A 57,671-nucleotide genomic window follows, 5' to 3' on the forward strand; every position below is an offset into this window, starting at 1 on the left:
TGGTACTGCAGGGGGGACCCTGTGGGAGAGTAGGACGCCGCCGAACAAATTGTGTGAGAACCCCTGTACCGTTTATTCGGTACAGGGGTTTTCTGTGTTTATGGGGTTGTGGAGAACGCCTGCTTTTCAAGCAGGCGCCGTATTACAGACGTCCCGCGCTCTTGAGAGCCAGGTAGGCGTCCGCCAGTGCCGGTGCGAGATCGTCCGGGGTCGCGTCGACGACGGTGACGCCGTGGCGGCGGAGTTTTTCCGCGGTGCGGTCGCGTTCGGTCTGGGCGCGGGCTGCGGCTGCGGCCTCGTAGACCGCCTCCGTGTTTCCGCGTGATGTGGCCATGAGGGCGATGTGGGGATCCGCTACGGATGCGACCAGAACCGTGTGGCGCTGGGTGAGTTGGGCGAGTACGGGGAGTAGGCCGTCTTCGACGGGGGCGGTGTCGAGGCTGGTCAGCAGGACGATCAGGGAGCGGCGGGGGGCCGTACGGATCGCGGTCGCTGCCAGGCCTCGGGCGTCTGTTTCGACGAGTTCGGGTTCGAGTGTCGCCATCGCGTTGACCAGGGACGGGAGTACGTCACGGGCGGTGCGGCCCTGGACGAGGGCGCGGACCCGGCGGTCGTAGGCGAGGAGGTCCACGCGGTCGCCGGCCCGGGATGCCAGGGCTGCCAGGAGCAGGGCTGCGTCCATGGAGGCGTCGAGGCGGGGGGCGTCGCCGACGCGGCCCGCTGAGGTGCGACCGGTGTCGAGGACCAGGAGGATGTGGCGGTCGCGTTCGGGGCGCCAGGTGCGGACCGCGACCGTGGTCTGGCGGGCGGTGGCGCGCCAGTCGATGGAGCGGGTGTCGTCGCCCGGGACGTATTCGCGCAGGCTGTCGAACTCTGTGCCCTCGCCGCGGGTCAGGACGCTGGTGCGGCCGTCGAGTTCGCGCAGGCGGGCGAGTTTCGAGGGGAGGTGCTTGCGGCTGGTGAAGGGGGGCAGGACGCGTACCGCCCAGGGGACCGTGTGGGTGCCTTGGCGGGTGAGGAGGCCGAGAGGGCCGTAGGAACGGATGGTCACTCGGTCTGCGTGGCGGTCGCCGCGGCGGGTGGGGCGGAGGCGAGTGGTGAGGCGGCGGCGTTCGCCCGGCGGGATCGTCAGGCGGTGGCGGGAGGCGGCGAACTCGGTGCCGGGGAGCCAGCTGCTGGGGGGCCAGGCGTCGCGGATGCGGGCGCGGAGCGGGCGGCGGGACGGGTTGGTGACCGTCAGGGTGACGTCGGCGGCTTCGCCCAGGCGTACGGAGGTGTCGCCCGAGCGGGTGAGGCTCAGGTGGCGGACCGGGGCGGCCAGGGCGAAGTCGCAGGCGCAGGCCAGCGCCAGAGGGGCGTTGACGGCGAGGATGCCTGTCCAGCTGGGTTCCCAGATGCCTACGGGGAGGGAGCCCAGGGCTGCGAGGAGGGCGGCGCGTCCGGTGAGGGCCATCAGCGGGGGACCGGGACGTGGGCGAGGATCGCGTTGATGACGGAGTCCGCCGTCACGCCCTCCATCTCGGCCTCGGGGCGGAGCTGTACGCGGTGGCGGAGGGTGGGGAGCGCGAGGGCCTTCACGTCGTCCGGGATGACGTAGTCGCGGCCGGTGAGCCAGGCCCACGCGCGCGAGGTGGCCAGGAGTGCGGTGGCGCCGCGCGGGGACACGCCGAGGGTGAGGGACGGCGACTCGCGGGTGGCGCGGCAGATGTCGACCACGTAGGCGGTGATTTCCGGGGAGATCGTCGTCTTCGCGACGGCCGCGCGGGCTGCTTCGAGATCTGCGGGGCCGGCGACGGGGCGCAGGCCGGCGGCGTGCAGGTCGCGTGGGTTGAAGCCCTCTGAGTGGCGGGTGAGGACGTCGATCTCGTCCTGGCGGGAGGGCAGAGGGATCGTCAGTTTGAGCAGGAAGCGGTCGAGTTGGGCCTCGGGGAGGGGGTAGGTGCCCTCGTACTCGACGGGGTTCTGCGTCGCGGCGACCAGGAACGGGTCGGGGAGGGTGCGCGGGGTGCCGTCGACCGTGACCTGGCGTTCCTCCATGGCTTCCAGCAGGGACGACTGGGTCTTCGGAGGGGTGCGGTTGATCTCGTCCGCGAGGAGCAGGTTGGTGAAGACCGGGCCGGGCTGGAAGCGGAACTCGGCGGAGCGGGTGTCGTAGACCAGGGAGCCGGTGACGTCGCTCGGCATCAGGTCCGGGGTGAACTGGATGCGCTTGGTGTCGAGTTCGAGCGCGGAGGCGAGGGCGCGGACGAGCAACGTCTTGGCGACCCCGGGGACTCCTTCCAGCAGGACGTGTCCGCGGCAGAGGAGGGCGACGACGAGACCGGTCACGGCGGGGTCCTGGCCGACCACGGCTTTGGCGATCTCGGCGCGCAGGGATTCGAGGGAGGCCCGGGCGGTGCCCGCGTCCCCCGTGGTCCCGGCGTTGTCAGTGGTCGGGTCCATCATGGACGGCGTACCTCTCTTTCGAGGGCGTCGAGTTGGTCGGCGAGTGCGATGAGGGCCGCGTCGTCGCTGGGCGGCGGGCCGAAGAGGAGGGCGTGCAGGGCCTGTCCGTCGCCGTGGAGGTGGGCGGAGAGCGCGGGGAGCAGGGCTTCGGGCGCGTGCGCCTGGGAGACGGGGACGCCGGTGAGGAGGGCGAGGCGGGTGCGGGTGGTGGAGCGCAGGGCGTTGGCCGCGCGGTCACGGGCGTTGGCCTTGCGGTAGAGGCGGGCGCGGCCTTCGACGGTCTCGGAGGCGCGGATCGCCACGGGGAGTTTTTCGGGCACCAGGGGGCCGAGTCGGCGTGCCCGCCACAGGGCGGCCACGGCTGCGGCGATGAACAGTTGCAGGGTGCCCCAGAGCCAGCCCGAGGGGAGCAGGTCGAAGAAGTCCCGGCTGCCGGAGTCGGTGGCGGAGGCATCGGCCAGGGAGGGGAGGTACCAGACCAGATGGGGGCGGGAGCCGAGGAGTTGGAGGGCGAGCGAGGCGTTGCCCTGCTTGTCGAGACGCTTGTTGAAGAAGATGTCGGGCGAGCCGATGACGACGGTGTCGCCGCCCCCGGCCGTGTCCGGGAGGCGGAGCAGGGTCGATCGGCCGTCACTGGGGTAGCACTCGTCGGCGTTGTCGGCGGTGGTCGTGTACCGGTAGTCGCCGGTCTCCGCGTCGCCCGCGCTCCGGGCGGCGGGCAGGAAGCAGTCGGGGGAGAACGTCGAGGACAGGGTCGGGGTGGGGTCTGCGGTGACCTCGGGGGCGAGCCGGGACAGGGACGCGGGACCGGGGGCGACGAGGACCGTACGGCTGCCGGAGTTCGCGAACGCCGTGTGCAGGCCGGACTGCTGACGGTCGGTCAGCAGGTCGGGGACGGCCACCAGGAGGGTGGTGCCGGGACCGGCTGCGGCGCGGGCCTGGGCCAGGGTGGTGACCACGCGGGTGGACACGCCCCGGTCGCCGAGGAGTTCGGCGACGGCACGGCTGCCGTAGGGGTCGGCGGAGCGCGGGTCGAGGTCGCCGTGCCGGGCGTCGGAGCGGATCGCCGCGATGGCGACGGCGGCGGCCAGGAGGATCACGAGGGCGAGGACGATGCCCCGCGCGCGGGTCCACACCTGGCGGGCGGTCGGCGCCGTCGAGGTGGCGGGAAGCGTGGCCTCCGCGGTCATCCGGCGGCCCCCTGGCTGGTGTGGTGGGCCGTGCTGTGGGCGCTGCTGGTGAGGACCGGCTTCGTGCGTTCCAGTTCGCGGTCGAGTTCGGCGATGCGGCGGTACGACTGCTCGCCCGCGCCGCGTCCGCCGTACGTGACGTCGTCGAAGTGGGCGGCGGCGGAACGGAGTTCGGCGGTGTGCGAGGGCAGTGCGCGGCCGGCTTCCGCGACGGCCTCGTCGGCGGTGCGGCCGGGGCGGACGTCGAGCAGGGCCCGTTCCTCCAGGGAGCGGACGATGGCGCGCATGCGTTCCTGCACGGCGGGGTTCCAGTGCCCCTGCGCCGCGTGCGCCTCGGCGGCCGAGCGGTGTTCGGCGGCGCTGCGCGGGCCGTCCTCGAACAGGGCGGCGGCGGAGCCTGGTTGGCGGCGGGGGGTGCCGAGGCGCCACCACAGGGCGGCGCCGACGGCGAGGACGGCCAGGACGACGACGAGCAGGCCGAGCGTGCCGCCGGGCGCGGCCTCCGATGCCCTGCTGAACAGTTTGTCGATCCAGTTCCAGATGGCGTCCAGGGCCCGCTGCACCAGGCTGGGGTCGTCCTGGTGGTACATCTGCTTGGACAGTTCGCGCCGGGCGGCCTCCCGCGCAGGGTCGCGCGGGATCGTCACCGGCGGCTCGTCGCCCGAGAGGGCCGACGACCGGACGACCGTGCCGTGGGCGCGCAGCAGCGCCCCCGCGACCGACTCGACGGCACGCGGCGGCGCCCCGGGTACCCCTGGGAGAACTCCCCCCGCCAGGCTCACCGCATCAGCTCCCCGGAGTGGGGCCGGGGGCGGCGGCGCCCTGGTCCGGGACGCCGGCGGCGCGGGCCAGGTCGAGGTCGAGGGCCTCGCGGCGGATGCGCTGGTCGATGTACAGGAGCACGGTGACGCCCGCCGTGATCGGGAACGAGATCATGCGGCCGATCACCGAGCCGACGCCGCTGATGATGAGGAACGTCCAGCCGAGGTCGCCGGTGCCGTCGACGAGCCCGCCGATGCCGTCGCCGCTGAACAGCCCGGCGATGAAGGCGAACGGGATGACGAGGATCGACGACAGGATGCTCGCGATGATCTGGGAGAGGAGCTGGATGCCGAAGATGCGCCACCAGGAGCCCCGGACCAGCTTCGCGGAGCGGGTCATCGACTTGATGATGCCCTGCTTCTCCAGCATCAGCGCGGGCGAGGCCAGGGAGAAGCGGATCGCCAGCCAGAGGGTGACGACGCAGCCGGCGAGGCCGCCGATGACGGCGAGCGCGATGCCCCCGTCCTCCGATCCGACGAGTGCCACGATGATGCCGGGCACGGTCGGGACGCCGATCAGGACGACGGCCATCAGGATCAGCAGGCAGATCAGGCCGAACAGCTTGAGCACCCGGGGGCGGGCGTCGCGCCAGGCCTCTCCGGCGGTGACCGGCTTGCCGAGCACCGCGCGGCTGGTGACCGAGGTGAGCAGGGCGGTGGCGACCACGGTGCCGATCAGGACGACCAGGTAGACGACGCCGGTGCTGAGGAAGGCCTCGCTCATGGCGCGGGTCACTTCGGAGGCGCTGGCGTTCGGGTCGTCGAGGGCGTTGGCGCTGGAGAGGTCGCTGAAGGCGAAGCCCTGGACGAGGACGACGATGGTCTGCATGACGACGGCGACGCCGAGCGAGACGCCCAGGACCGTGCGCCAGTAGGTGCGCATGGTGGAGACGGCACCGTCGAGGATCTCGCCCACGCCGAGCGGGCGGAGCGGGATGACACCGGGCTTGGCCGCGGGCGGCGGGCCGCTCCAGCCGGATCCCCAGCCTCCGGGAGAGCCGTAGCCGCCGTAGCCCCCAGGACCGCCGGGGCCGCCGCCGGGGTGGCCGCCGCCCCAGCCCGGGCCCGGTGGTGGGGGCGGTGGTGCCTGGTCCTGGCCGGGGGCGCCGGTGGGCGCGGACCACTGGGCGGCCGGCGGCTGCTCCTTGGACCACTGCGGGCCGGGGCCCTGCTGGTCCGCGGGCTGTGCGGGACCGGAGCCGTCGGCCGGCTCGGCGGTACCGGACGCGCCGGGCTCGGGCCCGTCGGGCGGGGCGGATCCGGGCGAGGCCCAGCCCGGAGTGTCGTTCATCGTCGCTCCTTCACGGTGCCCGTCCGCGGTCGCGGCGGCAGGTTGGCAGCCATCGTGCCATGGGGTGGTCGGGCGGTGACCGGCCGCGGTATGGGCTGCACACCTTCAATTGTCCGCCGGATACGGGGCAGACTGACCGCATGGCTGATCAGTACGCGCAATCCGGCGAGGACGGCCGGCCGACCGACATACCCGCGATCCGATGGGACGAACCCCCTGAGGGTCCTGTCCTGGTCCTTCTCGACCAGACGAGACTGCCGGCCGAGGAGGTCGAGCTGGTCTGCACGGACGCGTCCGCCCTGGTGGAGGCGATCCGCTCACTGGCGGTGCGCGGAGCACCGCTGCTCGGCATCGCGGGCGCGTACGGCGTCGCGCTCGCCGCCGCGCGGGGCTTCGACGTGGACGAGGCCGCGATCGCGCTGGCGGGCGCCCGGCCCACCGCGGTGAACCTCTCCGTGGGCGTTCGCAGGGCGCAGGCCGCGCACCGGGCCGCGCTCGCCGAGGGCGGTGGCGCCGAGCGGGCGGCGGGGGCCGCGTTGGCCGCGGCCCGGCGGCTGCACCAGGAGGACGCCGAGGCCAGCGCGCGGATGGCCGCGCACGGGCTGGCCCTGCTGGACGAGCTGCTGCCCGGCGGCGGGCACCGGATCCTGACGCACTGCAACACCGGGGCGCTGGTCTCCGGAGGCGAGGGGACGGCCTTCGCGGTGGCGCTCGCGGCGCACCGGGACGGGCGACTGCGGCGGCTGTGGGTGGACGAAACGCGTCCGTTGCTGCAAGGTGCTCGCCTGACGGCGTACGAGGCGGCACGCAACGGAATGGCGTACACCTTGCTCACGGACAACGCGGCGGGTTCCCTGTTCGCGGCGGGGGAGGTGGACGCGGTGCTGATCGGGGCGGACCGGATCGCCGCCGACGGTTCGGTGGCGAACAAGGTGGGGAGCTATCCGCTCGCTGTGCTCGCCCGGTACCACCATGTGCCGTTCATCGTGGTGGCGCCGGTGACGACCGTCGATCCGGACACGCCGGACGGGGCGTCCATCGAGGTGGAACAGCGCCCCGGATTCGAAGTGACGGAGATCACGTCACCCCAAGTGACGGTGTCGGGACCGGGAGGCGGGATTCCGTTGGCACCACTGGGGACCCAGGCCTACAACCCGGCGTTCGACGTGACGCCTCCCGAGCTGGTGACGGCGATCGTCACCGAAGAAGGCGCCGTTTCGCCCGTGACGGCGGAGGCGCTGGCAGAGCTGTGTGACAGGTCACGACAGGTAACGATTTAGTTAATGGGATGATGTCGTTTATGAAGGGACGAGTCCTTGTCGTCGATGACGACACCGCACTGGCCGAGATGCTCGGCATCGTGTTGCGTGGTGAAGGTTTTGAGCCGTCTTTCGTAGCCGACGGCGACAAGGCGCTGGCCGCTTTCCGTGAGAGCAAGCCCGACCTGGTGCTCCTGGACCTGATGCTGCCCGGACGGGACGGCATCGAGGTGTGCCGCCTGATCAGGGCGGAGTCCGGGGTACCGATCGTGATGCTCACGGCGAAGAGTGACACCGTCGACGTCGTGGTGGGCCTGGAGTCGGGCGCGGACGACTACATCGTGAAGCCGTTCAAGCCGAAGGAGCTGGTCGCCCGGATCCGGGCCCGGCTGCGGAGGTCGGAAGAGCCCGCGCCCGAGCAGCTCGCCATCGGCGACCTGGTCATCGACGTCGCCGGTCACTCCGTGAAGCGGGACGGGCAGTCCATCGCCCTGACCCCGCTGGAGTTCGACCTGCTGGTCGCACTGGCCCGCAAACCGTGGCAGGTGTTCACCCGCGAGGTGCTCCTGGAACAGGTCTGGGGCTACCGGCACGCGGCCGACACCCGGCTGGTCAACGTGCACGTCCAACGGCTGCGCTCCAAGGTCGAGAAGGACCCCGAGCGGCCCGAGATCGTGGTGACCGTCCGCGGTGTCGGTTACAAGGCGGGACCGAGCTGACATGTCCAGAGACAGTGCCGCTTCGGCACCCGGGGGGTCCGGGGCTCGTGCGGGGCGGCCTGTCGGCCGGACGGCGGCGGGCTCCCGCTGGGGACGCCTGCTGGAGGGCGGGCTGCTCCAGGGCGGGGTCCAGGGCAGCCCGGTCCTGCGCCTGTTCATGCGCTGGGTGCGCCGGCCACTGCTGCCCGTCATGCGGCTGTGGCGGCGCAACATCCAGCTCAAGGTCGTCGTCACCACCCTGCTGATGTCGCTCGGCGTCGTCCTGCTGCTCGGCTTCGTCGTCATCGGCCAGGTGCGCAACGGCCTCCTGGACGCCAAGGTGAAGGCCTCCCAGAGCCAGGCCACGGGCGGCTTCGCCGTGGCCAAGCAGCGGGCCGACGAGGCGGCCACCGGAACAGCCGACGACGGCTCCGCGACCGGCGGCAGCCCCTCCCAGAACGTCATCCAGTGGATGAGCGACCTCGTGTCGTCGCTCTCCAGCGGCGGCCAGGGCGCCTTCGACGTGGTGACCCTGCCCGCCGGCATGGACAGCGGCAGCGGACGCAGCCCGCGCGGCTCCGGCTACGTCGACCCGTCGGCCAGCGTCCCCGAGGACCTGCGCGCACGGGTCAACGACCGCACGACCGCCGCCCAGAGCTACACCCGGATCATCTACAGCAACGGCAAGGAGTCCCAGCCGGCCCTGGTCGTGGGCAAGCAGGTCAACGACCCGAACGGCGATCCGTACCAGCTGTACTACCTCTTCCCGCTCACCCAGGAGGAGAAGTCGCTCAGCCTGGTCAAGGGAACCCTCGCCACCGCCGGGCTCTTCGTCGTCGTCCTCCTGGGAGCCATCGCCTGGCTCGTCGTCCGCCAGGTCGTCACCCCGGTGCGGATGGCCGCGGGGATCGCCGAGCGGCTCTCCGCCGGACGCCTCCAGGAACGCATGAAGGTCACCGGCGAGGATGACATCGCGCGCCTCGGCGAGGCCTTCAACAAGATGGCGCAGAACCTCCAGCTGAAGATCCAGCAGCTGGAGGACCTGTCGCGGATGCAGCGGCGCTTCGTGTCCGACGTGTCGCACGAACTCCGGACGCCGCTCACGACCGTACGGATGGCAGCGGATGTCATCCACGACGCGCGCGTGGACTTCGATCCGATGACCGCGCGCTCGGCCGAACTGCTCGCCGACCAGCTCGACCGGTTCGAGACACTCCTCGCGGACCTCCTGGAGATCAGCCGCTTCGACGCGGGCGCGGCGGCCCTGGAGGCCGAGCCGATAGACCTCAGAGAGGTCGTACGGCGGGTCCTGAGCGGCGCCGAGCCGCTCGCCGAACGCAAGGGCACACGGATACGCGTCGTCGGCGACCAGCAGCCCGTGGTCGCCGAGGCCGACGCCCGGCGGGTCGAGAGGGTGCTGCGCAACCTCGTCGTCAACGCCGTGGAGCACGGCGACGGCAAGGACGTCATAGTCAAGCTCGCCACCGCGGGCGGAGCCGTCGCCATCGCGGTGCGCGACTACGGGGTGGGGCTCAAGCCCGGTGAGGCGACCCGGGTGTTCAGCCGCTTCTGGCGGGCCGACCCGGCACGCGCGCGTACCACCGGCGGTACGGGTCTGGGACTGTCCATCGCCCTGGAGGACGCGCGGCTGCACGGCGGCTGGCTGCAGGCGTGGGGCGAACCGGGCGGCGGGTCGCAGTTCCGGCTGACGCTGCCGCGCACCGCCGACGAACCGCTGCGGGGCTCGCCCATACCCCTGGAGCCCAAGGACTCACGCCGTAATCGCGGACTTAATGAGGCCGGTCTGCCCAGCGGGGGCGGGGACAAGCGCGCGACGGTCCCGGTGCAGCCGATGGGTGACCAGGGAGCGCCGATATCCGCGCGGACCCCGATCGCCCCCAGACTGAACACCACGACCGCGACGGCGGACCCGACGGCACTGCCCGGCAACGGCGCGCGCGTGGTGCCCCGGCCGACCGGCGGCACCCGGCGCCAGGAGGACCGGCCGGCCGCGGAACCGGGGCGGAGCGAGGCCGCGGGCGGCACGGACCCGGCCGCCGCGCCGGAGAACTCGACCAAGCAGGGGGAGGCATCTCGTGGGCGCTGACCGCGTGGGGGGCGCCCGGCGCAGGCAGGGACGCACGGTGGCGTACGCCGCGTGTGGCATCGCCGTACTGGCGGGATGCGCCTCGATGCCCGACAGCGGAGACCTCCGGGGAGTCGAGTCGACGCCCCGACAGGACACCCAGGTGCGCGTTTTCGCGATGCCACCCCGGGAGGACGCGTCGCAGGGCGAGATCGTGCAGGGCTTCCTGGAGGCACTGACCAGCGACGACCCGGACTTCAAGACGGCACGCATGTACCTGACCGCCAAGGCCGCGCGCGGCTGGCAGCCGGAGCAGTCCACCACGGTCCTCGCCGACGGCCCGAGCACGGAGGCCCTCCGCGCCCCGGCGGGCCGGGAGGACACCGACACCTTCACGTACACGCTGACCGGCGACCGGGTCGCCACGGTGGACGCGCAACAGGCCTACTCCCCGGCGGACGGCCAGTACAGCAAGTCCCTCCACCTCACGAAGGACGCGAAGAGCGGCCAGTGGCGCATCGACGAACTGCCGCAGGGCGTCGTCCTGGGCGAGTCGGACTTCCAGCGCAACTACATGTCGGTCAACAAGTACTACTTCGCGTCGAACACGTCGGCCGCCACGAGCTCGCAGCCGATCGCGGTCGCAGACCCCGTGTTCGTACGGCGCCGGGTGGACCCCGTCACGCAGATGGTGCGGTCGCTGCTCAACGGACCGACCAGCTGGCTCGGGCCCGTGGTCAGGTCGAGCTTCCCCACCGGGACGACGCTCCGCAAGGGCGTCACCTCGCTGACACCCGACGACCAGAACAAACTCACCGTCCCGCTGAACCAGACGGCCTCGCGGGTCGGGCTCGCCCGGTGCAACGAGATGGCCACGCAGATCCTCTACACGCTCCAGACGATGACGCCCACGGTGGACGAGGTCGAGCTGCAGGCCGCGAACGGCGCCCAGTTGTGCGTCTACTCCGAGGAGAGCGCGGCGGGCCTCGCGGCACACGGCGCCGTGAACCGTCCCGAGTACCTGTACTTCCTCGACGACAAGCACCGGGTGGTACGGATGCCCGGCGCGGGCGGCACACACGCCGATCCGGTGCCGGGCGCACTGGGCGAGGGCGACAAGCAACTGCGGTCGGTGGCGATCTCGCGCGACGAGGAGACCGGAGCCGGCGTCGGCCTCGACGGGAAGTCGCTCTACGTCAGCTCGATGGTGTCCGGCGCATCGCTCGGCGACCCGGTGCTGACCAGCCAGGGCAAGACCGAGGACGACCGGCTGACGGCGCCCAGCTGGGACGCGCAGGGCGACCTCTGGGTGGCCGACCGCGACCAGGCCAACCCCCGGCTGCTCCTGCTGCAGAAGGGCGCGGGACAGCCCATCACGGTGGAGGCGCCGGGGCTGGACGGCCGTATCGAGTCCGTTCGGGTGGCCGCCGACGGGGTGCGGATAGCGATCGTCGTGGAGAAGGACGGCAAGCGGTCCCTGCTCGTCGGACGCATCCAGCGGGGCGGGACGAGCGGCGAGCCGCCGGAGGTCTCGGTCCTCGAACTGCGGTCCGTCACCCCGGACCTGGAGGAGATCACCGCCATGTCGTGGGCCGGGGACAGCCGGCTCGTGGTGGTGGGCCGCGAGCACGAAGGCGTCCTCCAGATGCGGTACGTCCAGGTCGACGGCTCCACACCGGAGGGCCCGGCACCCGCCGCCCTGACCGGGGTCAAGGAGATCGCCGCGTCCGAGGACGACAAGCTGCCGCTGGTGGCCTACTCGGAGGACGGGATCGTACGGCTGCCCAGCGGGGCGCAGTGGCAGAAGGTGATCAAGACGGGCTCGGCGCCGGTCTATCCGGGGTGAGGCGCCGCTGCGTCCAGGAAGTCGAGGCGCGCTGACGTTCGACGCGTCGGGGCATGCCGACGCATGGCGGCGCATGTCGGCGGGGCATGTCAGAGCATGTCGGGGCGTTGAGCGGGCGGACTGAATGCGGCCGTCTCCGGTCGGGCTGAGGCTCGGTGGAGGCGGCCGTTCACGTGGTCCGGGCGGCTTCCGGTGCGGCCTCGTACTCGTCCGGGGTGACGGCTGCCGACGCTTGCGCGGAGTTGTCCACAGGCCGTTGTCCACAGGGGTGGCCGCTCGGCGCAGCCACGGGCACAGTGGTGGACATGCGGGGGTGGTGGCGGGACCTGACGGATCTGGTGCTGCCGGCCGAGTGCGGAGGCTGCGAAAAGCCTCGCACGGTGCTCTGTCCGGAGTGCCGTGCCGCCCTGACCGGGGCCGCGCCGAGCCGGGTGCGACCGATGCCCGAGCCGTCCGGACTACCGGCCACGTACGCGACAGCCCCGTACGCGGACGAGGTGCGCGCGATGCTCCTCGCCCACAAGGAACGAGGAGCGCTGGCCCTCGCGGGGCCACTGGGCGCGGCGCTGGCGGGGGCGGTGCGGGTGGGGGTGCGGGAGGCGGGGTGGGAGGGGTGGGGGAGGGGGAGCCCCCAATCGTCAGCCCAGCGGCACCCGGACCTCCGTCCCACTCACCTCCGTGCCACTCACCTCCGTCCCACCCACCCCCGCCCCCCGGCCCAAGCCCCCCTGCTGCTCGTCCCCGTGCCGTCCGCGCGGGCGACCGTGCGGGCCCGGGGGCATGATCCGGCGCGGCGGATCGCGCTCGCGGCGGCGGGTGAGTTGCGGCGGACCGGGACGCCGGCCCGGGTGGCCGCGGTGTTGCGGCAGGGGCGGTGGGTGGCCGACCAGGCGGGGCTCAACTCCCGGCAGCGGCTGGAGAATCTCGCCGGTGCGCTGGAGGTGGTCCAGGGCGGTGGTCGGCTGCTCGCCGGAGTTCCGGTGGTGCTCGTCGACGACCTGATGACTACCGGGGCCACTTTGAGGGAGGCGGCGCGTGCCGTGCGGGAGGCGATCGGGTGCGAGCGGGAAGTTGGCGCGACTGCCGCTGTGTATGCGCGTGCGTCCAGGGAAGGCAGAGAAGAACACACCGAGAGATCAATGGAGAACAGGAGGAACATGGCACTCAGTGCAACAAGATTCGTGGGTGTGAACGGGCCCGATGACCCGGTCTGCGCGGCGGTGATCGCGGCCTCGCCAGATTCCTTCGAAATAAACCGGAACTGACTGCGATCTTGCGTCGTTGCAGGTAATGACAGGGCTAATTCACCTGAACGGAGGTACGGGGCAGTAGAGGGTGACGACATCCGTCCGGGCGAGATATGTTCGGTTGTGAGAGAAAGGCGCACGTCGCGCCTCTCCTATCCGAATGTCGTGCTGCGGGTTTTCTGCAATCACTCGCCGCCATGGGGTGGAGATCTTGCCCATGGGGGAGGAGGAGGTGGAAGTCACCGAGTCCGAGGTTCCGGGGCGACCGGAGCCTGGTGCGAAAGGGAGACGCTCCGCAGCGAGGCGGAGCGATCCGGGAACGGAGTTCTGCGTGGACATCGTCGTCAAGGGCCGCAAGACAGAGGTGCCCGAGCGGTTCCGCAAGCACGTGGCCGAGAAGCTGAAGCTGGAGAAGATCCAGAAGCTCGACGGCAAGGTGATCAGCCTCGACGTGGAGGTGTCCAAGGAGCCGAACCCCCGACAGGCCGACCGCTGTGACCGAGTGGAGATCACGCTCCGCTCCCGCGGTCCGGTGATCCGGGCGGAGGCATCGGCCAACGATCCGTACGCGGCGCTCGACCTCGCGGCGGAGAAGCTGGACGCCCGGCTGCGCAAGCAGCACGACAAGCGCAACACGCGCCGCGGTGCCCGCCGGCTCACGGCCGCCGAGGTCCCCGACCACGTCCCGGGCGCCGCGACGCTCAACGGCAACGGCCAGGCCGTCCCGGACGAGCAGTCGGACGGTGTGCCCACCAAGAAGATCGGCTCGCTGGAGGTCAAGGGCGAAGGTCCCCTGGTCGTCCGCGAGAAGACCCACGTCGCCTCTCCGATGTCCCTCGACCAGGCGCTCTACGAGATGGAACTGGTCGGACACGACTTCTACCTGTTCGTCGACTCCGAGACCAAGGAACCGAGCGTCGTCTACCGGCGGCACGCCTACGACTACGGCGTCATCCACCTGAGCACGGACCCGATGGTCACGCAGGCGCAACCGCCCGCGGCGGGTGGCACGCTGGGCGGCTGAGCCACCCGGCCGAGAGTTGAACCGGTGCCCCTGGAGCGCGTGTGCGCCCCCAGGGGCACCGGTGTGCGACCACTTCGCGCCCCGCTTCGTGACCGCACTGTCGTCCGGGCATGGAATCATGGCCGTACAGGGCCCAACCGGTGGGCCGCTGCCTTGGGTTGGCGATGGCGCAGGACCACAGGCCACAGCCTTCAGGGGGAGGAACGATGGCGGACAGCTTCGGACCGATGCATGTCGGGGATGCCGACGGCGGCGTCGTCGGCATGGGCCCGGAAGCGGGCTCGACACGCAAGGAGCCGATCAGGGTCCTGGTCGTGGACGACCACGCCCTCTTCCGGCGCGGCCTGGAGATCGTGCTGGCGGCCGAGGAGGACATCCAGGTCGTCGGCGAGGCCGGTGACGGCGCCGAGGCCGTGGACAAGGCCGCCGATCTGCTGCCGGACATCGTCCTGATGGACGTGCGGATGCCGAAGCGGGGCGGCATCGAGGCATGCACCTCCATCAAGGAGGTGGCACCCAGCGCGAAAATCATCATGCTCACGATCAGCGACGAAGAGGCTGATCTCTACGACGCGATCAAGGCGGGTGCGACGGGATATCTCCTCAAGGAGATCTCGACCGACGAGGTGGCCACCGCCATTCGCGCCGTCGCCGACGGGCAGTCGCAGATCAGCCCCTCCATGGCGTCGAAACTCCTCACCGAGTTCAAGTCGATGATCCAGCGCACCGACGAGCGCCGGCTGGTGCCCGCGCCCCGGCTCACCGACCGTGAGCTGGAGGTCCTCAAACTCGTCGCCACCGGTATGAACAACCGTGATATCGCCAAGCAGTTGTTCATCTCCGAGAACACCGTGAAGAACCATGTGCGCAACATCCTGGAGAAGCTGCAGCTGCACTCCAGGATGGAAGCCGTGGTCTACGCGATGCGGGAGAAGATTCTCGAGATCCGCTGAGCCCTCGGCCCTTCAGCCCCTCAGCCCCTCGACCCCTTGGGATCCGCTGATTCCTCTCCCCCGGGATCCGTTGACCCCTTCCCCCGGGATCCGTTGACCCCTTCCCCCGGGATCCGCTGATCCCCTCAGCTAATCCGCCGCTCTCTCACATCACGCCCCCGTCGCTCACGCCAGGAGTCGGACGAGTTCCCTGGCCAAGGGGGCGCGCAGCTCCGGGGCGTCGACCCGCTCCACGCGTACGTCCGTGCAGTCCACCCAGCTCGCGGCCTCGACCAGAGCCTGTGCGACGGACGGGACGGCCTTCGCGTCGTCCAGGGTGACCTGCTTGGCCACCAGGGTGCGGCCCTCGCGCGCGGGGTCGACGCGACCGACCAGCCGGCCGCCGGCGAGCACCGGCATCGCGAAGTAGCCGTGGATGCGCTTCGGCTTGGGCACGTAGGCCTCCAGGCGGTGGGTGAAGCCGAAGATGCGCTCCGTGCGGGCCCGCTCCCAGACGAGGGAGTCGAACGGGGACAGGAGGGTGGTGCGGTGGCGCCCGCGCGGGGGTGCCGCCAGGGCCGCCGGGTCCGCCCAGGCGGGCTTGGACCAGCCCTCGACGGTGACCGGGACCAGACCCGAGTCGGCGATCACCGCGTCGACCTGCTCGCCCTTGAGGCGGTGGTAGTCGGCGATGTCCGCGCGCGTGCCGACGCCCAGCGACTGGCCCGCCAGGGCGACGAGGCGGCGGAGGCACTCCGTGTCATCCAGTTCGTCGTGCAGCAGCTCTTGCGGGATCGCGCGCTCGGCGAGGTCGTACACCCGCTTCCAGCCGCGGCGCTCCACGCACACCACCTCGCCGTACATGAGTGCGCGCTCGACGGCGACCTTGGCGCCGGACCAGTCCCACCACTCGCTGGTGCGTTTGGCGCCGCCCAACTCCGTGGACGTGAGCGGGCCTTCGGCGTGGAGCTGCTTGACGACCTGGTCGTAGGTGCCGTCCGGGAGGTCGTGGTTCCAGTGCGGGCGGGCGCGGTAGGCGCGGCGGCGGAAGGCGAAGTGCGGCCACTCCTCCACGGGGAGGATGCACGCGGCGTGCGACCAGTACTCGAAGGCGTGGGGTCGTGCCGGAGAGGCGCCCGCGGGTGTGGTCGTCCAGTACGCGTCCTCCACCGTCTTGCGCGGGACGGCGCCGAGGCGCGCGTACGGGATGAGTTCGTGGGAGCGGGCGAGGACCGAGATGGTGTCGAGCTGGACCGCGCCGAGATGGCGGAGCACGCCGCGCACGCCACCGCGGCGGTCGGGGGCGCCGAGGAAACCCTGTGCGCGCAGGGCGATGCGGCGGGCGTCGGCTGCCGACAGGTCGGTCGTGGGGCGCGGGGCACTCGTCATGTCTCCGCACGATAGACGGTGCCACTGACAGTGCGGGCTGAGCTGCGGATTCGTCCCGCTACGACCGAGCCGGAAGATACGGCGCCGTCGACGGCAGGCCCTGGTCCGACGGGAGCAGGGAGCCGATCCAGCAGTCCCGTCGTACGCCCTTGTTGTTGATCGCGGAGCGGAGCGTGCCCTCGATGGTGAAGCCGGCGTGTTCGGCGACCTTGCGGGAGCCCTTGTTGCCGACCTCCGCGCGCCACTCCACGCGGTCGATCGAGAGGCGGGTGAAGGACCAGCGGGCGACGGCGATGGTGGCCTCGGTGATGTAGCCGTTGCCGCGGTGTTCCTTCGTGGCCCAGAAGCCGACCTCGCCGACACCCAGGGAACGCATGGTGATCGCGAGCATGCCCACCAGCTCGCCTTCGGGGAGAAAGACGCCGAAGGTGAACATCGAACCGTTCTCCCAGCCCTCCGGGACCAGTTGTTCGGTGAAACTCCGCGCGTGCTCCAGGAGGTAGGGCGAGGGGATCGTCGTCCAGCGCTGGATCTCGGGGTCCTGGGCCGCGGAATACACGACGTCGGTGTCCTGCGGCCCGACGCTGCGCAGGAGAAGACGGTCGGTCGTGAGCGTGACGGGTTCCATCGGCCGATTCTGCTCGGGGGCGCACAAGGACGCCATACTTTTGCGCTGCGTGAGCGGGTGATCACATTTCGCGCAATTCCTCGCGGGGACGCGGCACCATCGGTGACTCCCGGACGTTGTCCCTTTGAAGCAGATTTGAAGGACTGGACGGTCGGCGTCCCCTGCAGGCTCCCGGCGTGGCGGGGTCCTCGCATACGATGGCCGTTGCTCAGTCATGTCATTGGAAACCGACCGTCCCAGGCCCGACCGGCAAGGAGACCAACCCCCGTGTCCGTCCTCTCGAAGATCATGCGTGCAGGCGAAGGCAAGATCCTGCGCAAGCTGCACCGCATCGCGGACCAGGTCAACTCCATCGAAGAGGACTTCGTCGACCTCTCCGACGCCGAGCTGAAGGCCCTCACCGAGGAGTACAAGCAGCGCTACGCCGATGGTGAGACCCTGGACGACCTGCTCCCCGAGGCGTTCGCCACCGTGCGCGAGGCCGCCAAGCGCGTCCTCGGCCAGCGTCACTACGACGTGCAGATGATGGGCGGCGCGGCCCTGCACCTCGGCTACGTCGCCGAGATGAAGACCGGCGAGGGCAAGACCCTGGTCGGCACCCTGCCCGCGTATCTGAACGCCCTCTCCGGAGACGGCGTCCACCTCATCACGGTCAACGACTACCTGGCCGAGCGCGACTCCGAGATGATGGGGCGCGTCCACAAGTTCCTGGGCCTCGAGGTCGGCTGCATCCTCGCCAACATGACCCCGGCCCAGCGCCGTGAGCAGTACGCGTGCGACATCACCTACGGCACGAACAACGAGTTCGGCTTCGACTACCTGCGCGACAACATGGCGTGGTCGCAGGACGAGCTGGTGCAGCGCGGCCACAACTTCGCGATCGTCGACGAGGTCGACTCGATCCTCATCGACGAGGCCCGTACGCCGCTGATCATCTCCGGCCCGGCCGACCAGGCCACCAAGTGGTACGGCGACTTCGCCAAGCTGGTCACCCGCCTGAAGCAGGGCGAGGCCGGCAACCCGCTCAAGGGCATGGAGGAGACGGGCGACTACGACGTCGACGAGAAGAAGCGCACGGTCGCCATCCACGAGGCCGGTGTCACCAAGGTCGAGGACTGGCTGGGCATCGACAACCTCTACGAGTCGGTGAACACCCCGCTGGTGGGCTACCTGAACAACGCCATCAAGGCGAAGGAGCTCTTCAAGAAGGACAAGGACTACGTCGTCATCGACGGCGAGGTCATGATCGTCGACGAGCACACCGGCCGTATCCTCGCCGGCCGCCGCTACAACGAGGGCATGCACCAGGCGATCGAGGCGAAGGAAGGGGTGGACATCAAGGACGAGAACCAGACCCTCGCCACGATCACCCTGCAGAACTTCTTCCGCCTCTACAACAAGCTCTCCGGCATGACCGGTACGGCGATGACCGAGGCCGCCGAGTTCCACCAGATCTACAAGCTCGGCGTCGTCCCGATCCCGACCAACCGGCCGATGGTCCGCAAGGACCAGTCCGACCTGATCTACCGCACCGAGGTCGCGAAGTTCGAGGCGGTCGTCGACGACATCGCCGAGAAGCACGAGAAGGGCCAGCCGATCCTCGTCGGTACGACGTCGGTCGAGAAGTCCGAGTACCTCTCGCAGCAGCTCGCCAAGCGCGGCATCCAGCACGAGGTGCTGAACGCCAAGCAGCACGACCGTGAGGCGCCGATCATCGCCCAGGCCGGCCGCAAGGGCGCCGTCACCGTCGCCACCAACATGGCTGGCCGCGGTACGGACATCAAGCTCGGCGGCAACCCCGACGACCTCGCCGAGGCGGAGCTGCGTCAGCGCGGCCTCGACCCCGAGGAGCACATCGAGGAGTGGGCCCAGGCCCTGCCCGCCGCCCTGGAGAACGCCGAGCAGGCGGTCAAGGACGAGTTCGAAGAGGTCAAGGACCTCGGCGGCCTCTACGTCCTCGGTACCGAGCGGCACGAGTCGCGCCGTATCGACAACCAGCTGCGCGGTCGCTCCGGCCGACAGGGCGACCCGGGCGAGTCCCGCTTCTACCTCTCCCTCGGCGACGACCTGATGCGCCTGTTCAAGGCCCAGATGGTCGAGCGCGTGATGTCGATGGCGAACGTCCCGGACGACGTGCCGATCGAGAACAAGATGGTCACGCGCGCGATCGCGTCCGCCCAGTCGCAGGTCGAGCAGCAGAACTTCGAGACCCGCAAGAACGTCCTCAAGTACGACGAGGTCCTCAACCGTCAGCGTGAGGTCATCTACGGCGAGCGCCGCCGCGTCCTGGAGGGCGAGGACCTTCAGGACCAGGTCGTGCACTTCATGGACGACACGATCGACGCGTACATCACCGCGGAGACCGCCGAGGGCTTCCCGGAGGACTGGGACCTCGACCGTCTGTGGGGCGCGTTCAAGCAGCTCTACCCGGTGAAGGTCACCGTGGAGGAGCTGGAGGAGGCGGCCGGGGACCGGGCCGGTCTGACCGCCGAGTTCATCTCCGAGTCCATCAAGGACGACATCCACGAGCAGTACTCGGGGCGTGAGGAGCAGCTCGGCTCCGAGATCATGCGTGAGCTGGAGCGGCGGGTCGTGCTGTCGGTCCTGGACCGCAAGTGGCGTGAGCACCTCTACGAGATGGACTACCTCCAGGAGGGCATCGGCCTGCGCGCGATGGCCCAGAAGGACCCCCTGGTCGAGTACCAGCGCGAGGGCTTCGACATGTTCACCGCCATGATGGACGGCATCAAGGAGGAGTCCGTCGGCTACCTGTTCAACCTGGAGGTCCAGGTCGAGCAGCAGGTCGAGGAAGTCCTCGTCGAGGACGACAGGCCGTCCCTCGACAAGGAGGACACGGTGCCCGCGCAGGCGAGCGGCCGTCCTGAGATCCGCGCCAAGGGCCTCGACGCCCCGCAGCGGCCGGACCGGCTGCACTTCTCCGCGCCGACCGTGGACGGCGAGGGCGGCATCGTCGAGGGCGACTTCACCAGCGACGACGAGCCGGTGCGCTCCGAGGCGGACGGCCTCACGCGCGCGGAGCGCCGCAAGCAGGGCCGCCGGGGCAGCCGCCGCAAGAAGTGACGGGTCGCTCCGCCGGGTCGAGCGGTGAGCGGCGGACCCGGAGAGGGTGCGGTCGTCAGTGGGCAGGCCCGCATGAGGGCGTGAGCCTGTTGGGGCCGTGCTCCGCGAAGAGGCTCTGAAGGGCCGGGCATCTTGAGGATGCCCGGCCCTTCGGCTTGCCTGCGGCGGTGCGTCCCTGGGCATGCGCGCCCGGAGGGCGTTGTCGGTCGTCGTCCCGGCGGTGGCGGTGTTGTCAGTCGTCGTCCTGGTGCGGGGCGCGGGGGCCGCCCAGTTCCACCGCGGTGCAGCGCCAGCGCAGGTCCGCGCCCTGCTCCAGCCGGAAGGCCATGGCGCGCACCTGGTCACCGGCGCCGATGCGGGCGAAGGCCTCCACGGCGCCGGGGCGGGCGACGTAGTAGCCGATGTCCCTGACCACCGGGCGGACACCGCGGGTGGCACGCAGGGGACCGTGTTCGGCGAGGCGGATCAGTTCGTCGTAGGCGGGGCCCGCGGTGTGCCGGAGCATCCAGTGGACGGGCCGCTGACCGCTCAGTACGGCGAGGAGGCGGTCGGCGAAGACGTCGGTGGGGCGGGGCTGGGGGACGCGGGCGCGGGCGGCGGCTTGGGCTGCCTGAGCGGTCGGGGCGGTGCGGGCGGTCCTGGTGGTCGGGGCGGTAGGCGCGGTTCGGGCGAGCCCGGTGTGGGGTTCGGCGGGGCGTGAGGCCGGGTGGGTGCCCTGGCTCGCCGTCCGCGGAGGAGACGTGGAGACCGCGTCCCGGCCCGTCGCGGACTCCGGGGTCGTAGGAGCCCCGGCACGGCCCACAGCGTTCGCCCTGCGGCCGTTTCCGGGGGCGGCCGTGCGTCCTGCGCCCCGGCCCGGTCCGCTGCCGGGAGCGCCCGGACCGGTGGGCGGGGTGCCCGTGCCCGGCCGCCTCTCCACCACCGTGTTCCTGGACCTCTCGGCCCCCTCGGCCACCTCGGCCACCGGAGTCGTGCGGGGTGTGCCCCCGGCCTGGCCGCGCGGTGTGCTCGTGCCGGGGCGGCGGGGGTCTCGGCGGGTCGGGGGGCGGGTCGGGGTGTGCTGGGCGGTCCTGGTCATGACCTTGTGCATGAGGGTCCCCGTTGGATCGGCCCGGGATGTACCGGGAAGTAACTTTCTGGTTGGGGATCTTGTACGGGGCCCCGGGCGGAGGTGGCAAGGATGTGGCGGAGCGCGTCGGAGGGGCCGGAACATTCACTTATCCAGGTGATTTCCGCCCCCGCGGGCCGATGGCCACGGGGGTGCCCAGGGTGAATTCCGGGCGTGAGGTGGACGGTTCCGAGGGGGTGGGCGGGAACTCGATGGGGGACACGCGCACGTATCCTGAAGGCCCTCGCGGAGGCGCGGCACCGTCCGCGGAACGTCCTCCCCGGGGCACTCCGACTACGAAAGCGGCCAGCCATGCGCGTCTACGTCCCCCTGACCCTCCCCGGTCTCGCCGAGGCGTACAAGACGGGCGAGCTGGGGACCGGACCCTTCGTCGCCTACGCCGTCACGCCCGCGCTGCGCGAGTGGTATCTCTCCGACGACATCGAGGAGTTGGAGTACGCGGCGCTGAACCGGGCCGCCCTCGCCTCGCTGCGGCTGCTCGCCGTCCACCCCGACGCGCCCCGGCGCCGGGTCGTGGTCGCCGTCGACGTGCCCGACGGCACCGCGCACGGTGACCCCGACCGCGGACTCGACCCGGCCGCGCTCGGCGAGGTCCGGGTGACCGGAACGGTGGCGCTGGCCAAGGCGGCGGCCGTACACGTGGATCTCGGCGACGCGGAGGCCGATGTGAGCGCCGCCGCCGACGCGCTCGCCGCGGCCGATCACGGGGACGACGACGCGCAGTTCGTCGTGGACGGGGCCGAGGACCACGAGCTGCTCTGGTACGCGACGCAGGAGATCCCGAACCTCGTCGGGTCGGCCGACTGAGCCCGGCCGACTGCGCCCGACCGATGGAGTCCGGCCGGCTGAGCCCGGCCGACTGAGTCTGTCCCGCGCCGGTATATGGCCGTTGACCTGGGCTTCTCCTGATTGTCAGTGGCGGCGGGTACGTTTTTGGCATGGGGATGCAAGGAAGCGCGCACATCGTCTGGGACTGGAACGGCACGCTGTTCCACGACAATGACGCGATCATCGGGGCGACGAACGCGGCGTTCGCCGAGCTGGGGCTGACGCCGATCACGATGGAGCAGTACCGGGCGCTGTACTGCGTGCCGGTGCCCAAGTTCTACGAGCGGCTGCTGGGACGGCTGCCCACCGACGCCGAGTGGGAGGTCATGGACGGCACCTTCCACCGGTACTACACGGAGCACCGCGCCGTCTGCGGGCTCACCGAGGGCGCGGCGGACCTGCTCGCGGGATGGCGGACCGCGGGCCGCAGCCAGTCGATCCTCAGCATGTACGGCCATGACGAACTCGTCCCGCTGGTGAGGGAGTTCGGGATCGAGCCGCACTTCATACGGGTCGACGGGCGCACCGGGCCCTCCGGCGGCAGCAAGGCCGAGCACATGGTGCGGCACCTCGGCGCGCTGACCGGCGTGGACCCCGCGCGCACCGTCGTGATCGGGGACGCGGCCGACGACGCGGTGGCCGCGCTGCACGTGGGGGCGCGGGCCGTGCTCTACACCGGCGGTTCGCACAGCCGGGCCAGCCTTGAGGTCGTGGGTGTACCGGTGGTGGACTCGCTGGCGGAGGCCGTCGCGGAGGCGGAGCGGCTGGCGGCGTGACGCGAAGCGGCTGACCGGGCGGGGCACCCGAGGTACAGGCGCCGCGTCGCCGCGAGGAGCCGGCCTCACGAGACCCGGCACCTCCAGGAGCCGCACCGCCCCGGTCACCTCACGCGCCGCGTCACCTCACCCGCTCCGCCGGCTCACGTCACTGGCGCCTTCGCCCGCAGCACCGTGAGGAACTCCCGCATCCAGCTGGAGTGATCCGGCCACGCGCGTGCCGAGACCAGCGTGCCGTCGACGACGGTCTCGGTGTCCTGGAAGGTCGCGCCGGCGGACCGCATGTCGAGTTCGAGCGCCGGGTACGCCGTGACGCGCCGGCCGCGCAGGCCGTCGATCGCGGCGGTGAGCAGGGGGCCGTGGCAGATCTGGGCCACGGGCTTGTCCGTGTCGAGGAAGGACGTGAGGATCGTGCGGAGTTCGGGATCGTTGCGGAGGTATTCGGGGGCTCGCCCACCAGGGATGACGAGGGCCGCGTACTGGCCGGGGTCGACCTCGGAGAAGGCGAGATCGGCGGGCCAGGTGTAGCCGGGCTTCTCGGTGTAGGTGTCGAAGCCGGGTTCGAAGTCATGGACGACGAACCGGAGTTTCTTGCGCTCGGGGGCCGCGATATGGACCTCGTAACCTTCCTCGCGCAGGCGCTGGTAGCGATAGAGGACCTCCAGCGACTCCGCTGCGTCGCCGGTGACGATGAGGATCTTCGCTGTCATGTCGGTGCGCTCCTCGAAGGCCGTGGCTGTGGGGCCGTGGTCGTGGACCTGGTCGTGGATCTGGGCCTGGTCTTAGTCGTGGTCTTGGTCGTGACACGCGTCCGCGTCGGGCGTCCGCGCCGGCCGTCATGGGCAACGTGCCGCGCCCCGGCGTCCTTGCCAAGAGGTCGCGGGGCCCGGACGTCGTCACCGTCCCGACTGCCCGTGAATACGACGATTTCACTCCTTGCGCCCCTGTGCATAACGTCAAAGTTCCACCCTCTGTTTTGTACACAACCGGCTCATGACGAGCCCCCGGTGAGGAGCGATAGCCTTGTGGCGTGATCAGCGCGATATTTCGCGGGGGCATCGTCGCCCCTGCTCCGCGCCCGGCGACCACGGAACACATCCGTGACCGGGCGGCGGTCGCTGGTCCTCCCAGGGCCTGTCCGATGGCGGGCCTTCGCGGGCGGGACGGAGCCAACGCTCCCAGGACGCCGCGCACACCCCGGGCAGCGGCTCGACCGAGAGCAGCGTCACACCCGACGGGCGTGCCGAAAATGGCTGATAACCCACCGCTCATCTCACCTTGCGGCATAGCGTCTGAGCAGACCGGAGAACCCGGGCCGTGGCGTCGAGCCGCAGGGGAAGAGACCGTACTTCCTTCTACGTCACGCAACGGCGCGCGACAGGAGCCAGAGGACAATGCAGACCAAGCTGGACGAAGCAAAGGCCGAGTTGCTCGAGAGGGCTGCCCGGGTAGCTGAGAACAGCCCGGTCGGGGGGCATCTACCCACCGGGAAGACCGACGAGAGCACTCCGGACCAGGAGACCGTGCTCGCGTTCCTCCAGCGCTACTACCTGCACACCGCCCCCGAGGACCTCGCCGACCGTGACCCGGTCGACGTCTTCGGTGCCGCCTTCTCCCACTACCGGCTGGCCGAGACCCGACCCCAGGGCACGGCGAACGTACGGGCCCACACCCCGACGGTCGAGGAGAACGGCTGGACGTGCAGCCACACCGTCGTCGAGGTCGTCACCGACGACATGCCCTTCCTCGTGGACTCGGTGACCAACGAGCTGACCCGCCAGGGCCGCGGCATCCACGTCGTCATCCACCCGCAGGTCGTCGTCCGCCGCGACCTCACCGGCAAGCTCATCGAGGTGCTCACCACCCCGCCCGCCGGAGAGCTGCCGCACGACGCGCACACCGAGTCCTGGATCCACGTCCAGATCGACCGCGAGACCGACCGCGCCGACCTGAAGCAGATCACCGCCGATCTGCTGCGCGTCCTGTCCGACGTCCGTGAGGCCGTCGAGGACTGGGAGAAGATGCGGGACTCGGCGCTGCGCATGGCCGACGAGCTGCCCACCGAGCCGACCGCCACCGACCTGCCTCCCAGCGACGTCGAGGAGGCCCGTCAGCTGCTGCGCTGGCTGGCCGCCGACCACTTCACCTTCCTCGGCTACCGCGAGTACCAGCTGCGCGAGGACGACTCGCTGGCCGCCGTCCCCGGCACCGGCCTCGGCATCCTGCGTTCCGACCCGCAGCACGGCGGCGAGGACAGCCACCCGGTGAGCCCGTCCTTCGAGCGGCTCCCGGCCGACGCCCGGGCCAAGGCCCGCGAGCACAGGCTCCTCGTCCTGACGAAGGCCAACAGCCGTTCTACGGTGCACCGTCCGTCGTACCTCGACTACGTGGGCGTGAAGAAGTTCGACGAGAACGGCGAGGTCGTCGGCGAGCGCCGCTTCCTCGGCCTGTTCTCGTCCGCCGCCTACACCGAGTCCGTCCGCCGGGTTCCCGTGATCCGGCGCACGGTCGACGAGGTGCTCGTGGGCGCAGGCTTCTCGCCCAACAGCCACGACGGCCGTGACCTGCTGCAGATCCTGGAGACGTACCCGCGCGACGAGCTGTTCCAGACCCCGGTCGACGAACTCCGCTCCATCGTCACGTCCGTGCTCTACCTCCAGGAGCGCCGTCGGCTGCGCCTGTACCTGCGCCAGGACGAGTACGGCCGCTACTACTCGGCTCTCGTCTACCTCCCGCGCGACCGCTACACCACGGGTGTGCGCCTGCGGATCATCGACATCCTCAAGGAGGAGCTCGACGGCATCAGCGTCGACTTCACCGCCTGGAACACCGAGTCGATCCTCTCCCGGCTGCACTTCGTGGTCCGCGTCCCGCAGGGCACCGAGCTGCCGGAGCTGTCCGACGCCGACAAGGACCGCATCGAGGCCCGTCTGGTCGAGGCGGCCCGCTCCTGGGCGGACGGTTTCGGCGAGGCGCTGAACGCCGAGTGCGGCGAGGAGCGCGCGGCCGAACTCGTGCGCCGCTACGGCAACGCCTTCCCGGAGGGCTACAAGGCGGACCACTCCCCGCGCGCGGCCGTCGCCGACCTGGTCCACCTCGAAGCGCTCACCGAGGAGCAGGGCTTCGCGCTCAGCCTCTACGAGCCGGTGGGCGCCGCCCCCGACGAGCGCCGCTTCAAGATCTACCGCAAGGGCGCCTCGGTCTCCCTCTCCGCCGTGCTGCCGGTCCTCAGCCGCCTCGGCGTCGAGGTCGTCGACGAGCGGCCGTACGAACTGCGCTGCTCGGACCGTACGACGGCGTGGATCTACGACTTCGGGCTGCGGATGCCCAAGCCGCAGAACGGCGGCGGGGACCACCTCGGCGACGACGGGCGCGAGCGGTTCCAGGAGGCGTTCGCCGCCACCTGGACCGGGCAGGCCGAGAACGACGGCTTCAACTCGCTGGTGCTGAGCGCCGGGATCGACTGGCGCCAGGCGATGGTGCTGCGGGCGTACGCGAAGTACCTGCGGCAGGCCGGTTCGACCTTCAGCCAGGACTACATGGAGGACACCCTCCGCAACAACGTCCACACCACCCGGCTGCTCGTCTCCCTGTTCGAGGCGCGGATGTCGCCGGACCGGCAGCGCGCCGGGCACGAGATCGTCGACGCCCTCCTCGAAGAGGTCGACGCGGCGCTCGACCAGGTCGCGAGCCTCGACGAGGACCGCATCCTGCGCTCCTTCCTGACCGTCATCAAGGCGACCCTGCGCACCAACTTCTTCCAGCAGGCACGCGACGGGCACGCGCACGCGTACGTCTCGATGAAGTTCGACCCGCAGGCCATCCCGGACTTGCCCGCGCCGCGCCCGGCGTACGAGATCTGGGTGTACTCGCCGCGCGTCGAGGGCGTGCACCTCAGGTTCGGCAAGGTCGCGCGCGGCGGGCTGCGCTGGTCGGACCGGCGCGAGGACTTCCGTACGGAGATCCTCGGCCTGGTCAAGGCGCAGATGGTGAAGAACACGGTCATCGTGCCGGTGGGCGCCAAGGGCGGCTTCGTCGCCAAGCAGCTGCCCGATCCGGGCGTGGACCGGGACGCGTGGCTCGCCGAGGGCATCGCCAGCTACAAGATGTTCATCTCGGCCCTGCTCGACATCACCGACAACCTGGTGGCCGGCGAGGTCGTCCCCCCGGCGGACGTCGTCCGGCACGACGAGGACGACACCTACCTGGTCGTCGCCGCCGACAAGGGCACCGCGACCTTCTCCGACATCGCCAACGGAGTCGCCGAGAGCTACGACTTCTGGCTCGGCGACGCCTTCGCCTCCGGCGGCTCGGCCGGCTACGACCACAAGAAGATGGGCATCACCGCGCGCGGTGCCTGGGAGTCCGTCAAGCGGCACTTCCGGGAGCTGGGCGTCGACACGCAGACCGAGGACTTCACGGTCGTCGGCGTGGGTGACATGTCCGGTGACGTGTTCGGCAACGGCATGCTCCTGAGCGAGCACATCCGCCTGGTCGCCGCCTTCGACCACCGGCACATCTTCCTCGACCCGACCCCGGACGCGGCCGTCTCGTACGCCGAGCGCCGCCGCATGTTCGAGCTCCCGCGCTCCAGCTGGGCCGACTACAACACCGACCTGCTGTCGTCCGGCGGCGGCGTCTTCCCCCGTACGGCCAAGGCGATCCCCGTCAACGCGCACGTCCGCGAGGCCCTCGGCATCGAGGACAAGGTCGCCAAGATGACGCCGGCCGACCTCATGAAGGCGATCCTCAAGTCGCGGGTCGACCTGCTGTGGAACGGCGGCATCGGGACGTACGTCAAGGCCGGCACCGAGTCCCACGCGGACGTCGGCGACAAGGCCAACGACGCGATCCGTGTCGACGGCGCCGACCTGCGCGTCAAGGTCGTCGGCGAGGGCGGCAACCTGGGCCTGACCCAGCTCGGCCGGATCGAGTTCGCCCAGCAGGGCGGCAAGATCAACACGGACGCGATCGACAACAGCGCGGGCGTGGACACCTCCGACCACGAGGTGAACATCAAGATCCTGCTCAACGGCCTGGTCACCGAAGGCGACATGACCGTCAAGCAGCGCAACAAGATCCTCGCCGAGATGACCGACGAGGTCGGCGCGCTCGTCCTGCGCAACAACTACGCGCAGAACACCGCGATCGCCAACGCGCTCGCCCAGTCCAAGGACATGCTCCACGCCCAGCAGCGCTTCATGCGCACCCTGGTCCGCGAGGGCCACCTCGACCGGGCTCTGGAGTTCCTGCCCACCGACCGCCAGATCCGCGAGCGGCTCGCCCAGGGACAGGGCCTGACCGGTCCCGAGACGGCCGTCCTCCTGGCGTACACGAAGATCACGGTCTCGGACGAGTTGCTGCACACCACGCTGCCCGACGACCCGTACCTGCGCACCCTGCTGCACGCCTACTTCCCGACCGCGCTGCGCGAGAAGTTCGCCGAGCAGATCGACACCCACGCGCTGCACCGCGAGATCGTCACCACGGTCCTGGTCAACGACACGGTCAACACCGGCGGTACGAGCTTCCTGCACCGCCTCCGGGAGGAGACCGGGGCGTCCCTGGAGGAGATCGTCAGGGCGCAGACCGCGGCCCGCGCGATCTTCCACGCCGCCGAGGTGTGGGACGGCGTCGAGGCCCTCGACAACGCCGTCGAGGCGCCCGTCCAGACCCGCATCCGGCTGCACTCGCGCCGCCTGTGCGAGCGCGGCACCCGCTGGCTGCTCAACAACCGGCCGCAGCCGCTCCAGCTCGCCGAGACCGTCGAGTTCTTCGGCGAGCGCGTCGAGCAGGTCTGGTCCCAGCTCCCCAAGCTGCTGCGCGGCGCGGACCTGGAGTGGTACCAGGAGATCTACGACGAGCTGACCGGCGCCGGTGTCCCGGCCGAACTCGCCACGCGCGTGGCCGGGTTCTCGTCCGCCTTCCCGGCGCTCGACATCGTCTCGGTGGCCGACCGCACCGGCAAGGACCCGATGGACGTCGCCGAGGTCTACTACGACCTCGCCGACCGCCTCCACATCACCCAGCTGATGGACCGCATCATCGAATTGCCCCGCGAGGACCGCTGGCAGTCCATGGCCCGCGCCTCCATCCGCGAGGACCTGTACGCGGCCCACGCGGCCCTGACCGCCGACATCCTCGCGGCGGGCAACGGCACCTCGACCCCCGAGCAGCGCTTCGCCGACTGGCAGGAGAAGAACACGGCGATCCTGGGCCGGGCCCGCACGACCCTGGACGAGATCCAGGGCTCGGAGACCTTCGACCTCGCCAACCTGTCGGTGGCGATGCGCACCATGCGCACCCTGCTGAGGACGCACTCGTAGTCCCTGTGTCCCTGTGTCCCTGTGACAGTTCGTCCGCAGTCCCTGGGACGATGAAGGGCGCCCCGGGCCGTGACGGCCCGGGGCGCCTTTTTCACGGCGTGCCTCAGGGGTATTCGAGGGGAGGGCTTACTCGGCCGCGCCAGGCCTGGTGGGGTGACTGCGAACATCACCGGGGAACGTGCGGCCGGCACTTCCGTCCGCCCGGTGCGGAAGGTCGTCCTGGAAGTCGCGAAGTTCGGGATCGTCGGCGGCTGCGGTGTCCTGGTCAACTTCGCGGTCTTCAACGCCCTGCTGCACGGCCTGAGCCGGCCCGCGATGCTCGCGACCGTCGTGGCCGGCCGCGTCGCGATGGGCGCCACCTACCTCGGCTTCCGCTTCCGCACCTACCGCGACCGCGACGCCCCCGGCGCCCGCCGCATCGCCCTGTTCTTCGTCCTCAGCGTCATCGGCGTCCTCATGGAGAGCGGCCTCTTCCACGTCGGCCACCACGGACCGGGCCTCCACGGTCCGCTGGAGGCGAATGCCGTGAAGGCCCTGTCGATCGTGCTCGCGTCGGCGTTCCGCTTCCTGGTCCACCGCACGTGGGTGTTCCGGGACGAGGACCTCTGACGGCCGCCCTCCGGCCTCAGGCGACCTTGCCCGCAGCCGGTCCCGGGGCCGCGTCCTTGGGCTTGTCGGCGCCGCCCGTGAAGGCCTCGTACGCCTCCAGGACGTCCTCCGTCGGCCCGTCCATCCGCAGCTCGCCGCGCTCCAGCCACAGCACGCGGTCGCAGGTGTCGCGGATCGACTTGTTGTTGTGGCTGACCAGGAAGACGGTGCCCGCGTGCTGGCGCAGCTCGCGGATCCGCTCCTCCGAACGCCGCTGGAAGGACCGGTCGCCTGTCGCGAGCGCCTCGTCGATCAGGAGGACGTCGTGGTCCTTGGCGGCGGCGATGGAGAACCGCAGCCGGGCGCCCATGCCGGAGGAGTACGTCCGCATCGGGAGGGTGATGAAGTCGCCCTTCTCGTTGATCCCGGAGAAGTCGACGATGCCCTGGTAGCGCTCCTTGACCTGCTCGCGGGACATGCCCATGGCGAGGCCGCCGAGGTACACGTTGCGCTCGCCGGTCAGGTCGCCCATGAGGGCCGCGTTGACGCCCAGGAGGGAGGGCTGGCCGTTGGTGTAGATACGGCCGTTCTCGACCGGGAGCAGGCCCGCGACCGCCTTGAGCAGGGTGGACTTGCCGGAGCCGTTGGTGCCGATCAGGCCGATCGCCTCGCCCTTGTAGGCGACGAACGACACCTTCTTGACGGCGTGCACCTTGCGGACACCCGCCGCCTTCTCGGCCTTCTCGCGGCGCATCATGCGGTTCAGGGCGGCGGTCGCGGAGCCGCGTCCGGCGCCGGTCCCGTTGACCCGGTAGATGATGTCGACGCCGTCGCAGACGACGGTCGGGATGGTGCTGTCGGCGGCCACGCGGGTCCGCTCGGTGGTGTACTCGATGGTCTGCTCAGCCACGGCCGTACGTCTCCTCAGCCTTCCAGAAGTAGATGAAGCCGCCGACGCCGGCGATCAGCGCCCAGCCGGTCGCCGCCGCCCACACGTGCGGGGGGAGCTGGCTGGAGTGGAAGCTGTCGATCAGCGCGTAGCGCATGAGGTCGATGTAGACGGCCGCCGGGTTGGTCTCCAGGGCGATCACCACCAGGTGCGGCAGGTCGTCGGCCTTGGTCAGCTTGTCGATGCTCCACATGACACCGGACAGGTACATCCAGGTGCGCAGGATGAACGGCATCAGCTGGGCGATGTCCGGAGTCTTCGCGCCCATCCGCGCCATGACCATCGAGACGCCCGCGTTGAACGTGAACTGCAGGAACAGCGCGGGGACCACGAGCAGCCAGGAGACGCTGATCGGCACGCCGAAGCAGAGCAGGATGACGATGAGGGCCGCCATCGAGAACAGCAGCTGCTGGAGCTGCTGCAGCGCGAACGAGATCGGCAGCGCGGCCCGCGGGAAGTGCAGCGCCCTGACCAGGCCGAGGTTGCCGGAGATCGCCCGGGTGCCCGCCATGATCGAGCTCTGCGTGAACGTCCAGATGAACACGCCCGTCACCAGGAACGGGATGTAGTCCGGCACGTGCTTCTTGGTGCCCAGCAGCACACCGAAGATGAAGTAGTACACCGCCGCGTTCAACAGCGGCGTCATCACCTGCCAGACCTGGCCCAGCTTCGCCTGGCTGTACTGCGCGGTCAGCTTGGCGGTGGCGAACGCGGTGATGAAGTGGCGGCGCTCCCACAGCTGCCGGACGTACTGGGGCAGCGAGGGGCGGGCGCCACTGACCGTGAGGCCGTGGCGTGCGGCGAGCGCCGCGAGGTCGTCTTCGTCGGCCGGAGCCGGCGCATGGGGCGGTGTGTGGAGGACCTGGCTCACATCCGCTGCTTTCGCTCGGGGGGAGGGGGTGCGTGCGTCCGGCTGCGGTGTCCCGTCGCCCGACGTTTCCTTACGCTTCTCTTTACGTTTTCTTACGTCGGGACGGGACCGTATCGTCGCAACGTGAGCGTAGGCGGATTCAGCGTCGGAACGCAACCGTTTCGTCGTGACGGATGTGATGGGGCCGTTAGGTTTTGGGCCGGGACGGGCCTGTTGCGTCGATACGGTCCGGGCGGGGAGGGGTGCGAGGTGGACGGTGAGGGTGTCGGTACGGTGGCGTCGTGGGAACGGGACGGTGTCGTCGCGAGGACGGAACGGTCCCGTCGCGCGGACGGAACGGTTCCGTCGTCGGGACGGGACGGGTTCGTCGCGGCGACGGACCGGTCGCGTCCCGACGAACCTGTTTCGTCGCGACGCGCCCCGCGTCGGAACGCAACCGTTTCGTCGCAACGCCCCTATGCTTGGGCCATGACGACGAACGCCGACGAGCCCACCACACGTCAGCGCCGCCGCACCCCGGCCGGGGCGGCCGTACTCCGCGAGGACGTGACCGAAGCCATCCGGGCGGCGGTCTTCGAGGAGCTGGCGGCGGTCGGATACGCCCGGATGTCGATCGAGGGGATCGCGCGACGGGCGGGGGTCGGGAAGACGGCGGTGTACCGCCGCTGGCGTTCGAAGCTGCACCTGGTGCTCGACGTCGTGTCGGCGGTCGCGGTGATGGGGCTGCCGACGCCGGACACCGGTGCGCTGGAGAGCGACCTCCGGATGCTGTACGAGGTCACGTCACGCGCGCTGCGGCACCCCGTCGCCTCGCAGATCATCCCGGACCTCCAGGCCGAGGCGGCCCGTAACCCCGAGATCGCCGACGCCATGCAGAAGGCGCTGCGCGAGGGCCAGGAGGGCGTCGCCAGCAAGATCCTCGCGGCGGCGGAACGGCGGGGCGAGATCCGCCCCGGCATGGACGAGGACCTGGCGCTCGACCTGATCTCCGGCCCCCTGTACTGGCGTGCCGTGGTCATCCGCAGCCCGAAGCTGCCGAAGGGCTACCTGGGAGCGCTGGCCCGCGCGACGACGGAGGGCCTCAAGGCGCTGTAGGGCCGACGGGTCGGCCGCCTCCGCCGACTCCGGGGTCCGCGTGGCCCGGCTCGTCCAACCGCCGTGCCAGTTCGCCCAGTTCGGCGGCGCGCAGCACCCGCCCGCCGAACCCCGGCAGCGGCACCCGCACGGCCTCGCTCCAGCGCTCCGGGATCGCCGCACCCCCGTACACCGCCCCGGCGAGGCCGCCCGTGACCGCGGCGACGGTGTCCGTGTCGCCGCCGAGGTCGATCGCGGCGCGCAGGGCGTCCTCGTAGGAGGAGGTCGTCCGCAGGGACCAGACGGCGGAGGCGAGGCAGGGCCAGACGGCGCCGTTGAACTCGGTGGCCCGGTCGGGGTGCCAGTCCGGGGCGAGGACGACGGCGTAGCGCTCCCGGTGGTCGGGGTGGACGTGGCGGAGGGTCTCCTCGACGGCGTGCAGCGGGTCGTCGCCGGCCAGGGCGACGCGGATCAGCTCGTGCAGGACGGCGGTGCCTTCCCAGGCGGCGCGGTCTCCATGCGTGAGCGCGGCGATGCGGCGGGCGGCATCCATGGTCGCCTCGCGTCCCGCGCGCGCGAAGTGCACCGCGGACGGGGCGGCGCGCATCAACGCACCGTTCCCGGCGCCCCGCTGGCTCGCCTGGAAGTGCAGGGCGGCGGCCAGGTCCCAGGGGTCGCCGCTGCTCAGCACGGCCTCGGTCTGGAGGCCGATGTCCTTCGGTTCGGCGGCGGCCCAGCGCCTGAACCGGTCGAACAGGTCCGGCAGCCGGAGCCCGCCGCACTCCAGCAGGGACTCCGCGACGAGGACCGCCATCTGCGTGTCGTCGGTCGCCTCGCCGGGGTCCCAGCCGCCGCCCCCGCACATCTCGCCGCCCTGGCCGGGCACCGGGAAGCGGGCGGAGAAGGCGTCCTCGGGGCCGAACTCGAAGGGTGCGCCGAGCGCGTCGCCGACGGCGGAGCCGAGGACGGCGCCCAGGGCGCGTTCCGTCCTGGAGGGGCTGTCCATCAGGATCGTGCGGCCTCCGGGTGCAGCCGTACCCATCCCTCCCACGCCGACGCGATCATGTCCTGGACGTCGTGCCTGGCCTTCCAGCCCAGTTCGGTGGTGATGCGGTCGGCGGAGGCGACGACGCGGGCCGGGTCGCCCGGGCGGCGCGGGTGGACGGTCGGGGGGCGGTCGTGGCCGGTGACCGCGTTGATGCGGTCGATCATCTCGCGCACCGAGACGCCTTCTCCGCGGCCGATGTCGAGGGTCAGGGAGCGGCCGGGGGAGGCCTGGAGGGCGCGGGCGGCGGCGACATGGGCCTCGGCCAGGTCGACGACGTGGATGTAGTCACGGACGCAGGTGCCGTCCGGGGTGGCGTAGTCGTCGCCGAAGATGCGCGGGGGCGCGTCCTCGGTGAGCTTCTCGAAGACCATGGGGATGAGGTTGAAGACGCCGGTGTCGGCGAGTTCGGGGGCCGCCGCGCCCGCCACGTTGAAGTAGCGCAGGGAGGCCGTGGACAGCCCGGTCGCCCTGCCGGTCGCACGGACCAGCCACTCGCCCGCGAGCTTCGTCTCGCCGTACGGCGACATCGGGACGCAGGGCGTCTCCTCGGTGACCAGGTCGACGTCCGGCATGCCGTAGACGGCGGCCGAGGACGAGAACACGAACGACGGGACGCCGGCCGTGGTGACCGCCTCCAGGAGGACGCGCAGGCCCTCGACGTTCTCCCGGTAGTAGTGCAACGGCAGGTCGACCGACTCGCCGACCTGCTTCTTCGCCGCGAGATGGATCACTCCGGTGACGTCCTGGTCGGCGAGGGTGCGGGCCACCCGCTCCGCGTCCAGGACCGAACCCACCACCAGGGGCACGCCGTCGGGCACGCGCTCGGCGATGCCGGTGGACAGGTCGTCGTAGACGACCGTCTGTTCGCCCGCCCCGGTCATCGCCCTCACGACATGCGCCCCGATGTAGCCGGCGCCGCCGGTGATCAGCCAGGTCATGTGCGGCCGTCCCCTCCGTCACTCGATCCGTGGTGGCGCGCGCCCCACGCGCTCGGGTCCCCACGCGTCGTGGATCTCCGCGCGCTGGGTTCGCCACGCGCTGCGCCCCTCAGTCAATCAGGCGCCGGAGTGCGCCGATGCCAGCGGCTGGGACTCTCCGTAGGGGCCGGGCGACTGCACGCGCGTGTGCCGTGTCGCCGGGAGCGGCCGCGTCGACCGCCACAGACGGACGAAGGAGAGGACGGCCGCGGCGGCCAGCAGTCCATTGCGTACGACCATGAGGGCGCAGCCCGTCTCCGTGGAGTGGATGACGTGGGAGTACAGGACGGGGAACTCGACGGAGCTGACCGCGGTCGCCGCCACGATCAGCGCGGCCACGGCGCGCTGGGTGGTGTGCCGCGAGGTGAGGCAGACGGCGGCCAGGCCGAGCAGCCAGATCATGTACTGGGGGCTGATCACCCGGCTGGTGACGGTGAACAGCAGCACGGCGCTCAGCGCCGCGTCGAAGGGGGTCGCGTCGGTCCAGCGGCGGGCCCTGACGCGCCACACGAGCAGCAGTCCGAAGGCGACCGCCGTGAGCGCGAGGGACGCGTCGGCGACGGAGGAGACGTACGGTCCCGTGAACTCCATCGCGCCGTACCGGTAGTGCACCTGCCCCGGCCAGCCGACGTGGGTCGCCAGGCCGAGGGCCGTGCCCCCGAGTGACTCGATCTGTACGCCCCGGCCACCCTGTTGGCGCAAGAAGGCGAAAGGATTGTTGAACAATGCGACGAGGACCAGGAGTGACGCGGCCCCCGTCACCACCGCCGACGTCCACACCGACCGTGTCGGCCGCCCCCTCGGCATGCCCAGCAGCACCAGCGCGGGCCACACCTTCACCAGCGCGCCCAGCGCCGCGAACGCGCCGCACACGCGCGTGGAGCGCGACAACGTCACCAGGGAGATGACGGCGAACGCCGTGACCTGCACGTCGTAGCGGACGAGGGGCATGTGGAGGAGGAGGGGGAGGCAGGCGATCCAGTACGCGGCGCCGCGCAGGCTGTGTCCGGGGCGGGTGCCCGCGCGGGCCAGGACCGCGGTGATCAGCGCGTCCGTCGCGAGGGTGAGGACGACGAACGCCTGGAAGTACGTCAGGCCGGGCAGCAGCGCGGGTGTCAGGAGGACGGGCCCGGCGCCCGGCGGGTACTGCCACAGCGGGTCGTGCGCCGGGAACGCGCCGTGGGACAGGACGCCGTACCAGTGGAGGTACAGGCGCCACACCTCCCGCGCGACCCCGCCGTGGCCGAGCAGGGGGAGACCGTTGTACGCGAGGAGGAGCAGCATTCCCGCGCGGGTGGCGAGCCAGGCGAGGGTCAGGGCGAGGAGACGGTGTCTGCTGACGGCGTTCATCACGTCGGATCGTAAGCCGGGTGAATGCCGTAGGAATGCTCATACACCGTCAATCGTCGGTAAGAGCTTGCTAACAGTACAAAATCAGCCAGGTGGACAGCCAGGGCGAGGACGAGAACGAGCGGCGATTCCGGCGAACGGGGACAGGGCCGAGCACGAGCGCGGGGCCGAGCACGCGACCGAGCCCGAGCCGAAGGACGAAGCGGAGCCCAGGGGCGGACGCCGTGGCCGTGGCCGTGCCCATGGCCGTCATGCTCGCGCTGGGGCTGTGGGGGCTCGACCGCGGCGGCATGTGGGGCGACGAGGGCGTCACGTTCATGGTCGGACGGCGCACGGTGCCCCAGATCTGGCATCTGCTGCACGGCGTCGACGCGGTGCACGGCCTGTACTACCTCCTCATGCACGCCGTCCTCGCCGTCCACCCCGGCGAGGTCGTCCTCCGTCTGCCCTCCGTGTGCGGCGCGGCGGCGACGGCCGGCCTCGTCGCCGCGATCGGCGTCCGCCTGGCCCGCCCGCGCGTCGGCCTCTGGGCCGGTCTCCTCTACGCGATCACCCCGCTGACCGGCCACTACGCACAGGAAGGCCGCTCCTACGCCCTCGTCGCGGCCGGCGTGGCCGCGGCGACGCTGCTCCTGGTGCGGGCGCTGGAGGGCCGGTCCTGGTGGCCGTACGGCGCGGTCCTCGCCGTGACCTTTCTGCTGCACGAGTTCGCGGTCCTGGTGCTCTGCGCGCACGCGGTGACGCTGGCGGCGGCGCGGGTGCGCGGGGCGGTGTGGCGCGGCTGGATCCGTGCGGTCGGGGTCGCCGCCGGTGTCCTGATCCCGCTGGTCCGGGTGTCCGAACGCCAGTCGGCCCAGGTGGCCTGGCTGAGGGTCCCGGACTGGGACACGACCGAACGCCTCGCCCGCGACTTCCTCGCCGTCGCCCCGACCGGCATCGTTTTCTGGACCTCGATCGCGCTGATCCTCATCGGCCTCGGCGCCGGACGGCTCGCGTCGGTCGCCCTGCCGCTGCTCCTGCTGCCGCCGCTGCTCCTGCTGTCCGTCTCCCAGTTCCGCCCGCTGTTCCACGAGCGGTATGTGCTGTACGCGCTGGCCGGGGCGCCGCTGCTGGTGGCGGCTGGGGCGGACCGGGTGGCGGGTGCGCTGCGTCGGCTGTGGCTGGAGGGCCGGGGCGTGCCGGGCGCCCGCCGCGCGGAGGCCGAACGGGCGGTGGCCCACGTCGGCGGGCGGCGGGAGCTGGTCGGTGCGGTGAGCGGGGGCGGGCCCGGGGCCGCGCGCGGGACGAGGGACGGCGGTACGAACGGGGTCGCGGCCCACGCACCCCCCGAGCCGCCGACCACCCACCCCACCGAGCCGGTCGACTCCTCACCCCGTCGACCTCGCCACCCCGGACACCTCACGCCCCTCCGTCACCCCACCCGCCTCCACCGCCTCCACCGTCCCCTCCGCCCTCTCCGCCCCCATCTCCTCACCCTCGCCGGCGTCCTCGCGGTGGCCATCCCCTTCCTGCACGGTCTTCCCGGCTACCGCGACGACCGTTCCGCGGACCGTCGGCCCGAGAACCTCGCCGCCGTCGCCGCGCTCGTAGGGCGTGAAGTGCGGCCGGGGGAACCGGTGTTGTTCCTGCCGTCGTTCTGGCGGGTGACGGCGTCGGCGTATCCAGGGCCGTTCGCCGGGGTCAGGGATCTGGCGCTGGAGGAGCCGGGGGCGAGGTCGGGGACGCTGAGCGGGCGCGAGGTGGGGCCGGGGGAGCTGCGGGCGCGGCTCGCCGGGGTGGACCGGGTGTGGATCGTCGCGCAGTCGAACCTGCTGCCCTCGCGCTGGGTGCCGGGCGATCCGGCCGACCGGGTCAAACTCGACGTCGTGGACGGGGAGTTCGCGCGCGGGCGGCAGTACGTGCACGGGCGCGTGAAGCTCGCCCTCTACATCCGCCGCATGCTCCCGCAGGACCCGTCCCCGCTGATGCGGCCGCCCGTGTCCGCGGCTACGCCTGCTCCAGCGCCGCCGCGTCCAGCGCCCCGGTGAGCTGGTCGAGCCGCTCCCGCAGCGCGCGGATCTCGTCGATGTCGAAGCCGGTCGCCCCGAGGATCCGCCGGGGCACCTCGACCGCCCGCTCGCGCAGCGCGACGCCCTCGTCGGTGAGCCGCACCTCCACCGACCGCTCGTCACGGACGCTGCGCTCACGCCGTACCAGACCGGCCGTCTCCAGCCGCTTGAGCAGCGGGGACAGTGTGCCGGAGTCGAGTCGCAGGTGTTCGCCGAGCTTCTTGACGGGCAGCTCGCCGTGCTCCCACAGCACCAGCATCACCAGGTACTGCGGGTAGGTGAGCCCGAGGTCCTTGAGGATCACGCGGTAGACGCCGCCGAAAGCGCGTGACGCGGCGTTCAGGGAGAAGCAGATCTGCTGGTCGAGGCGGAGCCAGTCGGTGGTCGGCGTGGGAGTCATGACCCCAGGATAGCGCGGGTGGGCCATTTAGTTGTGCGCAATTGAATTGTGTGCTCTACTTATGGCCGTGAGGCGGTCCGGACACCCGGGCCGGTCACCCCCGCAAAGACTTCCGAGAGGGATGGTTTCCATGGACGCGATCTACACCGCCGTAGCCACCGCCACCCACGGCCGTGACGGCCGCGCGGTCAGCAACGACGGCAAGATCGACCTTCAGCTCGGCATTCCGACCGAGATGGGCGGCAACGGCCAGGGCACCAACCCTGAGCAGTTGTTCGCCGCCGGTTACGCCGCCTGTTTCGGCAGCGCGCTGGGCCTCGTCGGCCGCCAGGCCAAGGTGGACGTCACCGACGCCGCCGTGACCGCCGAGGTCGGCATCGGCAAGCAGGGCGAGGGCTTCGGCCTCAAGGTGACCCTGCGCGTCGAGCTCCCCGACACCGTGGACGAGGCGACCGGCCGCAAGCTCGTCGAGACCGCCCACCAGGTCTGCCCCTACTCGAACGCGACCCGCGGCAACATCGAGGTCGACCTCGTCATCGAGTAGTCACGCCCGGCAGTCCCGTGACGCTCCACGCCCCCGGCGACGAGTGCCGAACACCTCGTCGCCGGGGTCGCGGTCTCACCGTGCGGAGCGAGCGTGCTCCCCGAGGCCCTGCTCCCCAAGTCCCTGCTCCGGAACGGGAGTCGGCACCGGCGCGGCGGCGTCGGCCCTGCCCCGCACCACACTCTCCAGCAGCAACGGCACGCCCACCACGGGCAGGAGCCACACCAGCACGATCAACCGCCCGCCCCACACGCTGATGTCGGGATGCGCGGCCTGCGTGAGGATCCCCGTGAACGCGGCCCCGGTCAGGAACACCCCGAACGCCGGCCGCCGCGAAGCACCCCACGCCCCCGCGCCGAGCGCCGCCGCGAGCACCGGCTGCCACAGCTGCTGCCGTGTCCACTCCAGCCAGAAGTTCCCTTCCAGGTGCAGGAATTCGGGCCACAGCCGGGTGCGGTCGGGGATCGCGTAGTGGTCGGTCAGCAGGTCCTGCAGGCTGTCGGTCTGGGTCGGATAGCGCAGCGCGCTCGCCAGGACCAGCGTGCCCAGCGCGGCGGTCGCCCCGAACCCGGCGACCACCAGCAGCGCCCGCCCCGGCGCCCGCCCGCGCCGCCACCGTCCTGCGGCGACCAGCGCGCCCGCACCGGCCAGGCACAGCCCGAGGAACAGGGCCTGCGAGTGCTTGACCGTGAACAGGAGCACCAACGACCCGCCGACCAGGGCGAGTCCGGCACGCGTACGGCGCCCCTTCAGGACCAGCGCGCACCCCCACACCGCCGCCAGCGTCAGGGCCGTCATCAGCCCCTCGGTCATCGGCCGCATCGAGGTCGTCCCGCACGGCAGGACGTAGTACAGCGCCTGTCCGGTCAGCGCGAGCGGCACCGACACGTTCTGCGTGCGCAGGATCAGGAAGACGAGGACGCCGCCCAGCACGGTGAGGACGACACTCGCCGACCACATCCCCCAGACCGGCCCGAGCAGCGTGACGAACGGGACCAGGAACACCGGGTATCCGGGCCGCACTTCGAAGATCCGCATGAACCGCTCCGACGAGAACGGCGCGATGAACCCGCCCGTCTGTCCGGCCCGCAGCCGCGCGTCCACGCCCCGCCACTCCGCGTCCCGGCACTTCTTCGCGACCCGTCCGGCGGGGTCCTTGCCGTGGAAGGTCAGCGGGTTCACGCTCTGCTCGCGCCGCGCGGTCGCCCCTCTGCTCGCGCAGGAGTAGTCGATGGCGACGGCCGCCGCCGCGCGCGTGCTCTCACCGCGCAGACTCAGCGCGTACGACAGGTAGTTCTTCGTGTCGGGGGTCGCCCGCCCGGTGACATTGGCGAGTTGGAGCACCGCGAACACGGCGGCCAGCACCAGCACCCACGTGCGCGGCCTCATGACGACGCCACCTGGTCGCGCCCGCTGACCGGAGCGGGCACCCGCGCACCGGACCCGGCCCCGGGGAGCCAGTCGGTCTCCCCCAGCAGCAGTGTCCGTACGACCCTCTCGGCGGCCCTCCCGTCCTCGAACTCGCAGTACCGGGAACGGAAATCACCCCGCAGCCGGGTCGAGTCCCCGTCCCGCCACGCACCCGACGCGAACAGCCACGCCAACTCCCGGTAGGAGCCGGACACATGACCCGGTGGCGCGGCCGTGACGTCGAAGTAGGTGCCCCGGCTGGCCGCGTACGCCTCCCGGTCGTCGGCGTGGAGGACGATCGGGCGGTCGAGGTTGGCGTAGTCGAACATCAGGGCCGAGTAGTCGGTGACCAGCGCGTCGGACGCCAGCATGACGTCCTCCACGGCGAGTTCGTCCGTGGCGTCCACCAGGACCCCGCGCCGGTGCAGATCCGCGAGCCCCATCCCGCGCGCGGGACCGGTGGCGAGCGACGGGTGCAGCCGTACGACGAGGGTGTGCCGCGGGCCGAGGTCCTCGGCGAACCGGGCCAGGTCGAGACGGTCGACGTGCCCGCCGCGGACGTACTCCCGGCGGGTCGGCGCGTACAGCACGACGGTGTGGTCGGCGGGGATGCCGAGCCGCGCCCGAACGGCCGCTCCCGCCGCGGGAGATGCGCCCACCAGGACGTCGTTGCGCGGGCTCCCCGTGCGCGCCGACGCGAAGTGGCACGGGTAGGCCCGCTCCCACACCAGCTCGGAGTGCCGGTTGGCGACCAGGCTGTGGTCCCAGCGGTCCGCGCGCCGCAGCATCTGCGGTACGTCGACGCCGTGCCGGGCGCCGGGCCTGTCGAGGAGGTCGGCCGCCATGTACTTGAGCGGGGTGCCCTGGTGGGTGTGGATGTGGACGCTGCCGGGGCGCTTGGTGAGGGTGCCGGGCCAGTTGACGTTGTTCACGAAGTACGTGGCCCGCGCGGTGAGTTGGCGGTACCGCAGGGTGTCGAGGAGGACGTGCTCGGTGCCCTGCGGCAGCAGCGCGGCCTGTTCGGCGTCGCGGACGACCCACACGCCCCGCAGGTGCGGGGCGATCTCCCGCGCCTTGCGGTAGACGGCGGCCGGGTCGCCGAGGACCCCGCGGTGCGAGAAGGCCGAGTACACGACGAGGTCCGGGTCCAGCGGCCGGCGTGCGTGCAGCGCGGCCCAGCCGCCCTTGACCCGTCCGGCCGCGGCCTTGCGGACCTGAAGTGCCCGGCGTTCCAGCTGCCGCCCGGCGCGCCCCGTCTGCCGCCGCACCCGGTACAGCGGGTAACTCCCCTCCAGGGAGCGGACGTCGGCGTCCACCCGCGCGCCCGCCGGCTTGTGCCGGGCGAACAGCTCGGCCGTACGGCGGAAGAACTCGGCTTTGTCGGACGGGGGCAGCCGGTCCGGTTTGGCGAGGATGTCGAGACAGTGCTCGCCCATCTTGCGGTGCAGGTAGGGCAGCCAACTCGCCAGCTCCGGGCGGGAGTCGACGAACGCGAAGACCCGCTCGTACTGGTCGTGGATGTCGAAGTGCTTGCGGCTGGTGGTGGACAGGATGTTGCCCTGGCGCCGCTGCCGGTAGTTCAGGCAGATCCGGTCGAGGGTGGCGATCCGCTCGGCGCTGAGCATCACCGGGAACGTCCAGGGCGTGTCCTCGTAGTAGCCCGGCGGGAACTCGAAGGCGTGCTTGTGGACGAACTCCCGGCGGTACACCTTGTTCCACACGACCATCAACAGGTCGAGGATCTCCGGGTGTTCGGCGACCGTGAAGGTGCCGTCGACCTCCGCGAGGAGATGCGCGAGGACATTGCGCCGGGTGCCGCCCCACCAGTAGGTGCGCGCGTAGTCGAAGACCAGGACGTCCGGGTCCCCGGTGGCGTCGAGCCGGCCGGCCATCGCGCGCAGCGCGCCCGGGGTGAGGGTGTCGTCGCTGTCGAGGAAGAAGAGGAAGTCGCCAGTGGCCAGGGGCAGTCCGGCGTTGCGCGCGCGGCCGAGGCCGACGTTCTCCGGGAGGTGCAGCACCTGTACGCGCGGGTCGCGGGCCGCGTACTCGTCGAGGATCGTGCCGCACCCGTCCGGCGAGCAGTCGTTCACGGCGATCACCTCGATGTCCCGGTAGGACTGCTCCAGAACCGAGTCGAGGCACTCGCGCAGAAAGCCCTGCACCTTGAAGACGGGGACGATGACGCTGAAGCGGGGCACTTCGGGTTCAGCTCCTTACGAGGGTGGCGGCGGGGGCCGGGACGCGCTCCGCGAGCGGGATCACGGGCGGCAGGCTCTCCGGCGGCTCGCCGAGGAACACCCGGCGTACGACCCGTTCGGCGGCGAGTCCGTCGTCGAAGTCGCAGAAGCGGGACCGGAACCGGGCCCGGAGCGCGGTGGACTCGGCTCCCGCGTACGAGCCGTCGCGGAACACCGCCGCCAGTTCCTCCGGCGTCCGGGCGACCGGGCCCGGGGGCGCCTCCATGAGGTCGAAGTAGACGCCCCGCGTCTCCCGGTAGACCTCCCAGTCGTCGGCGTACACGACGATCGGCCGGTCGAGGTTGGCGTAGTCGAACATGATCGACGAGTAGTCCGTGACCAGCGCGTCGGCGGCCAGGCAGACGTCCTCGGAGGAGCGGTGCCCGGTGACGTCGATGATCCGGCCGCTGCTCGTGGCGCGGCCCTGGTCGTAGAAGTAGTGGGCGCGCAGCAGCACGACCACGTTCTCGCCGGCCGCCGCGCAGAACTCCTCCAGGTCGAGGCCGGTGTCGAAGCCGGTGCGGTAGTCGCGGTGGGTGGGCGCGTACAGGACGGCCGTGCTGCCCTCCGGCACCCCCAACTCCCGCCGCACTCGCGCCACTTCGTCGGCGGTCGCCGTGCAGAACACGTCGTTGCGCGGATAGCCGTACTCCAGCGCCTCGTACGAGCCGGGGAAGGCGCGCTCCCACATCTGGGTGGAGTGCCGGTTGGAGGAGATGTTGTAGTCCCAGCGGTCCACCCGGCCCAGCAGCTTGGCGAAGCTGCCGGTCGCCGCGGCCACCACCGGGTACGTCGACTGGTCGACGCCCATCTTCTTCAGCGGGGTCCCGTGCTGCGTCTGGACGTGCACGCTGCCGGGCCGTTTGACGACGCCCTCCGCGAAGTTGGCGTTGTTCACCAGGTACGTGGCGCGGGCCAGCACCTCCCAGTACTTCCGGCTCCCGATGACGGCGTGCTCGACACCCTTCGGTACGGAGTCCACCGCGTCCGGCTCCACCAGGAACACCGAGCGGATGTGCGGGGCGAGCCGGCGCGCCTTGGCCTCGATCGCGGCCGGGCTGCACGTGTAGCCGCGGCCCCAATAGGCGCAGTAGACGGCCAGGTTGGGGTCGAGCGGACGGCGCAGGTCGCGGGCGTAGCGCAGCCGGGTACGGAGCATCCGGGGGCGCGGCAGCCTCCCCCGGGCTCTCGGCTTCGCTCGACCCGGAGGGACCCCCATGGCCGCCCCCGCCGCCAGCCGGTTGGCGCCGCGCAGCGCCTTGAACGCCGTGTACGCCCCCGACGCCAGCAGCCGGTGCTGCACGCCCAGACTCCCGCCCGGGGCCCGGAAACCGGCAGGCCGGTGCGTGCGGTGGAGCCGTCCCGCCCGGCGGAAGAACGCCCGGTGCCCGGAGGGCAGCCGCTCGGGACGCGAGGCGGTCTTCAGCACCACGGCGAAGAGCTGCTCGAACAGCGCCCGCGACCGCTCGGGCGCCAGCCCCTCGGCCGCCGTGAGCACCAACTCCACCTGGTCCAGGAGCTGGTGGTGGTGTGCACCGGGCAGGTTGAGCCGGCTGCCCTGCCTGCGCAGCAGATGCCGTACGACCACCGAGCGCAGCACCGCGACCCGCCCGGCGGCGACGGTGACCAGGCCGCCCCAGCCGAGGTCGGTGAACCGGCCCTCGGGGAAGGCGAGTCGGTGCTCGGTGAGGAAGGCGCGACGGTAGGCGGCGCTCCAGGCCGGGAACTGAATGCCCGTCACCTGCGGTGCCTTGTCCGGGGAGAAGGCGTCCGCCGGGGTCTTCGCGAGCAGCGGGGCGGCCGGGTTGGTGGGCTCGCCCTCCCACCACGGGGTGCGCTCGTGCTCGAAGTACAGGACGTCGACGTCACCGGTCTGCGTGAGCCGGGCGTCCAGCGCGGCCAGCGCTCCCGGGGCGAGGGTGTCGTCGCCGTCCAGGAACAGGACGTAGCCGCCGGTCGCCGCGCGGAGACCGGTGTTGCGGGCCCCGCTGAGCCCGGCGGAGGGCGGGGAGTTGACCGGCGCCACCCGGGAGTCCTGCCCGGCGTGATCGGCGGCGACGTCGGCGGCCGGGGAGCCGGGGCTGTCGCAGACCGGGATCAGCTCGAAGTCGCCGTAGGACTGCGCGAGGACCGAGTCCAGGGCCAGGGACAGCCGGCCGGCCACCCCGTGGGACGGGACGATGATGCTGAAGCGGGGCATTCTGTTCTTTCTCCAGTGGTACGGAGGGACCGGGTCAGTGCGCGCGGCGGGCTCGGGGGCGTCCGGTCGGGCGCCAGGTGGACGGACGGGTCGGAGTGGGGCGTGACGGGCTCGACGGCATGCGAACTCCCCTGGGTGGGAACGGCGTTCAGAGTCGGTCGGTGACGGGCAGGGACGCCGTGGGCTGCGGCACGGTGGCGAGCGGGGAGCGGGTCAGGCCCGCGGCGGCGGACGGCACCGGGTGGCGGTCGGCGAGCGGCACCACCGGCGGCAGGCCCGTCTCGCCCGACACCACGTGGCGCACGACGCGTTCGGCGGCGCGGCCGTCGTCGTAGGGGCAGAAGCGCTCGCGGAACGCGGTGCGCAGCTGGGCCGAGCGGGAGCCGCGCCAGTGGTCGGTGGCGAAGATGTCGATCAGCTCGTCCTCGCTGCGCGCGACCGCGCCGGGCGGGAAGGCGCGCAGGTCGAAGTAGGTGCCGCGGGCCGCCTCGTAGGCCTCCCAGTCGTCGGCGTGGATGACGATCGGGCGGTCGAGGTTGGCGTAGTCGAACATCAGGGACGAGTAGTCGGTGACCAGCGCGTCCGAGGCCAGGCAGAGCGATTCGACGCTCGGGTGGTCGCTGACGTCGATGATCCGGCCGCCGGACGCGGTCGTCAGCGGGCCGTCGTGCCAGTAGTGGGCGCGGGCGAGCACGACGTAGCGGGGGCCGAGGCGGCGCAGGACGCGGTCGAGGTCGAGGTGGGCGCGCTGGGTGCGGCGGTAGTCGCGGTGGGTCGGGGCGTAGAGCAGGGCGATGGCGTCCTGCGGGATGCCGAGCGCCTCGCGCAGCCGGGCCACGTCGGCCGAAGTCGCTTGCTGGAACACGTCGTTGCGGGGATAGCCGTAGGCGAGCGTGGTGTAGCTGCCGGGGTAGACGCGCTCCCAGGTGAGGGTGGTGTGGCGGTTGGCGGACAGGACGTGGTCCCACTTGTCGACGCCCCTGAGGAGCTCGGCGAAGTCCATGTCCCGTGCGGCGGCGGGGCGTTCCTGGAGATCGAGTCCCATGTGCTTGAGCGGGGTGCCGTGCTGGGTCTGGATCATGACCTGGCCGGGGCGCTTGACCAGCCGGCGGTCGAAGTTGACGTTGTTCACCAGGTACTTGGAGCGGGCCAGCGCCGTCCAGTAGGACGCGGTGTCCGGGCGCAGCCGGCGGGTGGCCGCCGGGATCGTGTGGTGGTGCTCGGGGCGGGCGATCCACGCGGTGCGGATGTGCGGGGCGTGGGTGCGGAACGCGGTCTCCAGCGCGCCCGGGTTGCAGCTGTGGCCGCGCCCCCAGTAGGCGGCGAACACCGCCCGGTCCCGCAGCGGGAGCCGCAGTTGGACCCGGTAGTGGAACTGGAGGACGGCCGCCCTGAGCGCGCGCAGCGCCTTCGCGGCGAGCTTGACCGTCCTGCGGCGCCAGCTCATCGCCGTCTGCAGGGCCCGGAAGGTGCGGTGCACGCCGAAGTGGACGAGCGTGTGGCGCAGCCGGGTGCGCGGCGGGACCGGGGTGCCGGGGATGCGGTAACGGCGGTAGTGGGCACGGGCCTTGCGCAGGAACTCGGCGCGTGTGCCGCGCGGGAGGCGGTCGGGCTTGGTGAACACCGTCGCGAGGTGGTCGACCATGCGGCGGAACAACACCGGCCGCCACTGGTCGAGTTCGGGGCGCGCGGCGACGAACTCGAAGACCCGGTCGTACTGTTCGAAGACGTCGAAGTGCTTGCGGCTGGTGGTGCCGAGGATGTTGCCCCGGCGGCGCTGGCGGTAGTGGACGCAGACCCGGTCGAGGGTCGCGATCGTCTCCGCCGCCATCAGGACCGGGTAGGTCCACGGGGTGTCCTCGTAGTAGCCGGACGGGAAGGCGAAGCCCTCGCGCTCGACGAACTCCCGCCGGTACGCCTTGTTCCAGGCCACCATGATGACCCGGAGGAGCCCGGGGCGGTCCTCCAGGCGGAAGGGCGCCGGACCCTGCTCGGTGAGCTGGGCGGCGACCTTGTTGCGGCGGGCCTCGCCGTTCCAGAAGGTGCGCGCGTAGTCGAAGACGAGGACGTCGGGCTCGCCGGTCTCCTTGACGCGGTCCGCGACGGCGCGCAGCGCGTCGGGCGTGAGGGTGTCGTCGCTGTCGAGGAAGACGAGATAGTCGCCGGTCGCCTCCCGCAGACCGGCGTTGCGGGCACGCCCCAGGCCCTGGTTCTCGGGGAGATGGACGGCGCGCACCCGGGCGTCCCGGGCCGCGAACTCGTCGATGATCGCACCGCAGGCGTCCGGCGAGCAGTCGTCGACCGCGATCAGCTCCAGATCGGGATACGACTGGGAGAGCACCGATTCCAGGCATTCGTGCAGGTACGCCTGGACCTTGTACGCGGGGACAATGACACTGAACCTGGGCAAGGGACATCCATGGGTCGGTCGGCGCGGGCGTTCTGCCCGGGAACGGCCGATGGAGTGACTTGGTTACGGTGCGTACGGCATACGGGGGACGTGCGGTGAACGCGAAAGGGCGGGCCGGTGACGGCCCGCCCCCTCGAACTGTGGTCCGGTCGCGGCTACTTGACCGCGCCCGCCATCACGCCGGACACGAACTGCCGCTGGAACGCGAAGAACACGGCCAGCGGGATCACCATGGAGATGAACGCACCGGGTGCCAGCACGTCGATGTTGTTGCCGAACTGGCGTACCTGCGTCTGGAGTGCGACCGTGATCGGCTGCGTGCTCGACTTGGTGAACACCAGCGCCACCAGCATGTCGTTCCACACCCACAGGAACTGGAAGATGCCCAGGCTCGCGATGGCGGGCCCGCCCAGCGGCATCACCACCCGTGCGAACAGCCGGAGTTCACCGGCGCCGTCCAGCCGGGCCGCCTCCAGGAGTTCGCGCGGGATCTCCGCGAAGAAGTTCCGCAGCAGGAACACCGCGAACGGCAGCCCGTAGCCGACATGGAACAGGATCACCCCGAAGATGGTCCCGAACAGGCCTATCTTGCCGAAGAGTTCGGCGATCGGGATGAGCGCCACCTGCACCGGCACCACCAACAGGCTGACCACGCCCAGGAACCACCAGTCGCGGCCCGGGAACTCCATCCACGCGAAGGCGTAGCCCGCGAGCGCGCCGATCACCACGACGAGGAGCGTCGCCGGGACGGTGATCAGGACGGTGTTCCACAGCGAGTTGGTGATGTCGCTGTTCTCCAGCAGCGTCTTGTAGCTGTGGAAGGTGAGCTGGGAGGGTTGGCTGAAGACCTTCCACCAGCCGCTCGCGCTCATGTCCTCCGGACTGCGCAGCGAGGACAGCAGCAGCCCGATCGTCGGCACCAGCCAGAACAGGCCGACGACGATCAGGAACACCCGGACCAGGCCCCCGCTCGCCGCCGCCGCGAGCCGTGAGCCGAGCGACTCCCGGGCCTTGACGACCTCAACCGGCCCGGTCCTGCCGAGACTTCCGGCTTCCGTGGTCATCGCCGCACCTCCCGCCGCAGCCGCCGTACGTTGAAGAGCATCACCGGGATCACCAGCAGCAGCAGGAACACCGAGATCGCGCTGGCGATCCCCGGCTGGTCCTCGGAGAAGCCCTTCCGGTACAGCTCCAGGGCCAGCACGTTCGCGTCGTCCTGCGAGGAGCCCGGGGCGATGATGAAGACCAGGTCGAAGATCTTCAGCACGTTGATCATCAGCGTGACGGCGACGACCGCGAGCACCGGCGCCAGCAGTGGCACCGTGACCCGCCGGAACACCTGCCACTCGTTGGCCCCGTCGACCCGCGCCGCCTCCAGCAACTCCCGTGGCACACCGGCGAGTCCGGCCGCGATCAGCACCATCGCGAATCCGGCCCACATCCACACGTACGACCCGATGATGGCCGGCGTCACGAGCGACGGGCCCAGCCACTCCACACCGTTGTACGGCTGTTTGAAGTTGTCCGCCGGGAGCCGCAGCCGGGCCCCGTCGGCCGCGGCCGGCAGGCTGAAGGTGCCGTCGCCCGCGGCCTTGGCCGAGGCGACCACCTTGCCGTCCTTCACCGCCTCGATCCGCATCCCGCCGTAACCCAGCTCGGACGGGTCGACCCCGCCCAGCTTGCCGACGCCCTTGCCGCGGGTGAAGTCCTGCCAGGTCGTGCCGGTGATCCTGCCCGGCTCGGCCCGGGCGGCCACGGCCTTCTTCGCGCCGTCGGGCATCTGGTCGGGGGCGACGCCGACCAGCGGCAGCGCGACGGTCTGCCCCGTGCGGACCGTCGCAGTGGTGATGAAGCCGCCGTGGTCCGCCGTCAGCGGGGACTCGCGGCCCGGGTGGGCGTTCGGGAACGCCGACGACGAGGCGAACGTGTCGTGGACGCCGACCCAGACCGCGTTCGCGACGCCCTTGTGCGGGTCCTGGTCGTAGACGAGGCGGAAGATGATGCCGGCGGCCAGCATCGAGATCGCCATCGGCATGAAGACGACCAGCTTGAACGCCGTTCCCCAGCGCACCCGTTCGGTCAGCACCGCGAAGATCAGACCGAGGGCGGTGGCGACCGTCGGCGCGAAGATCACCCAGATGACGTTGTTCTTCAGGGCGGTGCGGATGCCGTCGTCGGTGAACAGGGCCTTGTAGTTGTCGAAGCCGGCGAAACCGTCACCGGCCTGGTTGCCGAAGCTGCGGATCAGCGAGTACCCGATCGGGTAGACCACGAGCGCGCCGAGCAGCACCAGGGCGGGCAGCAGGAACAGCGCTGCCACGGTCCTGCGGGTGCCGGTCACGCTCTTGCGCCTGCGGGGCGCGGCGGGGCCCGCAGGGACCTCCGCCGCCGCGGCCGACGTCATCGCCGACCCAACCCCTCGATGCCGTGTCCGGTCATCGCCGGATCAGCTCCCGCTCGCGTACGCCGCCGCCGCGTCCTTCTCCAACTGCGCCTGCGTGCCCGCCACATCGGTCGGGTTCTTCAGGAAGTCCTGGAGGTCCTTCCACTCGCCCTTGCCGGGCGTACCGCCGAAGGACTGCGGGGCCTGGTCCGACATGTCGAAGCGGAAGTCGTCACCGGCCGCGACGAGCGACTTGGCGATGGTCTGCTGCACCGCGTTCGGATACGCCGAGTCCGGCACGTTCTTGTTCGGGGAGAGATAGCCGCCGAGCTTCGCCTGGATCGTCGCCGCGTCCGGGGACGCGAGGAACGTGGCCAGCGCCTGGGCCCCCTTGGAGTCCTTCAGGATGACGGCCGCGTCGCCGCCGGAGACCACGGGCGCGGTCGAACCCACCGACGGGAACGGGAACACCTTCGCGTCGGTGCCCACCTTCGCCTTGGTCTCACCGATGTTGACCTGCACGAAGTCGCCCTCGTAGACCATCGCGGACTTCGGCTGGTCGCCGCCGTTGAAGGTCTGCGTGACGGACGCGGGGAACTCGGTCTGCAAAGCGCCGCTCTGACCGCCCGCGATGTAGGCCTTCTTGCCCCAGATCTGGGCCAGCGTGGTCAGCGCCTGCTTGACGGACGGGTCCGTCCACTTGATCTTGTGCTGGGCGAGCTGGTCGTACTTCTCCGGCCCGGCCTGCGACAGATAGACGTTCTCGAACCAGTCCGTCAGCGGCCAGCCGTCCGCGCCCGCGATCGAGAACGGGGTCACCCCGGAGTCGTAGATCGTCTGCGCGGTCGTCAGCAGCTCCGCCCAGGTCTTGGGTTCCTTGGCGCCCGCGTTCTCGAAGACCTTGGCGTTGTACCAGATCAGCGACTTGTTGGCCGCCTTGTAGTACACGCCGTACTGCTTGCCGTCGACCTTGCCGATGTCCTGCCAGCCCTGCGAGTAGTTCTTCTGCAGCTCCTTCAGGGCGTCGGCGCCGAGCGGCTTGGCCCACTTCTTGTCGACGGCCTGCTTGATGGCGCCGGGCTGCGGGAGCATCGCGACGTCCGGCGGCTGGCCGCCCGCGATCTTCGAGCCGAGGAAGTTGATGATCGGGTCCTGGGCCGGCACGAAGGTGACCTTGGCCCCCGTGCGCTTCTCGAACTCCGAGAGGACCGCCTTGAAGTTCTTCTGCTCGGCACCCGTCCACACGGCGGCCACTTCGAGGGTCGTGCCGTCCAGCTTCGGGAGGGCGACCGTGCCCGCGGACTCCGAGGGACTGCTGGATGTGCTGTTGTCGCTCTTCTTGTCGCTGCCGCCACCGCACGCGGCGAGCGAGAGCGTCAGCGCTCCCACGGCGACCACCGCCGCCGTACGTACGGTGGTGCGTGTCCGGTGTGTGCTGCTCGTGCTGCGCATCACTGCCCCGTTCTTCGTTCCTCGTCGAACGCTCGAACGCTTCCGTGCGCACTGGTCTACGCCCGGTGCTTGAACGCGGCAAGATGGCGTCCGCTGTCAAGTACGCGATCGTGATTGGGTCGTGACGTGGGGTTGTGTGAGCGGACTGTGAACGATCAGAGGAGCGACGGCACCTCCGCCGCCGCCACCGAGCGCGTCGCCCGCTCCAGCGCGCTCGCCAGAAGCGCCAAGTCCGTCGGCCCGTTCCCGAGTTCGCGGACCGGTCGGCGTGCCGGGGGATCGCCCATGCGCTGCCACTCCAGCGCCACCACTGTCGGACGGAGTGTCGCCGTGCGCGGGATACGGCCCGTCACCCGGCCACCCTGGAAGGGCGTGCTGCGGCCGTCCGCGAGGATCAACCGCCCACGCCCCGGCGCCGGTTCGTCCGGACCCTGGGTGAGCGCGTCGAGGGCCACCCGCAGTGTGATGTGCCGGGCGGGCTCCGTCTCGGCCGTCCGGGCCTCCGCGGCGGACGCCGCCACCAGGTGCACGCCCAGCCGCTCGCCTTCGCGGACCACCGCCTCCAGCGCGCGTATCACCGACCCCGCGGCCGGGCGCCCGGGGGAGCCGAGCGGGGGTTTCACCAGCGCGTCCAGATCGTCCACGACCACCACCAGCCGGGGCAACGGCGGTGCCGCCTCGGTCTGTTGACGCGCTGCCGCCGACGGGCGCAGCCGGATCGTCGAACTCGGCGGCGAGTCCAGGTCCCCGGCACCCGACGTGCCGCGCTGGGCGATGATCCGCCCCGACACCTCGTGCCGCGCATGCCACTCGGCGAAGCCGACCCGGCCCAGCAACTCCGCCCGCCGCTTCAGCTCCGCGCTCAGCGACTGCGCGAACTCCCGCATCCGGACGGGGTCGTTGGCGGTGAGATGCGTGGTCACATGCGGCACGTCCGTGCAGACCCGAAGGCCCTCGCCGTGCCCGCCCGCGCCCGCCGCGGCACCCCCGGCGCCCGCACTGTCCCGGCCGTCCATCAGCACGATGCCGAGCCGGTCCGGGCGCTCGGCGGCGGCGAGGGACGCGACGACCGCCCGCAGCAACTCCGTACGCCCGCTGCCCGCGGGGCCCTCGATCAGCAGATGCGGCCCCTCGGCGGCGAGGTCCGCGGAGACCGGCCCGCGCGGCCCGGCCCCGAGCACCGCCCAGGCCCGCCCGCCGAGCGCCTCCTTGTCGTCACCGGCGTCCGCCCAGCGCGCCAGCAGGGACGCCGGGGTGGCCCGCGCCAGCCCCAACTCGTCCAGCAGGCGCGCCGACTGGGGCAACGGCGCGGAGACCCGCGCCTGCCGCTCGTGCGGAGGGCCGTCCGCCCGGAGCGGGGCGAGGGCCCGCGCGAACCGCTCGGCCCAGGCGAGGGAGACCGCGTCCACGGTGGCCACCGTGCCGTTGCCCACGGGCCCGGGGCCGGTGGGGCCGGCGTCGGACGCGCCCGGACCGGACGGTTCCGTACGTGCCGACGCGGGGCCGGTGCCGGGGCGCGAACCCTCAGCGCCGGGGCGGACCGCTCCCGCGCCGGGGTGTGACCCTTCGGCCGCGCCGGGCCGTGCCGTTCCCGTGCGCGGTGCTCCCGTCCCGCCGCGCGCCACCCGCAGCAGCCGCAGCGCCGTGGCGACATCGCCGCTCAGCAGCGCGACCGCCCCGCACTCGCGGAACGTCGGTGCCGCCGCGCAGGCCGCCTCGTACGTGTCCGTCACGGGGGAGGCGGGCGAGGCCGGCTCCGTCTCGGCGAGGCACACGACATGGATACCGGCCCGGGGCCCGTCGTGCGCCAGCCGCGCCACCGCCTCGCGCACATCGGCCCCACCGGGGTCGCCGTCCACCACGAGCACCGTGTACGGCCCGGCGAACCCGTCCGTGTCACCCTCGTCCTCCCGGGCCCACGCGGGGCGGTGGGCGGCGCCGCGCAGGGCATCGGAGGAGTCGTCGGCGCGCGGGCGGGTGGCGCCGGAGGCCGGGTCGTCGGCGGAGCCGGAGCGGTGGTGGGCGGCCTCGTCCGTGGTGGTGTACCTGGGCGGGGTGCCGGAGCGGTCCGACGGTCCGCGCCGGTCACGGTCGTCGACCGGCTGCCGTGCGGTGGCGGACCCCGGCCGGCCGTCCGCCGGGCTCTGGGAGGAAGCGCTGCCGGAGAGCCCCGACCGCCCCTCCGCCGAGCCGCGCTGCGCGCCGATGCCCGGAGCGCGTCGGCCGGAGACGCCGTGCGCGCCCGGGGCCGCGCCCGGCCGGTCCGCACCGCGCGCGTCCGCCGCCTGGTCCTCCAGCCGGCGGAGCAGCTCGTCCGTACGGGCCGTCGCCTGTTCGCGGTCGTAGGCCAGCAGCAGGCGGCAGTCCTGGCCGTGCCCGGGGCGCAGATGCGGCAGCCAGCCGAGCCAGGACCACTCGGCGGTGCGCTCGGCGACCGTCCGCGCGCGGTCCGTGCTGATCAGCACGATCTCCAGCGCGTCGGGGGAGTGCAGCGCGGCGAGCTGGGCCACCACCGCGCGGGCCAGCCCCGAGAGCCGCGCGCGCGGACCGGCCAGCCCCAGCGCGCCGACCTCGCGGAGCCCGGACGTCACCGGCACCGCGGGCAGCAGCGCCGAGCCGTCCGGTGTCGCGCGGTCCGCGGTGCCGAGCCGGACCGTGAGCGCCTCGGGGTGACCGGGGGCGCGCTCCCACAGGCGGGGGCCCGGGCCCAGCGCGGTGAGCAGCAGGGCCGCCGGATCGGGCCAGGTGTCCGGCTGCTGGAGGACGACGGGCGGCGGCACGCTCTCGTCGGCGACCTCCTCGTCGTACGACGACCCGGGGTCCTCGGTGGGCGACTCGCCGCGGGCGCCCGTCAGACGGCGGGCCCACTTGCCGATGCCGCCACGCCGGCGCACGCCCTGCGGCACGTCGGTGCCCCGGAGCGGGGTGCCCTTGCGGCCGTCGTGGACGTCGGTGTCGTCCTCCGCGGGGATGCGGGAGGCCGTCGTACGCGCCGGGAACGCGTCCTCGGAGGCGCTGTCCTCCGGCGCCGCGCCGAACACGCCGAAGCGGCCCGCGTGGGTGTCGCCGCCGTCCGGCCCGGTCCGGTGCTCGATGCTCGGGGCGCCGCCCTGGCCCGGCACCACCAGGGGTTCGCTGCGCGGGGCGGCCGACACGCCGGGCGACACGCGCACGTGGCCCTCGCCGTCGGGCGCCGTCTCCGCGCGCGCTCCCGGGCCGCCGGACGGCGTCAGCCGCAGGGCCGACTCGCCGATGCGCAGCAGCGCGCCCGGAGCGAAGCGCACCGGGCGGGTGCCCACGCGCGTGCCCGCGAGTGTCGTGCCGTTCGTCGAGCCCAGGTCGGCGACCGAGACGCGGCCCCCGGGGTCGACCGTCACCGCGCAGTGCAGCCGGGACACGTCCGGGTCGTCCAGGGGGACGTCGGCGTCGGCGGAGCGGCCGATGTGGATCTGGCCGCCGTGCAGCAGGTGCACCCCGCCCGCGTCCGGGCCCGCGACCACGTGCAGCTGGGTCGGGGCGTCGTCCAGCTCGGGATGGGCCTCCGGCTCGGCGGGGGCGCCCAGGGACAGCACCGCGCCGTCCGTCAGCGGCGGCTCGCCGAGGGTGCAGCGCTGGGTGTCGAGGCGCTCCACGCCCGTGTACAGCACGATCGGGGCGCCGGACTCGCGGCTCCGCTCGGACTGCGGCGCGGCCGCGTCGGCGGACACCGCCGAGGCCAGCGCGGACGCCACCGCGGCCAGGGCCGTGCCGGCGGGCGCGGTGACCAGCACATCGCAACGCGCGGAGCGGCCCCGCGGCTGCGCGGGCGGTCCCAGCGGGTCTACGACGGTCAGCCGGATCTGCATCGCCGTCAGCGGTCCCTTCTGCCCTGGCGCGGAATGTCCCCCCACCCCGCGCGAGCAATCGGCCAGTTACTGCACGCATCCTCGCACCTGCCACTGACAACGCGCCCGGGCCCCGGTGGCAAGTGATCTTGATTGGTCAGCTCTGTCCCCAAAAGTGCCTGACCAGTGCCGCACCGGTGATCGAGTGAGACCGGTCATGTCCGCCTTCGGTGCCCCTTGGGGCAACCGGGAGACCGGGGAGAGCGTCTTTCCTTCGAACATGCACGGCGATGCTTACGTAGGTAGCCGCGAGAGGGGCGGCACTACAGTGGACCGGAACACAGGCAAGCAGCAGGGAGCGCAGACGTGCGGCCGGTAGGCAGCAAGTACCTGCTCGAGGAGCCGCTCGGACGCGGCGCCACGGGCACCGTCTGGCGGGCCCGCCAGCGGGAGACCGCGGGCGCCGAGGCGGCCGTCCAGGGACAGCCCGGCGAGACCGTCGCGATCAAGGTCCTCAAGGAGGAGCTCGCGAACGATCCCGACATCGTGATGCGGTTCCTGCGCGAGCGGTCGGTGCTGCTGCGCCTGACCCACCCGAACATCGTCCGGGTCCGCGACCTCGTCGTCGAGGGCGATCTCCTGGCGCTCGTCATGGACCTCGTCGAGGGCCCCGACCTGCACCGCTACCTTCGCGAGAACGGCCCCTTCAGCCCCGTCGGCGCCGCGCTGCTCACCGCGCAGATCGCCGACGCGCTGGCCGCGAGCCACGCCGACGGCGTCGTCCACCGCGACCTGAAGCCGGCGAACGTCCTGCTGAAGCAGGGCGGCGGCCAGATGTACCCGCTGCTGACCGACTTCGGCATCGCCCGCCTCGCCGACTCCCCGGGCCTGACCCGCACCCAGGAGTTCGTCGGCACGCCCGCGTACATCGCGCCGGAGTCCGCCGAGGGCCGCCCGCAGACCTCCGCCGTGGACATCTACGGCGCCGGCATCCTGCTGTACGAGCTGGTCACCGGCCATCCGCCGTTCTCCGGCGGCTCGGCCCTCGAAGTCCTCCACCAGCACCTCAGCGCCGAACCCCGCCGCCCCTCGACGGTCCCCGACCCGCTGTGGACGGTCATCGAGCGCTGCCTGCGCAAGAACCCGGACGAACGGCCCAGCGCCGAGAACCTCGCCCGTGCCCTGCGCGTCGTCGCCGAGGGCGTCGGCGTGCACGCGAACTCCGCGCAGATCGCCGCCGCCGAGAGCGTCGCCATGCTCCTGGCCCCCGACCCCGAGCCCGCCGCCGTACCGACGGTCCCCGGCGCCGCCGACCCGACGCAGGTCCTCTCGCACGGAGCGGGCGCCTACGACCCGAACGCGGCGACCAGCGTCCTCCCGCACACCAGCGGCCCCGCCGGCGCCGCCGACCCGACCACGGTGATGCCCAGCCGCGGCGCGGCCGACCCGACCACGGTCATGCCGCAGAACCAGTCCGGGCAGTACGGCCAGCAGAACCAGTCCGGCGGCGGCCCCGAGCAGCCGCACCCCTGGCAGAACCAGCTGCGCGCCGCCCGCGACCGCAACGAGCAGACCCAGTACCAGCCCTACCTCGACCCGGGCGAGGACCCGCTGCGCCGCCGCCCGCAGCGCCAGGTCTCCCGCCCGCAGCAGCCCCAGCAGCAACCCCGCCAGGCCGCCCAGCAGCGCCCGCAGCAACGCCCCTCGCAGCGCCGGCAGCCGCAGCAGGGCTACGGCTATCCGCAGCAGCACGAGCCGCAGCAGTACGCCCCGCCGAGCCGCCGGCAGCCCCAGCGGGCCCCGGAGCCCGCCCGCGAGCCGCGCCCGCCGCGCCAGCGCAGCGCCAACCCGATGAAGATCCCCGGACTCGGCTGCCTCAAGGGCTGTCTGTTCACGGTCGTCCTGCTGTTCGTCGCGGGCTGGCTGGTGTGGGAACTGACCCCGCTCCAGGACTGGATCGGCACGGGCCGGAGCTACTGGCACGAGATCAGCCATGTCGTCGGACAGATCAGCGGCTGGGTCAAGGACCTGAGTTCCGCGTCGGGCAACTGACCCTCGACGGAACCGGCCGCCGACCCCCGAATCGCCCTTGTCGGGCGTCGGGTTGGGGATTTGTCGACACCCAGTGGGTGATTTCCGCCTCGGCGGTGAAGGTTGGCTCGTCCGACGCGTAGTTTTAGCGACACACGCGTCGGTAGGAGCAGTCTTGGCACGGAAGATCGGCAGCCGGTACACCGCCAACCAGATCCTGGGGCGGGGCAGCGCCGGCACGGTGTGGCTGGGTGAAGGCCCCGACGGGCCCGTCGCCGTCAAGCTGCTGCGCGAGGACCTCGCGTCCGACCAGGAGCTCGTCGGCCGCTTCGTGCAGGAGCGCACGGCCCTGCTCGGCCTGGAGCACCCGAACATCGTGTCCGTACGGGACCTCGTGGTCGACGGCAACGACCTCGCCCTCGTCATGGACCTGGTCAGGGGCACGGACCTGCGCACCCGCCTCGACCGGGAACGCCGGCTCTCCCCGGAGGCCGCGGTCGCGATCGTCGCCGACATCGCGGACGGACTCGCGGCGGCCCACGCGGCCGGCGTCGTCCACCGTGACGTCAAGCCGGAGAACGTCCTCCTCGACATGCAGGGCCCGCTCGGCCCCGGCGGCGCGCACCCCGCCCTGCTGACCGACTTCGGGGTCGCCAAGCTCATCGACTCCCCGCGCCGCACCCGCGCCACGAAGATCATCGGCACGCCCGACTACCTCGCCCCCGAGATCGTCGAGGGCCTGCCCCCGCGCGCGGCCGTCGACATCTACGCGCTGGCGACGGTCCTGTACGAACTCCTCGCCGGATTCACCCCGTTCGGCGGCGGTCACCCCGGCGCGGTCCTGCGGCGGCACGTCACCGAGACCGTCGTACCGCTGCC

The 57,671-nt window shown here is 71.7% G+C and carries 40 protein-coding genes (1 of these 40 running past the window's edge); 17 read left to right on the forward strand and 23 right to left on the reverse strand.

The window, feature by feature from the left end; all coding sequences use genetic code 11:
• Window positions 1-142: 142 nt before the first annotated feature.
• From ACIPTO_RS11085 to ACIPTO_RS11105, 5 genes are read right to left on the reverse strand one after another with little or no spacing between them, the layout of a single operon-like run.
• Window positions 143-1,453 carry a DUF58 domain-containing protein gene (locus ACIPTO_RS11085; protein WP_401190880.1) on the reverse strand — a complete coding sequence of 437 codons (1,311 nt, stop codon included), beginning with the start codon at window positions 1,451-1,453 and terminating at the stop codon, window positions 143-145.
• Window positions 1,453-2,442, reverse strand: a complete 990-nt coding sequence (locus ACIPTO_RS11090) for an AAA family ATPase (protein WP_401192082.1) — start codon at window positions 2,440-2,442, stop codon at window positions 1,453-1,455. Before ACIPTO_RS11090 ends, ACIPTO_RS11085 begins: the two co-directional genes overlap by 1 nt.
• On the reverse strand, window positions 2,442-3,635 hold the full coding sequence (locus tag ACIPTO_RS11095) for a DUF4350 domain-containing protein (RefSeq protein ID WP_401190882.1): 1,194 nt from the start codon (window positions 3,633-3,635) through the stop codon (window positions 2,442-2,444). Before ACIPTO_RS11095 ends, ACIPTO_RS11090 begins: the two co-directional genes overlap by 1 nt.
• Complete coding sequence (locus ACIPTO_RS11100; RefSeq protein WP_401190884.1) at window positions 3,632-4,417, reverse strand: DUF4129 domain-containing protein; 786 nt, start codon at window positions 4,415-4,417, stop codon at window positions 3,632-3,634. Before ACIPTO_RS11100 ends, ACIPTO_RS11095 begins: the two co-directional genes overlap by 4 nt.
• 4 nt (window positions 4,418-4,421) lie before the next feature.
• On the reverse strand, window positions 4,422-5,747 hold the full coding sequence (locus ACIPTO_RS11105; RefSeq protein ID WP_401190886.1) for a hypothetical protein: 1,326 nt from the start codon (window positions 5,745-5,747) through the stop codon (window positions 4,422-4,424).
• Between the two features lie 140 nt (window positions 5,748-5,887).
• Between ACIPTO_RS11105 and mtnA the strand changes: the two genes are divergently transcribed.
• The 7 genes from mtnA (at window position 5,888) to ACIPTO_RS11140 (ending at window position 14,860) form a co-directional block, all read left to right on the forward strand.
• Window positions 5,888-7,027, forward strand: coding sequence for an S-methyl-5-thioribose-1-phosphate isomerase (mtnA, locus tag ACIPTO_RS11110; RefSeq protein WP_401190888.1), 1,140 nt, complete (start codon window positions 5,888-5,890; stop codon window positions 7,025-7,027).
• 8 nt (window positions 7,028-7,035) lie between these two features.
• Entirely contained in the window at window positions 7,036-7,725 is a 690-nt protein-coding gene (mtrA, locus tag ACIPTO_RS11115) for a two-component system response regulator MtrA (RefSeq protein WP_187284748.1), read from the forward strand.
• A gap of 1 nt (window position 7,726) precedes the next feature.
• Window positions 7,727-9,811: an MtrAB system histidine kinase MtrB gene (mtrB, locus tag ACIPTO_RS11120; RefSeq protein WP_401190891.1), complete on the forward strand. Its 2,085-nt coding sequence runs from the start codon at window positions 7,727-7,729 to the stop codon at window positions 9,809-9,811.
• Window positions 9,801-11,636, forward strand: a complete 1,836-nt coding sequence (locus ACIPTO_RS11125) for an LpqB family beta-propeller domain-containing protein (RefSeq protein WP_401190893.1) — start codon at window positions 9,801-9,803, stop codon at window positions 11,634-11,636. The genes mtrB and ACIPTO_RS11125 overlap by 11 nt, the downstream gene beginning before the upstream one ends.
• Window positions 11,637-11,941: 305 nt before the next feature.
• Window positions 11,942-12,901 carry a ComF family protein gene (locus ACIPTO_RS11130; RefSeq protein WP_401190895.1) on the forward strand — a complete coding sequence of 320 codons (960 nt, stop codon included), beginning with the start codon at window positions 11,942-11,944 and terminating at the stop codon, window positions 12,899-12,901.
• Window positions 12,902-13,214: 313 nt separating this feature from the next.
• Window positions 13,215-13,907 carry a ribosome hibernation-promoting factor, HPF/YfiA family gene (hpf, locus tag ACIPTO_RS11135; RefSeq protein ID WP_328831068.1) on the forward strand — a complete coding sequence of 231 codons (693 nt, stop codon included), beginning with the start codon at window positions 13,215-13,217 and terminating at the stop codon, window positions 13,905-13,907.
• A 206-nt stretch (window positions 13,908-14,113) separates the two neighbouring features.
• Window positions 14,114-14,860: a response regulator transcription factor gene (locus ACIPTO_RS11140; RefSeq protein ID WP_033287181.1), complete on the forward strand. Its 747-nt coding sequence runs from the start codon at window positions 14,114-14,116 to the stop codon at window positions 14,858-14,860.
• 165 nt (window positions 14,861-15,025) lie between these two features.
• Here ACIPTO_RS11140 and ACIPTO_RS11145 read toward each other — a convergent pair whose 3' ends face one another.
• Together ACIPTO_RS11145 and ACIPTO_RS11150 are read right to left on the reverse strand one after the other, a co-directional pair.
• A complete protein-coding gene (locus ACIPTO_RS11145) occupies window positions 15,026-16,228 on the reverse strand; it encodes a winged helix-turn-helix domain-containing protein (protein ID WP_401190897.1) in 1,203 nt (400 codons plus the stop codon).
• Window positions 16,229-16,286: 58 nt separating this feature from the next.
• Complete coding sequence (locus tag ACIPTO_RS11150) at window positions 16,287-16,856, reverse strand: GNAT family N-acetyltransferase (protein WP_401190899.1); 570 nt, start codon at window positions 16,854-16,856, stop codon at window positions 16,287-16,289.
• 267 nt (window positions 16,857-17,123) lie between these two features.
• On the opposite strand from ACIPTO_RS11150, the gene secA reads away from it, so the two are divergent.
• A complete protein-coding gene (secA, locus tag ACIPTO_RS11155) occupies window positions 17,124-19,937 on the forward strand; it encodes a preprotein translocase subunit SecA (protein WP_366312835.1) in 2,814 nt (937 codons plus the stop codon).
• 232 nt (window positions 19,938-20,169) lie between these two features.
• On the opposite strand, the gene ACIPTO_RS11160 is transcribed toward secA, so the two are convergent.
• Entirely contained in the window at window positions 20,170-21,015 is an 846-nt protein-coding gene (locus ACIPTO_RS11160; protein WP_401190901.1) for an Rv3235 family protein, read from the reverse strand.
• A gap of 342 nt (window positions 21,016-21,357) precedes the next feature.
• On the opposite strand from ACIPTO_RS11160, the gene ACIPTO_RS11165 reads away from it, so the two are divergent.
• Together ACIPTO_RS11165 and ACIPTO_RS11170 are read left to right on the forward strand one after the other, a co-directional pair.
• Window positions 21,358-21,873 (forward strand): DUF6912 family protein, encoded by a 516-nt coding sequence (locus ACIPTO_RS11165; RefSeq protein ID WP_366312839.1) that lies wholly within the window; start codon window positions 21,358-21,360, stop codon window positions 21,871-21,873.
• A gap of 131 nt (window positions 21,874-22,004) precedes the next feature.
• Window positions 22,005-22,670 carry an HAD hydrolase-like protein gene (locus ACIPTO_RS11170; RefSeq protein ID WP_366312841.1) on the forward strand — a complete coding sequence of 222 codons (666 nt, stop codon included), beginning with the start codon at window positions 22,005-22,007 and terminating at the stop codon, window positions 22,668-22,670.
• A 143-nt stretch (window positions 22,671-22,813) separates the two neighbouring features.
• On the opposite strand, the gene ACIPTO_RS11175 is transcribed toward ACIPTO_RS11170, so the two are convergent.
• Window positions 22,814-23,380, reverse strand: coding sequence for a DJ-1/PfpI family protein (locus tag ACIPTO_RS11175; protein ID WP_401190903.1), 567 nt, complete (start codon window positions 23,378-23,380; stop codon window positions 22,814-22,816).
• 684 nt (window positions 23,381-24,064) lie between these two features.
• Between ACIPTO_RS11175 and ACIPTO_RS11180 the strand changes: the two genes are divergently transcribed.
• Both ACIPTO_RS11180 and ACIPTO_RS11185 read left to right on the forward strand, forming a co-directional pair.
• The gene (locus tag ACIPTO_RS11180; protein ID WP_366312845.1) at window positions 24,065-28,996 is read left to right on the forward strand and encodes an NAD-glutamate dehydrogenase; all 4,932 of its coding nucleotides are present in this window, start codon (window positions 24,065-24,067) and stop codon (window positions 28,994-28,996) included.
• Window positions 28,997-29,200: 204 nt separating this feature from the next.
• The gene (locus ACIPTO_RS11185; RefSeq protein WP_401190905.1) at window positions 29,201-29,605 is read left to right on the forward strand and encodes a GtrA family protein; all 405 of its coding nucleotides are present in this window, start codon (window positions 29,201-29,203) and stop codon (window positions 29,603-29,605) included.
• Between the two features lie 16 nt (window positions 29,606-29,621).
• Here the strand turns inward: ACIPTO_RS11185 and ACIPTO_RS11190 are convergent, their stop codons facing one another.
• Window positions 29,622-30,494, reverse strand: coding sequence for an ABC transporter ATP-binding protein (locus ACIPTO_RS11190; protein WP_366312848.1), 873 nt, complete (start codon window positions 30,492-30,494; stop codon window positions 29,622-29,624).
• Window positions 30,487-31,404 carry an ABC transporter permease gene (locus tag ACIPTO_RS11195; RefSeq protein ID WP_366312850.1) on the reverse strand — a complete coding sequence of 306 codons (918 nt, stop codon included), beginning with the start codon at window positions 31,402-31,404 and terminating at the stop codon, window positions 30,487-30,489. Before ACIPTO_RS11195 ends, ACIPTO_RS11190 begins: the two co-directional genes overlap by 8 nt.
• Window positions 31,405-31,872: 468 nt before the next feature.
• Here ACIPTO_RS11195 and ACIPTO_RS11200 point away from each other — a divergent pair, with 468 nt between their 5' ends.
• Window positions 31,873-32,499 (forward strand): TetR/AcrR family transcriptional regulator, encoded by a 627-nt coding sequence (locus ACIPTO_RS11200; RefSeq protein ID WP_401190908.1) that lies wholly within the window; start codon window positions 31,873-31,875, stop codon window positions 32,497-32,499.
• On the opposite strand, the gene ACIPTO_RS11205 is transcribed toward ACIPTO_RS11200, so the two are convergent.
• From ACIPTO_RS11205 to ACIPTO_RS11215, 3 genes are all read right to left on the reverse strand, one after another.
• The gene (locus ACIPTO_RS11205; protein ID WP_401190910.1) at window positions 32,486-33,484 is read right to left on the reverse strand and encodes an ADP-ribosylglycohydrolase family protein; all 999 of its coding nucleotides are present in this window, start codon (window positions 33,482-33,484) and stop codon (window positions 32,486-32,488) included. The genes ACIPTO_RS11200 and ACIPTO_RS11205 overlap by 14 nt on opposite strands.
• The gene (galE, locus tag ACIPTO_RS11210; RefSeq protein ID WP_401190912.1) at window positions 33,484-34,464 is read right to left on the reverse strand and encodes a UDP-glucose 4-epimerase GalE; all 981 of its coding nucleotides are present in this window, start codon (window positions 34,462-34,464) and stop codon (window positions 33,484-33,486) included. The genes ACIPTO_RS11205 and galE overlap by 1 nt, the downstream gene beginning before the upstream one ends.
• Window positions 34,465-34,581: 117 nt before the next feature.
• Window positions 34,582-35,853 (reverse strand): glycosyltransferase 87 family protein, encoded by a 1,272-nt coding sequence (locus ACIPTO_RS11215; RefSeq protein ID WP_401190914.1) that lies wholly within the window; start codon window positions 35,851-35,853, stop codon window positions 34,582-34,584.
• A gap of 230 nt (window positions 35,854-36,083) precedes the next feature.
• Here ACIPTO_RS11215 and ACIPTO_RS11220 point away from each other — a divergent pair, with 230 nt between their 5' ends.
• On the forward strand, window positions 36,084-37,880 hold the full coding sequence (locus ACIPTO_RS11220) for a glycosyltransferase family 39 protein (RefSeq protein WP_401192083.1): 1,797 nt from the start codon (window positions 36,084-36,086) through the stop codon (window positions 37,878-37,880).
• Here the strand turns inward: ACIPTO_RS11220 and ACIPTO_RS11225 are convergent.
• A complete protein-coding gene (locus tag ACIPTO_RS11225) occupies window positions 37,840-38,301 on the reverse strand; it encodes a MarR family transcriptional regulator (protein WP_366312861.1) in 462 nt (153 codons plus the stop codon). The genes ACIPTO_RS11220 and ACIPTO_RS11225 overlap by 41 nt on opposite strands.
• 130 nt (window positions 38,302-38,431) lie before the next feature.
• On the opposite strand from ACIPTO_RS11225, the gene ACIPTO_RS11230 reads away from it, so the two are divergent.
• Entirely contained in the window at window positions 38,432-38,845 is a 414-nt protein-coding gene (locus tag ACIPTO_RS11230; RefSeq protein WP_366312863.1) for an organic hydroperoxide resistance protein, read from the forward strand.
• A gap of 75 nt (window positions 38,846-38,920) precedes the next feature.
• Here ACIPTO_RS11230 and ACIPTO_RS11235 read toward each other — a convergent pair whose 3' ends face one another.
• The 8 genes from ACIPTO_RS11235 to ACIPTO_RS11270 all read right to left on the reverse strand — a co-directional run bounded on the left by ACIPTO_RS11235 (window position 38,921) and on the right by ACIPTO_RS11270 (window position 54,782).
• Window positions 38,921-40,234 (reverse strand): hypothetical protein, encoded by a 1,314-nt coding sequence (locus tag ACIPTO_RS11235; protein WP_401190916.1) that lies wholly within the window; start codon window positions 40,232-40,234, stop codon window positions 38,921-38,923.
• Complete coding sequence (locus ACIPTO_RS11240; RefSeq protein WP_401190918.1) at window positions 40,231-42,453, reverse strand: CDP-glycerol glycerophosphotransferase family protein; 2,223 nt, start codon at window positions 42,451-42,453, stop codon at window positions 40,231-40,233. The genes ACIPTO_RS11235 and ACIPTO_RS11240 overlap by 4 nt, the downstream gene beginning before the upstream one ends.
• A 7-nt stretch (window positions 42,454-42,460) precedes the next feature.
• The gene (locus ACIPTO_RS11245; protein ID WP_401190920.1) at window positions 42,461-44,692 is read right to left on the reverse strand and encodes a CDP-glycerol glycerophosphotransferase family protein; all 2,232 of its coding nucleotides are present in this window, start codon (window positions 44,690-44,692) and stop codon (window positions 42,461-42,463) included.
• Window positions 44,693-44,840: 148 nt separating this feature from the next.
• The gene (locus ACIPTO_RS11250) at window positions 44,841-47,102 is read right to left on the reverse strand and encodes a bifunctional glycosyltransferase family 2 protein/CDP-glycerol:glycerophosphate glycerophosphotransferase (RefSeq protein WP_366312871.1); all 2,262 of its coding nucleotides are present in this window, start codon (window positions 47,100-47,102) and stop codon (window positions 44,841-44,843) included.
• 155 nt (window positions 47,103-47,257) lie between these two features.
• Window positions 47,258-48,166, reverse strand: a complete 909-nt coding sequence (locus ACIPTO_RS11255) for a carbohydrate ABC transporter permease (RefSeq protein WP_366312873.1) — start codon at window positions 48,164-48,166, stop codon at window positions 47,258-47,260.
• Window positions 48,163-49,443: a sugar ABC transporter permease gene (locus tag ACIPTO_RS11260; protein ID WP_366314416.1), complete on the reverse strand. Its 1,281-nt coding sequence runs from the start codon at window positions 49,441-49,443 to the stop codon at window positions 48,163-48,165. The genes ACIPTO_RS11255 and ACIPTO_RS11260 overlap by 4 nt, the downstream gene beginning before the upstream one ends.
• A 105-nt stretch (window positions 49,444-49,548) precedes the next feature.
• Window positions 49,549-50,937, reverse strand: coding sequence for an ABC transporter substrate-binding protein (locus tag ACIPTO_RS11265; protein WP_401190922.1), 1,389 nt, complete (start codon window positions 50,935-50,937; stop codon window positions 49,549-49,551).
• Window positions 50,938-51,092: 155 nt separating this feature from the next.
• Entirely contained in the window at window positions 51,093-54,782 is a 3,690-nt protein-coding gene (locus ACIPTO_RS11270) for an FHA domain-containing protein (protein ID WP_401190924.1), read from the reverse strand.
• Between the two features lie 345 nt (window positions 54,783-55,127).
• On the opposite strand from ACIPTO_RS11270, the gene ACIPTO_RS11275 reads away from it, so the two are divergent.
• On the forward strand, window positions 55,128-56,813 hold the full coding sequence (locus ACIPTO_RS11275) for a serine/threonine-protein kinase (protein WP_366312879.1): 1,686 nt from the start codon (window positions 55,128-55,130) through the stop codon (window positions 56,811-56,813).
• 154 nt (window positions 56,814-56,967) lie between these two features.
• Window positions 56,968-57,671, forward strand: partial view of a serine/threonine-protein kinase gene (locus ACIPTO_RS11280; protein WP_366312881.1) — the 5' portion only. The gene runs 541 nt beyond the window's last position; 704 of the gene's 1,245 nt are visible here — the first part of the coding sequence; the start codon lies at window positions 56,968-56,970; its stop codon lies off the right edge, out of view.

This window comes from Streptomyces sp. NPDC090083 (genome assembly GCF_044747445.1).
GTDB lineage: Bacteria > Actinomycetota > Actinomycetes > Streptomycetales > Streptomycetaceae > Streptomyces.

Bases quoted from the DNA above. Each gene is read 5' to 3' on its own strand.
- ACIPTO_RS11145 (WP_401190897.1), bottom strand. From the start codon at position 16,228: ATGACGAGTGCCCCGCGCCCCACGACCGACCTGTCGGCAGCCGACGCC.
- ACIPTO_RS11235 (WP_401190916.1), bottom strand. From the start codon at position 40,234: ATGAGGCCGCGCACGTGGGTGCTGGTGCTGGCCGCCGTGTTCGCGGTG.
- ACIPTO_RS11130 (WP_401190895.1), top strand. From the start codon at position 11,942: ATGCGGGGGTGGTGGCGGGACCTGACGGATCTGGTGCTGCCGGCCGAG.
- mtrB (WP_401190891.1), top strand. From the start codon at position 7,727: ATGTCCAGAGACAGTGCCGCTTCGGCACCCGGGGGGTCCGGGGCTCGT.
- ACIPTO_RS11095 (WP_401190882.1), bottom strand. From the start codon at position 3,635: ATGACCGCGGAGGCCACGCTTCCCGCCACCTCGACGGCGCCGACCGCC.
- mtrA (WP_187284748.1), top strand. From the start codon at position 7,036: ATGATGTCGTTTATGAAGGGACGAGTCCTTGTCGTCGATGACGACACC.
- ACIPTO_RS11165 (WP_366312839.1), top strand. From the start codon at position 21,358: ATGCGCGTCTACGTCCCCCTGACCCTCCCCGGTCTCGCCGAGGCGTAC.
- mtnA (WP_401190888.1), top strand. From the start codon at position 5,888: ATGGCTGATCAGTACGCGCAATCCGGCGAGGACGGCCGGCCGACCGAC.
- ACIPTO_RS11150 (WP_401190899.1), bottom strand. From the start codon at position 16,856: ATGGAACCCGTCACGCTCACGACCGACCGTCTTCTCCTGCGCAGCGTC.
- ACIPTO_RS11180 (WP_366312845.1), top strand. From the start codon at position 24,065: ATGCAGACCAAGCTGGACGAAGCAAAGGCCGAGTTGCTCGAGAGGGCT.
- ACIPTO_RS11270 (WP_401190924.1), bottom strand. From the start codon at position 54,782: ATGCAGATCCGGCTGACCGTCGTAGACCCGCTGGGACCGCCCGCGCAG.
- ACIPTO_RS11265 (WP_401190922.1), bottom strand. From the start codon at position 50,937: ATGCGCAGCACGAGCAGCACACACCGGACACGCACCACCGTACGTACG.
- ACIPTO_RS11105 (WP_401190886.1), bottom strand. From the start codon at position 5,747: ATGAACGACACTCCGGGCTGGGCCTCGCCCGGATCCGCCCCGCCCGAC.
- ACIPTO_RS11090 (WP_401192082.1), bottom strand. From the start codon at position 2,442: ATGGACCCGACCACTGACAACGCCGGGACCACGGGGGACGCGGGCACC.
- ACIPTO_RS11255 (WP_366312873.1), bottom strand. From the start codon at position 48,166: ATGACCACGGAAGCCGGAAGTCTCGGCAGGACCGGGCCGGTTGAGGTC.
- ACIPTO_RS11245 (WP_401190920.1), bottom strand. From the start codon at position 44,692: ATGCCCCGCTTCAGCATCATCGTCCCGTCCCACGGGGTGGCCGGCCGG.
- ACIPTO_RS11225 (WP_366312861.1), bottom strand. From the start codon at position 38,301: ATGACTCCCACGCCGACCACCGACTGGCTCCGCCTCGACCAGCAGATC.
- galE (WP_401190912.1), bottom strand. From the start codon at position 34,464: ATGACCTGGCTGATCACCGGCGGCGCCGGCTACATCGGGGCGCATGTC.
- ACIPTO_RS11230 (WP_366312863.1), top strand. From the start codon at position 38,432: ATGGACGCGATCTACACCGCCGTAGCCACCGCCACCCACGGCCGTGAC.
- ACIPTO_RS11160 (WP_401190901.1), bottom strand. From the start codon at position 21,015: ATGACCAGGACCGCCCAGCACACCCCGACCCGCCCCCCGACCCGCCGA.
- ACIPTO_RS11215 (WP_401190914.1), bottom strand. From the start codon at position 35,853: ATGAACGCCGTCAGCAGACACCGTCTCCTCGCCCTGACCCTCGCCTGG.
- ACIPTO_RS11205 (WP_401190910.1), bottom strand. From the start codon at position 33,484: ATGGACAGCCCCTCCAGGACGGAACGCGCCCTGGGCGCCGTCCTCGGC.
- ACIPTO_RS11200 (WP_401190908.1), top strand. From the start codon at position 31,873: ATGACGACGAACGCCGACGAGCCCACCACACGTCAGCGCCGCCGCACC.
- ACIPTO_RS11175 (WP_401190903.1), bottom strand. From the start codon at position 23,380: ATGACAGCGAAGATCCTCATCGTCACCGGCGACGCAGCGGAGTCGCTG.
- ACIPTO_RS11140 (WP_033287181.1), top strand. From the start codon at position 14,114: ATGGCGGACAGCTTCGGACCGATGCATGTCGGGGATGCCGACGGCGGC.
- ACIPTO_RS11085 (WP_401190880.1), bottom strand. From the start codon at position 1,453: ATGGCCCTCACCGGACGCGCCGCCCTCCTCGCAGCCCTGGGCTCCCTC.
- ACIPTO_RS11170 (WP_366312841.1), top strand. From the start codon at position 22,005: ATGGGGATGCAAGGAAGCGCGCACATCGTCTGGGACTGGAACGGCACG.